44 protein-coding genes and 1 riboswitch are annotated in these 46,931 nt (G+C 59.1%); of the genes, 20 read left to right on the forward strand and 24 right to left on the reverse strand.

What is annotated here, in order from left to right:
• Positions 1-86: 86 nt before the first annotated feature.
• Complete coding sequence (locus Q1A59_RS14335; RefSeq protein ID WP_299645162.1) at positions 87-266, reverse strand: hypothetical protein; 180 nt, start codon at positions 264-266, stop codon at positions 87-89.
• A 281-nt stretch (positions 267-547) separates the two neighbouring features.
• Positions 548-712 (reverse strand): hypothetical protein, encoded by a 165-nt coding sequence (locus Q1A59_RS14340; RefSeq protein ID WP_299645163.1) that lies wholly within the window; start codon positions 710-712, stop codon positions 548-550.
• 840 nt (positions 713-1,552) lie between these two features.
• On the opposite strand from Q1A59_RS14340, the gene Q1A59_RS14345 reads away from it, so the two are divergent.
• The 3 genes from Q1A59_RS14345 to Q1A59_RS14355 all read left to right on the forward strand — a co-directional run bounded on the left by Q1A59_RS14345 (position 1,553) and on the right by Q1A59_RS14355 (position 3,093).
• Positions 1,553-1,966, forward strand: a complete 414-nt coding sequence (locus tag Q1A59_RS14345; RefSeq protein WP_298403473.1) for a hypothetical protein — start codon at positions 1,553-1,555, stop codon at positions 1,964-1,966.
• 135 nt (positions 1,967-2,101) lie between these two features.
• On the forward strand, positions 2,102-2,392 hold the full coding sequence (locus tag Q1A59_RS14350; protein WP_298403470.1) for a hypothetical protein: 291 nt from the start codon (positions 2,102-2,104) through the stop codon (positions 2,390-2,392).
• Complete coding sequence (locus tag Q1A59_RS14355; protein ID WP_298403468.1) at positions 2,389-3,093, forward strand: M23 family metallopeptidase; 705 nt, start codon at positions 2,389-2,391, stop codon at positions 3,091-3,093. The genes Q1A59_RS14350 and Q1A59_RS14355 overlap by 4 nt, the downstream gene beginning before the upstream one ends.
• 355 nt (positions 3,094-3,448) lie before the next feature.
• On the opposite strand, the gene Q1A59_RS14360 is transcribed toward Q1A59_RS14355, so the two are convergent.
• Positions 3,449-3,781: a hypothetical protein gene (locus Q1A59_RS14360; RefSeq protein WP_298403466.1), complete on the reverse strand. Its 333-nt coding sequence runs from the start codon at positions 3,779-3,781 to the stop codon at positions 3,449-3,451.
• Positions 3,782-4,534: 753 nt separating this feature from the next.
• Positions 4,535-4,680, forward strand: a riboswitch (cobalamin riboswitch).
• Positions 4,681-4,906: 226 nt separating this feature from the next.
• On the opposite strand from Q1A59_RS14360, the gene Q1A59_RS14365 reads away from it, so the two are divergent.
• From Q1A59_RS14365 to Q1A59_RS14380, 4 genes are all read left to right on the forward strand, one after another.
• A complete protein-coding gene (locus Q1A59_RS14365) occupies positions 4,907-5,245 on the forward strand; it encodes a hypothetical protein (RefSeq protein WP_299645164.1) in 339 nt (112 codons plus the stop codon).
• A gap of 55 nt (positions 5,246-5,300) precedes the next feature.
• The gene (locus tag Q1A59_RS14370) at positions 5,301-6,191 is read left to right on the forward strand and encodes an ABC transporter substrate-binding protein (protein ID WP_298403461.1); all 891 of its coding nucleotides are present in this window, start codon (positions 5,301-5,303) and stop codon (positions 6,189-6,191) included.
• A complete protein-coding gene (locus Q1A59_RS14375; RefSeq protein ID WP_299645165.1) occupies positions 6,184-6,588 on the forward strand; it encodes an acyl-CoA thioesterase in 405 nt (134 codons plus the stop codon). Before Q1A59_RS14370 ends, Q1A59_RS14375 begins: the two co-directional genes overlap by 8 nt.
• Positions 6,589-7,073: 485 nt before the next feature.
• Positions 7,074-7,274: a hypothetical protein gene (locus Q1A59_RS14380; protein WP_298403456.1), complete on the forward strand. Its 201-nt coding sequence runs from the start codon at positions 7,074-7,076 to the stop codon at positions 7,272-7,274.
• Between the two features lie 172 nt (positions 7,275-7,446).
• Here the strand turns inward: Q1A59_RS14380 and Q1A59_RS14385 are convergent, their stop codons facing one another.
• The 3 genes from Q1A59_RS14385 to dps all read right to left on the reverse strand — a co-directional run bounded on the left by Q1A59_RS14385 (position 7,447) and on the right by dps (position 9,949).
• Entirely contained in the window at positions 7,447-7,989 is a 543-nt protein-coding gene (locus Q1A59_RS14385; protein WP_298403454.1) for a zinc ribbon domain-containing protein, read from the reverse strand.
• A gap of 156 nt (positions 7,990-8,145) precedes the next feature.
• The gene (locus tag Q1A59_RS14390) at positions 8,146-9,453 is read right to left on the reverse strand and encodes an extracellular solute-binding protein (protein ID WP_298403451.1); all 1,308 of its coding nucleotides are present in this window, start codon (positions 9,451-9,453) and stop codon (positions 8,146-8,148) included.
• A 4-nt stretch (positions 9,454-9,457) separates the two neighbouring features.
• Entirely contained in the window at positions 9,458-9,949 is a 492-nt protein-coding gene (dps, locus tag Q1A59_RS14395) for a DNA starvation/stationary phase protection protein Dps (RefSeq protein ID WP_298403448.1), read from the reverse strand.
• Positions 9,950-10,135: 186 nt separating this feature from the next.
• Between dps and Q1A59_RS14400 the strand changes: the two genes are divergently transcribed.
• From Q1A59_RS14400 to Q1A59_RS14410, 3 genes are all read left to right on the forward strand, one after another.
• Positions 10,136-11,494, forward strand: a complete 1,359-nt coding sequence (locus Q1A59_RS14400) for a CAP domain-containing protein (RefSeq protein WP_298403445.1) — start codon at positions 10,136-10,138, stop codon at positions 11,492-11,494.
• Between the two features lie 142 nt (positions 11,495-11,636).
• Positions 11,637-13,028, forward strand: coding sequence for a hypothetical protein (locus Q1A59_RS14405; protein ID WP_298490386.1), 1,392 nt, complete (start codon positions 11,637-11,639; stop codon positions 13,026-13,028).
• Between the two features lie 164 nt (positions 13,029-13,192).
• The gene (locus tag Q1A59_RS14410; protein ID WP_298403440.1) at positions 13,193-14,161 is read left to right on the forward strand and encodes a MoxR family ATPase; all 969 of its coding nucleotides are present in this window, start codon (positions 13,193-13,195) and stop codon (positions 14,159-14,161) included.
• Positions 14,162-14,462: 301 nt separating this feature from the next.
• On the opposite strand, the gene Q1A59_RS14415 is transcribed toward Q1A59_RS14410, so the two are convergent.
• Together Q1A59_RS14415 and Q1A59_RS14420 are read right to left on the reverse strand one after the other, a co-directional pair.
• Complete coding sequence (locus Q1A59_RS14415; protein ID WP_299645166.1) at positions 14,463-17,768, reverse strand: EAL domain-containing protein; 3,306 nt, start codon at positions 17,766-17,768, stop codon at positions 14,463-14,465.
• A gap of 156 nt (positions 17,769-17,924) precedes the next feature.
• Positions 17,925-18,344: a hypothetical protein gene (locus Q1A59_RS14420; RefSeq protein WP_298403434.1), complete on the reverse strand. Its 420-nt coding sequence runs from the start codon at positions 18,342-18,344 to the stop codon at positions 17,925-17,927.
• Between the two features lie 263 nt (positions 18,345-18,607).
• On the opposite strand from Q1A59_RS14420, the gene Q1A59_RS14425 reads away from it, so the two are divergent.
• Positions 18,608-19,120 (forward strand): hypothetical protein, encoded by a 513-nt coding sequence (locus tag Q1A59_RS14425; RefSeq protein WP_298403432.1) that lies wholly within the window; start codon positions 18,608-18,610, stop codon positions 19,118-19,120.
• Here the strand turns inward: Q1A59_RS14425 and Q1A59_RS14430 are convergent.
• The 12 genes from Q1A59_RS14430 to Q1A59_RS14485 form a co-directional block, all read right to left on the reverse strand.
• Positions 19,058-20,278 carry an alpha-D-ribose 1-methylphosphonate 5-triphosphate diphosphatase gene (locus Q1A59_RS14430; RefSeq protein WP_298403430.1) on the reverse strand — a complete coding sequence of 407 codons (1,221 nt, stop codon included), beginning with the start codon at positions 20,276-20,278 and terminating at the stop codon, positions 19,058-19,060. The genes Q1A59_RS14425 and Q1A59_RS14430 overlap by 63 nt on opposite strands.
• A gap of 223 nt (positions 20,279-20,501) precedes the next feature.
• Positions 20,502-21,188: a phosphonate C-P lyase system protein PhnL gene (locus tag Q1A59_RS14435; RefSeq protein WP_299645167.1), complete on the reverse strand. Its 687-nt coding sequence runs from the start codon at positions 21,186-21,188 to the stop codon at positions 20,502-20,504.
• Between the two features lie 15 nt (positions 21,189-21,203).
• Entirely contained in the window at positions 21,204-22,043 is an 840-nt protein-coding gene (locus Q1A59_RS14440) for an ATP-binding cassette domain-containing protein (RefSeq protein WP_298403426.1), read from the reverse strand.
• Positions 22,040-22,906 (reverse strand): alpha-D-ribose 1-methylphosphonate 5-phosphate C-P-lyase PhnJ, encoded by an 867-nt coding sequence (locus Q1A59_RS14445; RefSeq protein WP_298403424.1) that lies wholly within the window; start codon positions 22,904-22,906, stop codon positions 22,040-22,042. Before Q1A59_RS14445 ends, Q1A59_RS14440 begins: the two co-directional genes overlap by 4 nt.
• 69 nt (positions 22,907-22,975) lie before the next feature.
• The gene (locus tag Q1A59_RS14450) at positions 22,976-24,148 is read right to left on the reverse strand and encodes a carbon-phosphorus lyase complex subunit PhnI (protein WP_298403422.1); all 1,173 of its coding nucleotides are present in this window, start codon (positions 24,146-24,148) and stop codon (positions 22,976-22,978) included.
• 105 nt (positions 24,149-24,253) lie between these two features.
• Positions 24,254-24,880, reverse strand: a complete 627-nt coding sequence (gene phnH, locus Q1A59_RS14455; RefSeq protein WP_298403420.1) for a phosphonate C-P lyase system protein PhnH — start codon at positions 24,878-24,880, stop codon at positions 24,254-24,256.
• A gap of 433 nt (positions 24,881-25,313) precedes the next feature.
• On the reverse strand, positions 25,314-25,733 hold the full coding sequence (gene phnG / locus Q1A59_RS14460; protein ID WP_298403418.1) for a phosphonate C-P lyase system protein PhnG: 420 nt from the start codon (positions 25,731-25,733) through the stop codon (positions 25,314-25,316).
• Between the two features lie 40 nt (positions 25,734-25,773).
• The gene (locus Q1A59_RS14465; RefSeq protein WP_298403415.1) at positions 25,774-26,604 is read right to left on the reverse strand and encodes an ABC transporter permease; all 831 of its coding nucleotides are present in this window, start codon (positions 26,602-26,604) and stop codon (positions 25,774-25,776) included.
• Positions 26,604-27,392 carry a phosphonate ABC transporter, permease protein PhnE gene (gene phnE, locus Q1A59_RS14470; RefSeq protein ID WP_298403412.1) on the reverse strand — a complete coding sequence of 263 codons (789 nt, stop codon included), beginning with the start codon at positions 27,390-27,392 and terminating at the stop codon, positions 26,604-26,606. The genes Q1A59_RS14465 and phnE overlap by 1 nt, the downstream gene beginning before the upstream one ends.
• Positions 27,382-28,167 (reverse strand): phosphonate ABC transporter ATP-binding protein, encoded by a 786-nt coding sequence (phnC, locus tag Q1A59_RS14475; RefSeq protein ID WP_298403409.1) that lies wholly within the window; start codon positions 28,165-28,167, stop codon positions 27,382-27,384. Before phnC ends, phnE begins: the two co-directional genes overlap by 11 nt.
• A gap of 93 nt (positions 28,168-28,260) precedes the next feature.
• Positions 28,261-29,316 (reverse strand): phosphate/phosphite/phosphonate ABC transporter substrate-binding protein, encoded by a 1,056-nt coding sequence (locus Q1A59_RS14480; RefSeq protein ID WP_298403406.1) that lies wholly within the window; start codon positions 29,314-29,316, stop codon positions 28,261-28,263.
• 305 nt (positions 29,317-29,621) lie between these two features.
• The gene (locus Q1A59_RS14485) at positions 29,622-30,614 is read right to left on the reverse strand and encodes an MDR family oxidoreductase (RefSeq protein WP_298403404.1); all 993 of its coding nucleotides are present in this window, start codon (positions 30,612-30,614) and stop codon (positions 29,622-29,624) included.
• A gap of 105 nt (positions 30,615-30,719) precedes the next feature.
• On the opposite strand from Q1A59_RS14485, the gene Q1A59_RS14490 reads away from it, so the two are divergent.
• The 7 genes from Q1A59_RS14490 to Q1A59_RS14520 all read left to right on the forward strand — a co-directional run bounded on the left by Q1A59_RS14490 (position 30,720) and on the right by Q1A59_RS14520 (position 38,749).
• Entirely contained in the window at positions 30,720-31,463 is a 744-nt protein-coding gene (locus tag Q1A59_RS14490) for a VOC family protein (protein WP_298403401.1), read from the forward strand.
• Between the two features lie 94 nt (positions 31,464-31,557).
• Positions 31,558-32,793: a hypothetical protein gene (locus Q1A59_RS14495; RefSeq protein WP_298403399.1), complete on the forward strand. Its 1,236-nt coding sequence runs from the start codon at positions 31,558-31,560 to the stop codon at positions 32,791-32,793.
• Between the two features lie 324 nt (positions 32,794-33,117).
• Positions 33,118-34,203, forward strand: a complete 1,086-nt coding sequence (locus tag Q1A59_RS14500; RefSeq protein WP_299645168.1) for a zinc-ribbon domain-containing protein — start codon at positions 33,118-33,120, stop codon at positions 34,201-34,203.
• A gap of 49 nt (positions 34,204-34,252) precedes the next feature.
• Positions 34,253-34,711, forward strand: a complete 459-nt coding sequence (locus tag Q1A59_RS14505) for an SRPBCC family protein (protein WP_298403395.1) — start codon at positions 34,253-34,255, stop codon at positions 34,709-34,711.
• A gap of 262 nt (positions 34,712-34,973) precedes the next feature.
• Positions 34,974-35,672, forward strand: coding sequence for a rhomboid family intramembrane serine protease (locus tag Q1A59_RS14510; protein ID WP_298403393.1), 699 nt, complete (start codon positions 34,974-34,976; stop codon positions 35,670-35,672).
• A gap of 21 nt (positions 35,673-35,693) precedes the next feature.
• A complete protein-coding gene (locus Q1A59_RS14515) occupies positions 35,694-36,521 on the forward strand; it encodes an SDH family Clp fold serine proteinase (protein ID WP_298403392.1) in 828 nt (275 codons plus the stop codon).
• A 344-nt stretch (positions 36,522-36,865) separates the two neighbouring features.
• Complete coding sequence (locus Q1A59_RS14520) at positions 36,866-38,749, forward strand: hypothetical protein (protein WP_298403390.1); 1,884 nt, start codon at positions 36,866-36,868, stop codon at positions 38,747-38,749.
• Here Q1A59_RS14520 and Q1A59_RS14525 read toward each other — a convergent pair.
• The 3 genes from Q1A59_RS14525 to Q1A59_RS14535 form a co-directional block, all read right to left on the reverse strand.
• Entirely contained in the window at positions 38,684-39,418 is a 735-nt protein-coding gene (locus tag Q1A59_RS14525) for a PHP domain-containing protein (RefSeq protein ID WP_298403388.1), read from the reverse strand. The genes Q1A59_RS14520 and Q1A59_RS14525 overlap by 66 nt on opposite strands.
• Before the next feature lie 153 nt (positions 39,419-39,571).
• Positions 39,572-40,558, reverse strand: coding sequence for a hypothetical protein (locus Q1A59_RS14530; protein ID WP_298403385.1), 987 nt, complete (start codon positions 40,556-40,558; stop codon positions 39,572-39,574).
• 453 nt (positions 40,559-41,011) lie between these two features.
• Positions 41,012-41,812 carry a TspO/MBR family protein gene (locus Q1A59_RS14535; protein WP_298482818.1) on the reverse strand — a complete coding sequence of 267 codons (801 nt, stop codon included), beginning with the start codon at positions 41,810-41,812 and terminating at the stop codon, positions 41,012-41,014.
• Positions 41,813-41,892: 80 nt separating this feature from the next.
• Here Q1A59_RS14535 and Q1A59_RS14540 point away from each other — a divergent pair, with 80 nt between their 5' ends.
• Together Q1A59_RS14540 and Q1A59_RS14545 are read left to right on the forward strand one after the other, a co-directional pair.
• Positions 41,893-43,260, forward strand: a complete 1,368-nt coding sequence (locus Q1A59_RS14540) for a dipeptidase (RefSeq protein WP_298482816.1) — start codon at positions 41,893-41,895, stop codon at positions 43,258-43,260.
• A 48-nt stretch (positions 43,261-43,308) separates the two neighbouring features.
• Positions 43,309-43,881 (forward strand): DinB family protein, encoded by a 573-nt coding sequence (locus tag Q1A59_RS14545; RefSeq protein WP_298482814.1) that lies wholly within the window; start codon positions 43,309-43,311, stop codon positions 43,879-43,881.
• 128 nt (positions 43,882-44,009) lie between these two features.
• On the opposite strand, the gene Q1A59_RS14550 is transcribed toward Q1A59_RS14545, so the two are convergent.
• Complete coding sequence (locus Q1A59_RS14550) at positions 44,010-46,280, reverse strand: xanthine dehydrogenase family protein molybdopterin-binding subunit (RefSeq protein WP_299645169.1); 2,271 nt, start codon at positions 46,278-46,280, stop codon at positions 44,010-44,012.
• Positions 46,281-46,931 lie beyond the last annotated feature (651 nt).

Raw genomic sequence — 46,931 nt, forward strand, 5'->3', positions numbered from 1 at the left:
TAAGAGGAGAGGGGGGTGCCCCGCTCCCCGCCGGGGAGCGGGCGAGCTGCACAGCCGTGGGGCTAGACGGCTGTGCGCGGTTGCTGTCACGCGCTTTTAACGCGGATCGGACGGCGCACGGCAGTGGGGTGCCAGCAGGGAGTGGGTGACGGTTCGGGGGTGGGTTGAGGGTCGGGCTGGGCAGATGGCGCTTGGTCAGGCGGATTGGGTGGCGCGGGCGGGACGGCGGGCGGGGCGACGTTGAGCAGGCGGGTCAGCAGCGACATAGGGTCTATCCTCTCGGCTATGAGATGAAAAGGTATTCATATAAGAAACCGCACGAATCGGCAAAAGGATTCGCGGTGTTGGCAGAGATGTTTGGTGATCCGTCTCTCGCTAGGCGGAGGCTGCGGAGTAGGCTTTACAACGGTCTCCCTCATCCCCCCTTCTCCCGTTCGGCGAACAAAGGGCACTCCTGCGCTGGCAGATGGCGCGTGCACTTACACCGGATCGCACCTGCGGAGCAGGGTTTGGCGAGGTAGCCCAGCCTTCAAGAGGTGGGCGCGCCTCAGGCACTTTTGACCTTAAGCGGGCGACGGATGGCTCTCGGATACCAAAACGGCGCAGGCGGTGGGGTGGGTTCCTCGCGCACCGGCTTGGGGTCAGTCGGATTGGGTGGCGCGGGCGGGACGGCGGGTGGGGCGACGTTGAGCAGGCGGGTTAGCAGTGGCATAGGGTCTATCCTCTCGGCTATGAGATGAAAAGGTATTCATACAAGAAACTGCACGAATCGGCAAAAGGATGCGCGGTGTTGGCAGAGATGTTTGGTGATCCGTCTCTCGCTAGGCGGAGGCTGCGGAGCAGGCTTTACAACGGTCTCCCTCATCCCCCCCTTCTCCCGTTCGGCGAACAAAGGGCACTCCTGCGCTGGCAGATGGCGCGTGCGCTTGCATCGGATCGCACCTGCGGAGCAGGGTTTGGCGAGGTAGCCCAGCCTTCAAGAGGTGGGCGCGCCTCAGGCACTTTTGACCTTAAGCGGGCGACGGATGGCTCTCGGATACCAAAACGGCGCAGGCGGCGGGGTGGGTTCCTCGCGCGCCGGCTTGGGGTCAGGCGGATTGGGTGGCGCGGGCGGGACGGCGGGCGGGGCGACGTTGAGCAGGCGGGTCAGCAGCGGCATAGGGTCTATCCTCTCGGCTATGAGATGAAAAGGTATTCATAGAAGAAACCGCACGAATCGGCAAAAGGATGCGCGGTGTTGGCAGAGATGTTTGGTGATCGATACTTCTCTGAATCAAACTGGCGGAGCGGGCCGCGCAAAGGTGCATCTACCCCTCGAAGGATGAATACCCCTTTTTTTGCGAGCATGGTTTGGTAGCGCGGTTGTGGGCAAACAAGGTGGTAAGGCTGAGTGCAGTTGAAGCGGGTAAGAATGAGGCCTACTTCTATGTGTAATCCGCCTATCAACCCTCTTGACACCAACTCGCTAACCTGCTATATTCTTCTGTATAATTGAACATTTGTTCTTTTTTGTCCGCCACTATCTTCCAATGCAGAAAGGACACTTGCACCAATGGCTTCTCCCGACATCTTGCGCACCATTGAAGAACTGGCCGATGCACGCGATGCGCGCGCGGCGTTAGCTGCGGCGCACGATGCCAAGAAGGCGGACATCATGCGCCAAATTGCGGACGAATTGGCGGCGCTTGATGCCGAGTACGTACCGTTGCTGGCAGCCGCAGACGAGCAGATCAAGGCTTTGGAACAGGACATCCGCGCTGCAGTTCTCCAGCATGGCGCATCGGTGCGCGGCAGTCGTATACAAGCAGTCTATATCCGAGGGCGCACCACGTGGGATACGAAGGGGCTGATGCGCTATGCGATGCGTTATCCCGATGTCTTGACCTACCGCAAGGAGTCGGCGCCAATAGTGCAATTGCGGATGATTAAAGAGGTACCGATGCAAGCGGGGGTAGCGATATCGTAGGTCGCCGGTGCGAATGATGGACGGCTGTGGTGAGGGCAGTGCGTGCCCCCCGCCTGCGCGGCGCTGAGGCAGAGGCAGATCAGCGGTTTGATAAGGCGGCAGTCTGCCCCCGCCTGCGCGGCGCTGCGTCGAGCCGTGATCTACGAAGTGCGAATCTTGCTGGGTTATGCCAAGATTGATCCGGTCGATGGCCCGAACCGGCTTTGGCAGAACCGGCGGATGCGCCGGGTGTGGCTAGAGTTTAGCACTGGCGATTGGATCGAGGCGCTGATCGATGATCAAGCCACATTGCCAGCGATCCCGGTAAACAACATTGCGACTGATGGTATCCGGATCGTGATTTTGGAGAGTTTGCCTCCAGCGCTGGCCGATGGGCGCGATTTTACGCCGATCAGCGAGGTGGAAGTGTTAGGAGTGGTGCGGTGAACGTGCATGCTATACTGTGCTGGGTGTTGGCGGCATGTACGCTCGTGCTGGCTGGATGCGGCAAGACTGCTGTCTCGGTAAGCCAGCAGTCTCTGCCAGTGGCGACAGTGGCGATAGTGATGTCTAGCCCGACGCCGTTCCCGCCAACCCGCACCCCGCGACCTAGTCCGACATCCCTGCCGACCCTAACATCCACGTTAGAGCCGACGCCGGTACCACCGACTGCCACGCCGGTCACGCTCACATACGTCTTCCCGGTGCGCGGCGAACGGATTGAGTATAGCCCTTACCATCACGACTATCCGGCGACCGACATCTTTTGCCCGGTTGGGAGTGAATTTGTAGCCCCAACGAGCGGCATCGTCGATTTTGTCAACCGAGTCGATCGCTGGAATCCGGCCACGAACCAGCCTGAGCATCGCGGCGGCTTGGCGGTCGCGATCATCGGTGATGACGGCTGGCGCTACTACGGCTCACATTTGTCGGCGGTTGCTGAAGGGATCGAGCCGGGGGTGCGGGTCGAGGCGGGGCAGGTCTTGGGATACACCGGTAACAGCGGCAATGCGCGTGGCACCCCGCCGCACCTGCATTTTGGCATCTCACGCCCGACGACGCCGGACGACTGGGCCGTGCGGCGCGGCGAGATCCCGCCGTTTGCGTACCTGCAAGCGTGGGAGCGGGGCGAGCTGCTGCGCCCGTAACCGTAGGCTGTGGGCAGGTGTTTTGAATAGACTATGGATTGCCACGGGTTGGACGGATGTGTACGGATCGGTGAAAATCCGTAGCACCTATACGAATTCGTATCCTAATTTGGCTGAATGGGATACATATTTTCACAATTGGGAACAGATGCACACGGATCAGTATCGCTCAGCCACTTGCCATAGTGTGATGGTGTTGCTGGACGCCGTTCGTGAGTTACGACCCAAGCTTCACAATCATCGGAATGAAGATCTGCGGCTGCGGCGCCTTGCTCCCGTCCGGTTCCACCACTCGCATCGGGAACGGACGGTAATCGGCAGCGCCGTCGCCGAGTTGGCCGGAGTTGTTGCAGTCCTAGCAGCGGACGGTGCCGTCAGTCAGCAGTGTGCAAGTATGCACACTATCCACCGCGATGGCCTTACTGGTGGGAGGGGGCCGTCTTGCCGTCGCCAAGTTGGCCGTAGTGGTTCCAACCCCGGCAATGACCATAGCGCTATCCGCTAGCCCGCAGGTATGATCATTGCCTGCAACCACTTGGGTAAATTCGATCCCCTGCGGCGCCGGCGGTTCGTTGAATGTCGCTGCTGTCGCGCGTGGTACGCGGATGGGCAATGTAGATGGCACGGCGAACGCGGCGAGGACGAGCGTGATCAACAGCAGAGCTGAGCATACCACTGGATGACGCATAGCGAACCTCCTCTCTCAGAACGTATGATCGAGCAACGAACGATGTGAAGACCTGTACTGGCGGGCGCTGCTCGACAGCGCCATTCAGCGCCTGTTCGTAGCGGCAGGCGGCTAGTTTGCCCAACTGATGCGTCATACCGGCATCTATTGAGGAATTTGGCAAGGATGTTCCTCCTATTGAATCGCCTTCGCGCAGCGTTGTCACTGTGATCGGGATAGTAACCGGCGCAGCGTTATCAGTCTTCAGGACTATGAAGTTGAGTTATGGTTAGGCATCTTGAGCAGCTTGGGTGGTGTCGGTATACCCGTGGATTCGACGATATTAGCGTTGGTGTTTTCAGAACAATCTGCGGTGATTGATTTTCGCGGCTGGCGGCAAATCTTTGGTGAAGAGAAGCGAACGTTCTCGATGGCTGATTACAAACGCCACCTGAGCGGTTAAACGTCTGGCGGCTGAGTTGGGGTGGCTGGTGCAAGAGGTTGATTTGGCGATGTGGGAGTATGATCGCAGTATGGATAAGAGATAGTGATGTTCAGAGAGTGTGGTAGTTTTACTACCGCACTCCGTAATGATGTTCGTTATGCAATAGAGTTGTGTTTCTGCATGACGCACTCTGTCGGTGGGGATTGTTGCGAGCAGGTTATAATCCCCCTAGTTATCCTTTTTTACGCGGTGTGGTCAGGTGTTCACGCTGATGATGAGCAGACTGAGAACGAGTGCGCTATACTATGTATCTATAATCGTGTACGTTGCCAACCAAATACCGTCGCGGTGACCCGTTAGCCCGGATGCTAGGGCGTAAAGGTGGAAGCTGGTGCAAGTCCAGCGCTGTGCCGCAACTGTAACCGGTCAGGATTGGCCGGAAGCTAGGACGCCTGCCGCGATGTGTCTGTTCAGCCCTTCTCGAGCTAAGGAGGACGGACATGCCCCGCGCGCCTTGAACGCGCTCTCGCGTTGACCCAGATCATGTTGCCCCGATCTCTGGAAGGAGATCGGGGTTTTTGCTTGTAGCGCGAAGCTGCACTGACTCTTATCTCCCTTAATCGCTCGTGCTGGGAGGTTGTTGGTTTGTTTGTCGTGAGCGCTGTGCCTGCTGTTGGCGTAGGCAGGAAAGGAGCGGGCCAATGTTGCAGTGTGATGTGCGCGATATTTGTGATGAATTGCATACGATCGAGCAGCGGCTTGCCGGCTACTGCCGTGATTTTGTCGAGCTGGTGAACCAGTCGCCATGTCTAGCACTGAGCTATATCGAGCGCATCGCTCATGATCGGGCGCGTATCTTGCACCTCGCCTTGCTATCGCGCGGTCTCAGCACCGATTACGAGCGTTGGGCCAAGACGTCAATGGATGAGCGGATGCGCCAGATCGGTTTCGACCGGTTTTCGCGCCGCAAGTTGCGCTATGTGCGCTGGGCCGGATTTAGTTGTGAATTGTCGGCTTTGCAACCATTCAACTCGACGTAGCTGACCTCAATAACTTGATAATGTGCCTTCACCAATGGCGAGAGGAATGAAGAGTATGCGCATTGTGTCATTGATGCCGCCGGCAACCGAGATAATCTGCCGTCTCGGTTTGGCCGATCTCTTGGTTGGCGTTTCCCATCTGTGCGATTTTCCTGCCGAGGTTGTCACCGGATTACCACGTGTGACCCGCTCGGCGATCCCTGCTAGCCTCTCGGTGGCAGAACTCGATTGGGTGTTGGCGACGCGCCTACGCCGGGGTGAGAATCTCTTTTCACTTGATGAAGCTGCGCTTATCACGCTCGCGCCTGATCTGATCATCACTCAAGACCTGTGCGATCTTGGTTTGCCTTCGTTTGACGAGGTATGCTCGCTGCGGCAGCGTTTGCCGGCTGATAGCCAGATCGTCTCGTTGGCGATGCCTGATCTCGATGACCTCTCTCACGATGTGATGGTCATCGCGGAAGCGGTAGGTTATCCTGAACGGGGCCGGCGGTTGTGCGACCAGATGCAGATGCAGTTAGCGCGGGTGCAGATGGCCAGCGCTGGCCGTCCGCGTCCGAAAGTGGTGGCGCTGGAGTGGCTCGACCCGCCGTTTACCGCTGGTCAGTGGGCAGCGGAGATTGTGCGGTTGGCCGGCGGGAATGAGTTGTTGAGCCGGGTGGATGGGCATTCGGTTCCGGTGAGCTGGAAACAGATACAAGCTGCGCAACCCGATGTGATCGTGTTACTGTTGGCCGGGCATACGGCCCAAGCCACCGAGCGGTATTGGCAGACCGCCAAACTGCCGTGCGAGGCGCGCGCGATCCCGGCTATCCGTGATCGGCGGGTTTACGCGCTTGATGCCCGCCCGCTCAGTATTCGCCCCACGCCGCGTATGGTCGATCTGGTCGAACGTCTGGCAACGCTCTTACCCCCAACTCGATTGACGGAGCAGTGTTATGCCTAAGTCACATCACGTCGAAACACGCATGGTCTTTCCCATTTTCCCCGCCGACACCAATCACTATGGCACGCTCTTCGGCGGGCAAGCGGTAGCGTGGATAGATCAAGCCGCTTTTGTCTGCGCCACCCGCTGGTGCCGGCGCAAAGTGGTGACGGTTCACCTGAGCGAAGTTAACTTTCGCCACCCGGTGCGTGAGGGATCGATCGTCGAATTGATTGCGCGTCTTGTCCGCACCGGGCGCAGCTCGATGCACATTTCAGTGGAGATGTGGTGGGAGCCGATGGATCACGAGGAGCGAGTGCTAGCTTGCCAAGCCGAATGTGTCTTGGTCGCGATTGGCGATGATGGGAAGCCGGTTCCTGTGCCGTCGCTAGATCCGGCGGCACTTGCCGGGCAGTGACAGAGCGGCGCTTTGCTATCATGGACGCTGCACCGGCGAGCTTGCGATAGGGATGAGGAGGGCCACTACGCAATGCCCCAAATGCCATACCGAACGATTGAGGCAGCGTTAGGATCCTCAGCCCGTTGCTGAAGGTGGTCAAAAAGGGCGATATACTGGCTGAGAGGATCGGTCTGGGCACGTCACTCAAAGTTCTGACATCAAGTCGTACTCTTTCTCATCGTGTGGGTATCTGGAGCTGTAGGTTGCCGAGTTGGAAAAGTTGAAGGCGTAACGTTCCGCTTGCGATCTCTTGCTAGCGCGCCGGCTAAGAGTGGCCGGCGCCGTGTTTTGCGAGGCAGCAGTGGTACAGGTTGCTTTACCCTGCCCGCCACATCGTCTACAACTTCCGATACCCAAGCGGTAAGCACGACGGTCAATGCCCTGCAAGTAGGCTGCGTGATCACACCCTACACCGACAGTACCAGCCGGAGATCGGTCGGTACGTGCGCGAGCAGACCAACGACTCGGCGGCGCGTGCGCTTTCGCGTGAAACAGGCGATAGCTTACGCTGGTGGTATCTAACGCGGGCCGGCATCCACGCCGAAGAGGGCGAGCATTCGTTCATCCAGCCCACTGCCGGTTGGTCACACTGCTTGGTCTATGCCTATATCTTGGGCGACGGGCGCAGCCAACTGCATCACTGATTCGACCGTCCGTGGGTGTGCGGCAATCTCAATTCAATCCAGCAACTTATCGCTACCATTCAGGCGCGGGATGATGAGAGTCTGCCGCTGCGGGTCTGGATGTCGCTGGTGTTGCGAGGATCATACGGTGTAGGACACGGATGAAGTCAATCCGTGTCCTACGCCCAAAGCGTCACGGCGCCTTCCCTTTCCACCGCCAACTTTCCATCAGCAAGGTCAAACCCACCAGCAAGAGCAAGCCGGGGAAAAAGAGGCGTGGCATGAGGAACAGCACTCCCAACCCAAACAGCCAGATTGCGTTGCGCATCCCAGCAGCGATGGAGCCGCGCTGGAAGTGAAAGATGAGTTGGGTAATGCCTAGCACCATCAGAATGTTTGGCCAGATCATGGGCGGCAACCGGAAGATGATCGGGATCAATAAAGCCGCCCCGATCAGCAATAAGGTGATGCCTAGTTCATGCTTGCCGCGCGCCGGCTTGGGTTGAGGAGCCGCTACGGTGCGCGCTTGCCCACTTCCCTGCATCGGTTCGCCGCAGAAGACGCAGAAACGGGCGTGGCGCGGATTGACAAAGTGGCAGTGCGGGCAGGTAATGGTTGTGGCATCGCTGCTCGGCAGTTGCACCGTTTCACCCGTCGCCACACGCACCGCTGTGCCACATTCGATGCAGAAGCGGGCGTCATCGGGTAGAGTGGTATTGCAGTGTGGGCAGTGCATAGCGCCCCCTTTCTGAGCCAATACGCAATAAACGATCGTTTGCGCAAGAAGATAGCGCTTCGTCGTTAGAATTGGATCGAACAATCTGACCGTCTCTGGTGGGGAGTGGGGCAGTGCAACTGCCGCACCCTCTTTACTATGACGCTGCTGCACAGGTTAGGGTTGCGCAAACTGGCGCAAGCAGGCCAACGCCTCGCGTTGCATACGTGCTGGCGCATCTTTAAGGGGCGGATCGCCGGTAGTGGCGCTGTACAGGTACGATTCGACGCCAAAGATAGCACAGCGCGCTGCCGGGGTGGGCGGCAGGCCGGGAGCGGTGGCGGCCTGCGTCGCAGCGGCGGCGCGGGCGGGGTCGGTTTGGATGCTGGAATCGGCCAGTAATTCGCGGCGGGCCGGTAACCGGCCCAGTGCTGCACTCAGCCGCAGTTGCACATCTGGTCGGTAGAGTATATGAACGATCGCCACTACATCCGCTTGCGTGGCCTGTCCGTCGCGGTGACGCATGAACAGGCTGCCGCCGATCAGCGGTCGGGCTGGATTGCCGTTGAACGCCGGCAACGGCGCGATCCCGATCTGGAAGGTGTCGCTGATAGCGCGGTAGGTGGGCCATGCCCAATCACCATCGATCGCATACGCCGCAAACCCTTGCGCCAGCAGCCGTTGGCCACGGGCATAACTGTCGCCGTTGCGCGGCGCCGCTTGGTACAGATCGCGCAACAACGTGATCGCATCCGTCATTGCCGGCGTGTCGAGCGTTGGCTCAGCGCCGTCGGGGGTGGTAAATGCGCCGCCAGCAGCGTAGAACCACGGCGCTAGCCAGCGCGCCGCCCCCCAACCCTGCACTAGACCGGCCCGCTCTGGTGTACGCGCCGCTCGTGACGCTGCTACGAGATCGACTGCCGTCGCCGGGGGAGTACGGTCGAGCTGGTAGAGGAGTAGCAGCATATCTTGCGCCATGACTGGCGCTCCCCAGAGCATATTATCGCTGCTAGCAATCGTGCGCAGGCCGGGCAAGAGGTCAGCCGGCAGCTCGATGCTAAGCGGCGCAAGCGCGTTATCAGCCAACAAGCCAACCAACGCCTCTTGATCGGCCCAGATCAGGTCAGGCGGCGGCAGGCCGAGCAGGCGATCGGTGGCGAGACTGAGCAACAGCCCGTCGGGGTCGCGAGGAATGATGGTTAATTGAATATCACTTGCTTGCGCTGCCGGTTGTAATTCGGCGGCAATCGCCGCTTGGGCGTCAGCCGGCTCGGCGACCCAGATCGTCAATTGGCGCGCCGCCGGGGTAGCCGTGGGGATTGGCGTTGCGGTAGGCATTGCGGTCGCCGTGGGCGCTGGGGGCACAGTTGGCGCTGCGGTCGCCGTGGGCGCTGGGGTTGGCGCAGGCACCGGTGCAGCGCAGGCGGCGCAGATCAACGCCGCGACGCCGATCAGCGCCGCGGCGCGGGCAATGCGAAGACTCACGGCACTATCCCTGCAAATGGGCTTCGAGGAACCAGAGATCCTTGTCGATGATGCGGGCGATCTCGGTCATCAGATCAGCGGTTGCCTGATCACCCATCTCGGCGGCGAAATCAATCGCTTGGCGCGTCGTCTTGCCGTAGGCGGCAAAGCGATCGGCCAAAGCTGCAACATGGGCCATGCCGTCGGTGATGTCGGTGGGGTATTCGGGCAAGCGCGACGCTGCAGCGGCGAGGCGCGCCGTACCCATTGCCATACCGCCAAGGGCCGTGACCCGTTCGGCCAATGCATCAACGAACCCGTTCAGCCGCCCGGCCAACTCATCAAACAGCTCGTGCAGCTCCATGAAATGCGGCCCTTTGACATTCCAGTGGGCCTGCTTGGCTTGGCTCATCAGATCAAACGTATCAGCCAGTTGCTGGTTGAGCATCGTGATCAGCGACCGCCGCCGCTCGAGCGGCAAATCGATCCGGGTGGCAAATTCCGTGGTTTGAGTCATTGGTTCCCTCCTTATCAGTCCATCCTAGCCAAACCGCCCAGTGCGGCTGGCTACAGCGATGACAGCAGGTGAGGGCGTCATCACGGTACTTTCATCATACCAAAGTCAGGCTAGTTATGCCAATACACGGTTGGTACAATAGCCAACATAACCTGCCGGCAATGCGCATGATAGGAGCATACCGATATGTGGCGATGGTTGGGCTTCACAGTGATTGGCGTCATCATGCTCTGCTCATTGTTGCCTGCGCAACCTGTGCAGGCCCAATACCGCATCTGCTTCGCCGAAGTGCCAGATTGCATTACAGGCCGATTTGCTGAGTACTGGCAGCAAAATGGCGGGTTACCGGTATTTGGTTTCCCGATTTCGCCTGCCCTGACGCAAGAGGTCGAAGGGCGTGCGCGGCTCGTGCAACTCTTCGAGCGCAATCGCTTTGAACTGCATCCCGAATTAGCGCGGCCTTATGATGTGCTACTCGGCCGGTTGGGTGATGATTTGTTGCAACGGCGGGGGATGCCGTGGCAAAGCGAACCGAAAGCGCCGGTGACGCAACAAGCCGGTTGTCGTTATTTCGCCGAGACCCAGCATCTCGTTTGTGATGCGTTTTTGCACTATTGGCAGGCGCACGGTCTTGAGTTTGACGGTAGGCGCGGGTTCAGCGAGGCGGAAAGCTTGGCGCTCTTTGGGTTGCCGTTGACTGAACCACGTATGGAGACCAATGCGTCGGGTGATACGGTGCTTACACAGTGGTTCGAGCGGGCGCGGTTTGAGTTGCATTCGCAGCTTGGGCCAGATGTGGTGTTGTTGGGCTTGCTTGGCCGCGAGGCCTTTGCGCCTCCGCCGGCGTTGCCTGCCTATTGGCTGGATCGGCTGAATGCCTACCGGGCGTTTGCCGGCTTGGCGCCGGTGCAGGAAGAGGCAGTGCTCAGCGATAACTGTTGGCAACACGCCCGCTATGTGGCTGAAAATAATCATCTGACCCATGATCAGAACCCTGCGCTGCCGTATGCCTCGCCGGCCGGGCAAATCTGCGCGCAGAAGGGGAATGTGTGGATAGGGTGGGGCTTCTCGTGGCAACCGGCCGCTGCGATTGATAGCTGGATGGAATCGGTCGGTCATCGCCTCTGGATGCTCTATCCAACCCTCCAGCGCACCGGATTTGGTTTCTACTCAGTAGCCGATGGTGGGCGGAGCGCGGCAGCGCTCGATGTGTTGTCGTCTTTCGACGAAGGAATCAATTATACCGGCTGGCCGGTGTATTATCCGGGGGTGAACCAACAGGGTGTGCCAGCGGCCATCTACCCAATTACACTGCACTGGCGTTATTTCGGCAGTACGCCAACGGTCACTGCAACCGATCTGCGAGTTGTGGGCGGTACGGCATTGCCGCATACGGTTTCGACCGATTTGCCGGCTGGCCATAAGGGGATCACGATTATGCCTGCACAACCGTTACCGGCATCGGCTACGATTGAGGTGACGGTAGCCGGTAGCTACGATGGGCAACCGTTTAGCTATACGTGGCAGTTTCAGACAGGGCGGTGAGCGTCACTGGTCAGCGCGGTGTGATAACGTATGGAGGATGCGGCAGTCTCACTGCCGCACTCCAGACTGGGCACATTGCTTGGGGTAGGATCCGGCAGCGTGATCGCCTGCCGTACTCTCGTCAGAACATACGGTGTTTGTGATGCGTCTCTTTCCGATCATTATCTACCTACTGTTCGTCGTTGCGCTCGCTTCCGTCCAAGCCCAAGCCAACCCGGTGACAGTGTGGGTGCCGTGGGTGCAAGCTCCGCCGCCTACGGTGGCTGGTTATCTGGGCAGTAGGCAGGACGATACGCTGGTTGCGGCCGGCTTTACGCCTACCGGTGAACTGGTGCTGGCTGGGAATGTGCCGGCGCTGACCGGCGCGCCCGAGACGATCGTGCCGGGGGGCGGGTCTGGCGCGTTGATTAGGATTGCCGCCGATGGCCGGACGATCAGCGGGGTAGTGCGGGTCGCTGCAACGCTCAACCATGCGGCGCTTGCCAGTGATGGTAGCGCCGTTGCATGCGGGCTAGACGGGGTGATCGTGTTGGAACCTGATCTGGCGACGGTGCGGTGGCGGGCGACGCCGGGCGCGGTCGCGCGTTGCGCGATTGCCGCTGATGGCCGGGTAGCAGTGTTGCGAGCCGCCGATCGAACGGTACTGGTCTATCCACCAACCGGCGGCGCACCGTTGGCGATGACCGTGGCCGGCACTGCTGTCGCCGATATTGCGCTTGATGCGGCGAATGGGCTGGTCGTTGCCACCGGCTACACCCAAGCGGCTTCCGATCTGAAGGTGGCCTTTCTGCGCGCCTACCGTCTCACTGATGGCAGTGTGGCATGGCAGCGCTATGGTTTCAGCGCTGCGGCTGTCAAAGGGGTGAATCTGGCTGCTGATAGCGAAGGGCGGCGGGTAGCGCTAGGGGCTGACGGTCTGCTCTACTTCGCCGGCTATACCGATGGCGGTAATTCTATCTTTGGCCGCGATCCCGCCGATCTACACCGTGTCCTCAGCAATAGCGAGGTGATCACATTCGACCAATACAACAATCCGTTCAATCTCAGCGGTGCAAAATCGTTGGCGTGGTACGGCCGGTTCGATCCGGCGACCGGTGCGCTGCTGCGCGGGCAGTGGCTGCTCACTCGCCTGAGCGATGGCAAAGGCAATTCGATCACGATCCGGGCCTTGGCGGCGGCGGATGATGGGACGCTGCTGGTTGTGGGCGATACCGCTTGCTGTCTGCAAGGGCGCAGCACGATGCAACTCTGGGGCCAGACCCTTGGCAATTACGAGGGAGGTGAGCCGTTTGTGCTCGTTGTTAGTCCTGATTTTAGTCGAAGACAACTCTGGACGGCGCTCGCCGCACCGGGGGCGACGGCGGGCAGTTCGCCAGCGGTGGCGGCAGCGATAACCGGCGACCGGCTGGCGCTAGCGGTCAATCTGACGCCGAATACTGCTCATACGCGCGCATTGGTGACGGTAGGAAATCCGGCGTTTCCGGTCAGCAATGGCGGGCGCGAGGGTTACTATCTGCTGATGGCGCGGCCTTGATAGAGGGGGGAACGTCGCTGGTTGGCAGTTCGCCGCACCTTCGTAATTTATGGAGTGCGGCAGTCTCACTGCCGCACTCCATCCAACCGGTGCACCGGTGATGATCGTATCGTGGTACCATACCAGCGAGAGCCTTTGACCGGCAAGCTTAATGGAGTTGTATCGTGTCCACCGTTTCCGAAACCGCCATTGCCGAGATTCATCGGGTCGCTACGGCCATTCGCGCTCGCATCGGCCAGATCATCGTTGGCAAGGAAGCGATTATTGACCTCTTGCTGGCAGCATTGCTCTGTGAAGGGCATGTCTTGCTTGAAGATGTGCCCGGTACCGGCAAAACCACTCTCGCCCGCGCACTGGCAAGTGCGCTCGGCTGTACCTTTCAGCGCATCCAGTTCACCCCCGACCTGTTACCCTCTGACGTGACTGGTCTTTCATTTTATAACCAGAAGTTGGGCGAGTTTCAGTTTCGGCCCGGCCCGATCTTTGCTCAGATCGTGTTGACCGATGAAATCAACCGGGCGACGCCGCGCACCCAAAGCGCGCTGCTCGAAGCCATGCAAGAACGGACGGTCTCGATTGATGGCGAGACGCGCCTGCTGCCGCGCCCATTTCTGGTCATCGCCACCCAAAACCCGATTGAACTCGAAGGCACCTTCCCATTACCGGAAGCGCAACTAGATCGATTCTTGATCAAAGTGGCGATGGGTTATCCGAGTATGGAAGAAGAAGAAGAGATTGTGCGGCGTTCGTTATCACCGATAACGGATGTCGTGCAGTCGCCGGTTGTAACTGCCGATACAGTGCGCGCTTTGCAAGCGGCAGTGCGTGGAGTAGCGCTCAGCTCGGCAGTGCGCCAGTATTTGGTAGCGATTGCCCGAGCCACCCGCGATCATCCCGATATTGAGCTAGGCGCTAGCCCGCGCGGTTCGCTAGCATTGGCCCATCTGGCCCAAGCGCGCGCGGCAATGGCTGGGCGCAGCTTTGTGTTGCCTGATGATGTCAAGGCGATGGTCGCACCGGCCCTTAACCACCGCCTGATCCTCACCGCTGAAGCGCGGCTGCGCGGGCAAACTGCGACAGTGATCCTCGAACGCATTCTTGCCCAAATCCCGGTGCCGGTAGAGGGAAGTTGATCCTCCCTCCGCCTGATCGGGATAATATTTACCGCAGAGGCGGACAGGCGTCCGGCGCTCTTTGCCTCTTCGCGGAGCCGGATAGGTGTCCGGGTTTATTGTGGTGTTGGGTTGTCCCCTTCCCAACCTCCCCATCCCCGGCCCCTCCCCGTTAGAGTTGGAGGGTACTTCTCCCTTTGAGGGAGAGGGTGAGAGTGGAGCATCGGTATTGCTCATCCAAATGACCTTGCGATCCTTGGCGGGCTTAGCGCCGTTGCGTTGAAAACTTTGCGTTTTTGCTCACTTTGCGCCCCGATCATGCTCAATCAGTTGGCGGATGCCGCCCTTGCAGACGCATAATTGTGGGCCACACCTCATCGGCAGGGATGGGGTGTGCAATCAGGTAGCCTTGCAGCACATCGCATCCCATACTGAGCAAGGCGGCCCGCTGCTCATCAGTTTCGACCCCTTCAGCGACGACAGCCAATCCAAGGCTATGCGCCAAATTGATAATCGCACGCAATAAGGCGCGGCTATTCGTGACCATCCCATGCTGTTCGTCAATCGCGCGCACAAACGCTTGGTCAATCTTGAGCGCATCAAGGCGGAGTTGGCGCAGATAAGCGAGTGACGAATACCCGGTGCCGAAATCGTCAAGCGCAATGCGCACCCCCATGTGGCGCAACTGGTCGATCTGGCGCGCAGCGTAGATCGGATCGTCGAGCATGACACCTTCGGTGATCTCTAGTTCAAGATACTGGGCCGGTAAACCGGTGGTATGCAGGACGGCTGCAACTTCAGCCACAAACTCAGGCCGCAACAGTTGGCGAGCCGAGACATTGACGCTGATGCGCAGGAGCGGATAGCCAGCCTGTTGCCATACCATTGCTTGCCGGCAAGCTTCACGCAGCACCCATGAACCGATCTCAATAATCAGATCACTCTGTTCGGCAATTGGCACAAACTCACTGGGGGCAATAGGGCCGCGTTGCGGATGGTGCCAGCGCACAAGCGCCTCGACGCTGATGATGCCTTCGCTGACCAGATCGTACTGCGGTTGGTAGTAAACTGCCAGTTCGCCCCGTTCAATTGCGTGGCGCAGTTGGGCTTCCAAGGCAAGCCGGGTGTGGGCGCGCCGGCTGTGTTCCGGCCGGTAATGCAGAAAACCGCTGCGCTTGAGTTCTTTGGCGCGGTGCATGGCGCTGTCAGCGTTCTTGAGCAGGGACACCACATCGACCCCATCGCGCGGAAAGAGGCTAATCCCGATGCTTGCGGTCAAGCGCAATTCATGCCCATCGTGAAGGAACGGCGTTTGCAACGCATCAAGCAAGCGTTGGGCTGCAATATCGGCTAATCGCGCATCAGGCAGATCAGGCATCAGCAAGAGAAACTCATCGCCGCCCATCCGGCCAAGGGTGTCTTGCGGGCGGGCGCAGGCAGCGAAGGCATTGCTCACGTGTTTGAGGAACCGATCACCGATTGGATGGCCCAGCGAATCGTTCACCTGCTTAAACCCATCGAGGTCGATGAAGAGCAGCGCTACAATATGGCGTCGTTCGCGCGCATCGCGCAGGGCTAGCTCGATCCGTTCTTGCAGCAGATTGCGGTTGGGCAAGCCGGTCAGAGCGTCATAGCGCACCTGATAGTGGAGCTGCGCATTAAGGTTGGCGTGATCAGCGATCAAGTTAAAGAGTTCGGTCGCGACCCGTAACAGGGTTTGATCACTCTCGCTTGACCAATCGGATTGTTGATGGAAGATGGCGAGCATACCGTTTGCTTTTGGTAATGGCCAGATCCAACCTCCACTAACGCTCAGATGACCGAGTTGGTCGCCGTGGGTGCGGAGATCGAACGTGATCGGTTTTTTGGGGTTATGCCGAGCCATGATCTGGCGTAGGCGCGACCCAATCAGCTCGGCTGCATCAGCCAATGGTTTGCTGGCGGCAGCAGCGTAACCGTCCAATTCAGCCCATACCAGCCAGTTGGGTCGTTGCCGTTCAATGAGGTTCACCAGCCGGTCAAGCACGGCGGTAACTGGGGCATGCTGGAGCAGCAGGGCTAATATGTCGGAACGGTCATGTTCGAGGAAGGTAGCTAGCTTGTGCGCGCTGATGTCGCGGTGTAATGCGATAAAGTGGGTTGCTTTGCCATATTCATCAGTGACTGGCGACAAGCTGAGATCAACCCAGATCGGTTCGCCAGCGCGCGTGTAGTAGAGGAGTTCAAGGCGCACTGGTTGCTGCTGCTCCATAGCAACCCACAGGTGATGAAGCGTCGCCAGATCGGTGGCCGGGCCGTGCAAGATGCGTAAGCTGCGTCCGATCAACTCGTTAGTGGCGTAGCCGGTCAGCCGGCTGCAAGCGGCGTTGGCGTAGCGAATAAAGGGGCCGGGTGCATGCAGCGGTTCAGCATCGAGGATGATGACGGCGTCGTTGGTATTCACTACCACCGACTCGAGCAGGCGCAATCGTTCTTCGGCTTGTTTGCGGGCAGTAATGTCGCGCACCACAATTAGTGTACCGCCGTTGGCTAGCTCGTCGTGATACAGTGGATCAATGCTCACATCAACGATAATGGCCCGCCCGTCTGGCAGGCGATGGATTAATTCGCCGCGCCAGCCTGTACTGACACTCTGCACTGCCGGTTGCATCGGCTGGTACGGCAACGGTTCGGCAGTAAACAGACGGCTCAGCGGCTGGTCGATCATCGCTTCCGGTTGCACGCCGTAGAGGTACGCTGCCATCTCGTTGAGGTAGACAATCACGCCGCTGCGGTCGGTCACGATCACCGCCTCGTGAATTTGCGACAGTACCCGCGCTCGCAAGTTTAATTGCCGTTCCGCTTCGACCCGGTCGGTGACATCGTGACCGATCGTTAAGACCTGCGTTTCGCCGGTGCCTTCGATCAACACGCCTTGCACTTCCACCACGCGCACCACCTGATCGCGGGCATAAATGTGGTAACGAACCGGTTGGAGGAGTTGACCGTTGCGAAGCATATTGCGACGCTCACGGATCAAATGGTGTTCTTCACCAGAAAGGAACGCTGTGAATGGTTGGTTGATCAGTTCTGCCGGATCAGCGACCCCGAAGATGCGCGCGCCGGTGGGGTTGCAGTAGCGAATAATCCCTTCCGGGAAGCTACTGATCATAATGAGCATCGGGGCCAATTCGAGCAATTGGTGATAGCGCAATTGGTTGTTGCGCAGCGCATAGTCGGCGGCCAGCAACGCCGTAACATCATAGCCGCTGATGACGATCCCTTCTACTGCGGCTTGGGGCCGGTAGTTGCAACACCGAAACTCAAAAATCCGCCAGCCGCCTTCAACATGCTGTAAACGTACCCGAATTGGTTGGCGCTGGCATTGGTAATCGATCAAAGTGGCGAGATGTTGTTGCAGCGGGTCATGGTCATCTTGATGGACGAATTCGTAGATGGAGCGATTTACTACAAGAGATGGCGGATGGCCGAGTAGGTTGGTCAGGGTAGGGCTAGCAAAGCGGATAGTCTGATCGGGTGCGAGAATGATGACTATCTCGGCGGTGCATTCTAGTAGGGTAGAAAGGGTCGCAGCGGCAATATCACTGTTCAACAGAGGAGGAGGTACGGATGGGGTGTCGTCAATCATAAGTGTTGCGTGCTCGGATGCCGTATTGTGGATTCCGCTGCCGCTAGTATACCGCGTTTACTACATTTCATTGCATCCATGAAAGAAACTCCTGCCGGCATTCCTTTGCGGTAAAAGGCTACCGGCAGGTGGCAGTGCAGCCAGAAGGAGAGACCATTAGGTGAGTAGTTGCCAAATATCAAAGCCCAACGAGAAAAAAATGATAAAGAGGATGACCAACGAGAGCGGCAGCATATCGAACCGGCGCGGGTGCCGGGTTTGCCAGAAGTAACGCAGGCTGCGTACCAGCATCGTGATCGCAAGCAGATCGAGCAGGATCACGAGTGGGAGTGAAATGTCAGTGGTCAACCCGATGAGTGGCAATCCAATCGGCAAGAGCACGTATTGCAGAGTGCAACGGGTGGCCGAGATGAAGAGCGAGATGCTGAAGGCTCGCTCTCCCGGCGTCGCTGGCGGTGCGTCGTCAAGTGCTTCTTCCTCAGCCGTTTCTGCGAGCGGGGCCGGCAGTGCCGGCTGCGGCGGCAACCAGAGTAGCCGGTCGAATACGCGATCGAGCGTTTCGGTGATAGCAGACATAGGCAGCACTCACCTCATGATGCAAGAATAAACAGAGACGTTACATCGCAACGTCTCTACTTATTTTATTATAACAGCATCCGGTTAGACTTCGATCAATGCTAGTATAAGTATAGATAACTTGACGTTGGTTAGTGTAACATTAGCATACGGCGGCCAAGTTGCTGCATGCCATCCAAAGCCTCGCATATGCGTAATCTGCAACCTGCCCCTATAATAAGAAGTGGGCCGATGTGTTGTTTACTCTCTATGAATGAAATACTATGCGCCATCTGAAATTGGTTCTGGCCCTTGCTCTGCTCCCCCTTGCCGGTTGGTGGTGGTTTGAGAGTAACGTCTTCATTACTGAATGGTTGCTCAGTCACAACGAGGGCTTCCAACGATTTGTGATCTGGATGATTTCAACCTTGCAGAGCAGCGGTTACGTGACCATTATTGTGTTGGGCACCGTCTATGTGTTGTTTAGCCTGATCGAGCTGCTGTTGTGGCCGACTGGTGCATTAGCGCGGAGTTTGGGCATTTCGGGGCTGATCTTTTGGCTAACAGTGGGTGCGCTCGAAGCGATTGGGATTTTCAACGGCTACAGTGTCCGCTATTTCGGCATGTTTGCCGTTGATGGCCAACCGCCCCCTGAATGGGGCCGCTGGCTGAGCGGCGTGCCGCTGGCGCTGCTCTTTGCCATCGGCCCTGAAGGGTTGATCCGCTGGTCGTTGCTAACGATGTTCGCGTGGGGACGGCACTTCTTCGCCCGTTCGGTGGCGGTCGGGGAAGGGTAGCGGTTCGTTCTGCTCTAGCAGAGTGTACACCGGCTTCCCGCTGACAAAGACCTGTTGCACTACCGGATCGGGCATCCGGCGGACGACGATCAGGTCGGCGATTAGCCCCGGTTGGATGCTGCCGATCAAATGGTCGATGCCGACGGCGCGGGCCGGGTGGTGGCTGACCAGCGCTACTGCATCAGGCAGGCTGAGGGTGCCGCGGTCGGCGAGGCGGAAGATCACTGGTAACAACGAGGCTGGGTAGTAGTCGGCGCATAGCCAATCCACCACACCGGCTTCGATCGCGGCTAGCGCGCTCAGGTTGCCACCGCTCGACTTGCCGCGCAGCACATTTGGTGCGCCCATGCCCACCGCCATCCCGGCGGTATGGGCCGCTTGGGCGGCGGCTAAAGTGGTGGGGAATTCAGCAATCTTCACCCCTAGCTCTACCCACTGCGCCACCCGTTCGGGAGTGTCGTCGTCATGGCTGGCGACTGGCAAGCCATACTTCGTCGCCCACGCAATCACCTGCCGAATCCGGTGAGGCACATCGCTCTGCGCTGCCCGCTTGCGGGTCAGTAGTTCGTCAATTTCAGCATCGCTACGCCCAGTGGTTTTAGCGACATAATCGCGAAACGCGGCTTCAGTGGTGTACTGCCCCTGTCCCGGACTGTGATCCATAATCGAGACTAGCCGCAACAAGGGATGGCCAAACATCGTCTTCAGCGCCTCAAGGCCGCGTTCGCTGCTAACTTCGACGCGGGCATGCACGAGATGGCGCGCACCGCAATGCCGTTCGGCGGTGAGTCGGTGGAGGAAGTCTCTGACGAAGCGATCGCTGCGCACGCCGAATTCAGCGTCATCGAGTGATAGGGCGTGGAATTGGCAGGTGACGCCACACCCCAGCAAGAGCCGGTCGGCGGCGTGGAGCGCGATCCCAGCTTCGATCTCAACGCCGGGGCGCGGTTGCACCAGTTTCTCAATCGCGTCACAGTGCAAGTCGATCAGGCCGGGCAACAAGTACGCTCCGTCGAGATCAAACTGTGGCATCGTTGCCGCATACGGGGGTGCGCCGCGGCCAATCGCCCCGATCCGGTCCCGTTCGATCGTCACCCAACCCTCTTCGACGACCCGATCGGGTAAGACAACAGTAGCGTTGGTGAAGAGAAATTGCATAAGTTGCCTCGATTGATGCATGCGTAAAGCTAAGGATGTCTCGTTTGGTCTGGGGCGGGCTGATATGCAGGTCAGCGGTCTGGATCTATGGGATGGGCGGGAGTGGCCTGCGTTCAACCAAAGCGCACATTTGAGAGTCATGCCTGTTCAAGGTTCGATTTGAGCAATGAATATCCCCTCTTGCGCGCACTAAGTTGCCTATTCTTACGACAATACCACGCCCTTACTGGAACGTCCATTGCCGGTTGGCATGCGCCCCTAGCCCGGCCAAGTCGTGCGAGACGCTGATGATCGCGGTGCCTTCACTCTGCGCTACCCGGATCATCTCAATTACTACTTGCTTTGTTGCTTCATCAAGACTGGCCGTTGGCTCATCAAGCAACAAGAGGCGCGGACGGGCAATGAAGGCCCGGCCTAGGTTGATCCGTTGTTGTTCGCCGCCGCTGAAGGTGAGCGGGCTGGCTTGCCAGAGCGCCGGTGAGATACCGAGTCGTTGCAGCCATTCGCGTCCGATCGCTTGCGCCGTCGCCCGATCCATCCCCTGCCGGTAGAGCGGCTCGCAGAGCGTGTCGAGCGCCGAAACGCGTGGCAGCACGCGCAAGAATTGTGAGCAGAAGCCGATCTCGTGCTCGCGCAGGTTGAGGATGACGCTCTCGGCGGCGCGGCTGAGGTCGATCCGACCAAATTGGTGCGAGTCAAACCAGATCTGGCCGGAAGTCGGTAAGTAGGTGCGGTAGATGCACTTGAGGATGCTAGTCTTGCCGATCCCGCTGCGACCGTGGATCAGCAGGTGTTCGCCGGTGGCGACGCTCAGATTTACGTCGCGCACCGGCGTAATTTCGCGCCCGTCGATCAGGTGCAGGGTAAAGGATTTGGATAGGTTACGGATTTCAAGCAGTGGGTGGCTCATAGCGTGCAGCCTTTGTTACAACGCCGACGAGACCAGCAGTTGGGTGTATGGGTGCTGCGGGTCTTCGAGGATGTGGTCGGTCAACCCCGCTTCGACAATGTGGCCATTCTTCATCACAATCGTGCGGCGGGCGAGTTGGCGCACGACACCGAGATCGTGCGACACCAACAGCATCGTGATCCGGTCTTCCCACTGAATCCGGCGCAGCAGGTCGAGCACGCGGGCCTGCACCGAAACATCCAGCCCGCTGGTGATTTCGTCGAGTAGCAAGAGGCTGGGGCGGCTGGCTAGCGCCTTAGCAATCTGCACACGTTGTAGCATGCCGCCGCTGAAGGTAGGTGGTTCGTCGTCAATCCGTTCTGGTGGCAGTTCGGTTTTGACCATCAATTCGGCGGTGCGGGCGCGGATGCGGCCAAAGTGCCGCCATTCTGCTAGTAATAGCTTTTCGGCTACGTTGCCGCCGACCGAGAAGCGCATGTTTAAGCCCAGTTCGGGACGCTGGTAGACAATACCGAGTTTGGTGTTGCGGAATAACCGTGCTTCATAGCGGTTGAGAGTGGTGAGGTCGCGCGGCGGTCCACCATTGTCGCGGTACCAGATGTGACCGCTGTCGGGGTGCAGGGCTAGATAGATCATCTGTAACAGGGTGCTCTTGCCGCTGCCGCTCTCACCGACGATGCCCAACACTTCGCCTGCGCTCAATTGCAAGTTCGCCTCAACACAGGCCCAGACCGTCCCACAACGCGGGCACTGTGAGCGGCCAAGATCGGGGCCGGTCAGGCGGCGGCAGTCGGGGCACGTTGGCCCAAAGTGCTTCGAGAGCTGCTCAACCCGCAGAATCCAATCGCCAGTCATGCCGTCGCCTCCATCTGTGCCACGCGCTTCGCACAGTACGCTGCGTCAGAACAGGTAGTTTCCCACCGTCCGCCGTTGCTATCGCTGACAAAATGCTCAGTGAGAAAGGTGTGTTCAGCGCCACAGCGAGCACAGCGCTGGCCGGGCCGGTATTCGGTACGGAAGGGGTAATCCTCAAATTGGAGCGGTTCGACGATCGTGTAGGGCGGCACCGCATAGATGCGCTTCTCGCGTCCGGCCCCAAACAGGTAGAGGGTGTCGGCCATATGCAGCTTCGGCACATCCCAGCGCGGGATGGGTGTGGTGTCCATCAGGTAGCGCCGGTTGACGATTACCGGATACTGGCTGGCGATGCGCAGATCGCCGGCCCGCACCACACTCTCGTACATATAAACCCACATCTTGCCGTAATCGGCTTCGCTGTGCATCATCGTGGCCCGTTCGAGGTTTGGTTCCACCCAGCGTAGCGGATCGGCCATCGGCACCTGCAAGACAAGAATTTGATCGGCCCGCATCGGCTCTTCGGGGATGCGGTGGCGGGTTTGGATGATGGTGGCCGCAGCGGTGTCGGTGGTGGTAGTGACGCCGGTGGTGCGATTGATCAGCCGGCGCAAATTGACTGCATTGACGCTCTCGTCGTCGCCTTGATCAATCACCTTGAGCGTGTCCGCTGGGGTGACAATTGACAGGGTAATTTGCAACCCGCCGGTGCCCCAGCCGCGGGCAATCGGCAGATCACGGCTGGCAAACGGCACGAGGTGGCCGGGGAGGGCGACTGCTTTCAACAGCTTGCGCCGGATCTCGCGTTTGGCGTCTTCATCGAGCAGGGCGAAGTTGTAGAGCTGATCGGAAGCTTCGCTCATAGTATGCGTTGTCCTTGGTTGGCGTGGGATACGGACGTTTGCTGCCCGTGTGTGTCTGTGTCCCCCGTATTAGAACGAATCGCTTGTGATCGCCTGATCAACCAACTGGCCGAGCCGGCTCTGGCGCTGGGTGTGATGCTCACGCGCCCGATCTAGCACGCTCAGGTCGGCGGCAAAGGTGACGTAATGCGGCAACTTGTAATGGGTGACGAAGCCGCTGGCTTCGATTCCATCGGTATGCAGCAAGACAAACTCCTCGTTGGCCGCCGGCCCCGACTCGCCAGCGAGACTGCCGGCACGGGCTTGGGTCAACACGCTATCGAGAATGGCCATGCTCATCACCTTCAGCTCGCTCTGGCCGAAGGCGAAGCCATAGCCAACGTTGAAGCGCGGCGGTTCGGCGTGATTCGTCACGCTATGCGCCTTCGAGGCGATTTCGGCCTCGGTCGCTTCAATCTCGCCAATAGTGATCGGTTCGCCGGTGAGCGGGTGCGCGACTTGCACCGGCAGGTAGCCATAGCGCAGTTCCACCAGTGTCGGGTGGGCATCGCCGTAGCCACGGGTACTGCTGTAGGCCAGACTCATGAGGCTGCCGGTATCGGCTTGGGTCATGGCTTGCAGACGGGCGCTGCGCGGGCAGGGGAAGGTGAGTGGTTCGCGGGTGATGTCAAACGGCTCTTCACGCACAGGTTCGGCAGGAACATTGACAATCATCTGCTCTTGCCGCATATACTCGGTCACCTTGGGGAAGCGGCCCCACGCGCCGGGTTGGGGGCTGCCGGCCTCAACCAGCGCTGTGTAGCGTTCGGCGGCGGCAATCACTGCCCGCACATCTTCGTGGGCTAGCGCCGGCTGCAACAAACGGATCAGGTAATCGGTGGCCGGCCCCAGCATCTGGCCGCCGGGAATGTCTTTGAACGAAGCCGAAATCCGGCGCAAACAGAACATCTCGCGTCCCGATACCGGCAACGAAGCCATCGCCCGCGGCAAGGTGGTGCGGTAAGCGCGCAACAAAAACGCCGCTTCGATGCTATCGCCTTCGGCCTGCTTAACCGCCAGCGCTGCCAGCAACGGCGCGTAGAGCGCGCCCTCATGCATAGCCCGGCTGACGGCGTGGCGCAGTTGGTCGCGGATCTGCGGCAATTGCAGCGGTGTGCTGCCGCCAAGCAAGCGCAAACACGCGACTAACTCTTCGGCGCGGGCAACGGCTTCACTGCCCCCGCGCACCGCAACGTATCCCATACCAGCTCCTTTATCGCCTTAGCAGTTGTATGGCGGGTCGGACACCCTCACCCCTACTCCTTATCCTCGTCCGTCGCATTCTCTGCGGTAAAACTCCCTCATTCCTTAGATGACCTCAATCTGCGTCGTGCGCGGCAACCCCAAGCATCGCCCCTGCTGATCAATCAGAAAGAGATCGATCCCCAACGGAAACTGGCTTGGCCGGGCCGCAATAGCGGCTAGCTCGGTCGGGGCGACGCCGCGCAACCCGACTGTAGCGGTGGTAGCAATCCCCGGCCCGCGTAGGCGCAGCGCCGCGCCATTGGGCACAATCTCTGGTAGGCTGAGAAAGACGGTGCAACTGCGTTCGGGTTCGAGTAGTGATCCAATGTTGAGGTCACCAAACAGCGTTGTCCCAGACGGATCATGCAAGAGGGCGAAATCGGTGGCAGAAGGATCTGCCGGGCGCGCGTTCGTGCGCAGGGCAAGCCAACGTGTTAGTGGATAATCAACCGGCAACCATTCCGCACCGACGGCATGGGCAAAGCTCACGGTCTGGTCGAGCAGGCTGAGCCATGCGGCAACAGCGACGGTGTTGGGCGGGGTGCCGTCCGGCAGCGGCGGCAGATCGGCGAAGGGCGGCGGCGGCAAGCGGCCAACCTTGCCGGGGCGGGCTAAGCAATCGAGCAGCACGCGGAAGGCGAGGCTGTTGAAGCGTTCGAGCGGTGTAGGCGGCGTGGCAACGATGGTCATAGGCGGGTCTCAGTAGGTTATACATCATCTGAATTACGGGTTGAACCGGGGCCGGCCCTCACCCCCGACTTCTCATCCAACGGGGAGTGTTACTGCATGCCGCGCCAGCAATGCCATACTTACCTGCCTCACGACTCCCCCTCTCCCGCCGTCAGGTGGGAGGGGGCCGGGGGATGAGGGCCATGCGAAAGCCACAACGCGAATAAAGACGCAGAGTTGTTAACGCAAAGGCGCAACAGTACGCGAAGATCACAAAGAGTTAGATTTGAACATCATCCTCTACGCGCTCGACAGTAAACCCGATCTGGCCCCCACTCCCGGCCTCTCTCACAGAGGGAGGGACTAGGATGGAGCAAGCGACTTGTGCCTTTTATGTCTTTGCGTGGCTATTTGGCTCCCGTTCATCAGCGCGGCGCAATAGTAATTGCGTCGATCAAAACGTCTCAAACTCAACCCGCGTCGCCGCGGCAGCGGCGAAACGGCGTTCGTAAGCGGTTCTCAGTGCCTGCTCCAGCTCGGCGATGCGCAGGCGTAAATCGGCATGCGGATCACCCGGCATGCGCAGCGCCGCGTCGAGCACGGCTAGCGCCGTGGCGTGATCGGGGTCACGCCCGATCACCATGCCAAACCCAAACTGGCCAGCCAGCTCTAGTCGTGTCTCGGTGACGAGGATCTCACCCGCGTTGAAGACCGACTCGCCAACGCCCTCGATCATGCGCAACTGCACCAGCACGCAGCGCGGGCCGCTAATGAACGTCACTGCATTGCGGTCATACCGCTCTAGCACCTGCTCGGCTAATGCGCAAACGAGGTGGGGTGGGCTGCAACTCAAAATATGCGAGGGGGTGAGCATGGAAATCTCCTTCCGCGGCTGCTGCGCGGGTTTGCAAACGTTACGCCTGCCGCTTCACGCCAACTGTCTCTTTCAACCGGGTTGCGCCCCATTCTAACAGAATGGCGAAAATAAGCACTGCATACGTAAAGATACCCAACTCGCGCAGATCGAGGTAGAAGGCGCTAGCCATAAACATATCGAACCCGATCCCGCCAGCGCCGGCAGTCGCACCCATCGCAATCGCCACCGAAAAGTTAATCTCAAACCGCACGAACGTCCACGAAAGCAGGGCCGATGCCGACGAAGGCACGACCGCTTGAAAAATCGTCTGCCACCAATTGGCTCCACTCGCGCGCAACGCCTCTAGCACCCCCTCATCTAGCTCCTCGAAGGTCTCGGCGTAGGCCTTCACCAAATAGCTGATCGAGTGAAACGTCATCCCGACTACGGCAGCTATACTGCCCAGACCGGCTGTGACTGCAAAAAACAGTACCCAGAGCACGGTCGGCACCGCGCGGATGAAGGCCATCACTGCCTTAACCGCATCGGTGACCCGGCGCGGAGCCAGATTTTGGGCGGCGAACAGTGCTACAAAGAAGGCTATGATTGCGCCTAGAACAGTGGTGATCAGCCCCAACGCGACGGTGATCATCAATTCGCGGAACAGCTCCAACCAGCTCAAATTTTTCAACCGTGCCTCGAACAGCACGATCCGAAAATTATTGAGCATGTCGCCAAAGGCAGTAAAGATGTTGATATTGCGCGTATCGAGGGTCGCCAAGCCGTAGATGGTCAGCAACACCAACACGATGAGCGTTACGTGCAGCACAATGTTAGCGCGGGTACGCGGTCGCACGCGAATGCGACCAGAGGTCAAGGTCGTCTCCATCAGAGGATCGTCCTTCGGATATAGTTCGATACCGCTTCAATCAGCAACACAGCCACCACGGTTGCTAGCACGACGAGACTAGCCGAGCCGTAACTAAAACTCTTGAAGTAGAGATCGAAGAGAAAACCAATACCGGTGCCAGTAAGGATACCGACTAGGGTGGCACTGCGGATGTTCGTTTCGATCATGTACAGCACCCAACTGATCAACTGCGGCAAACAAGCTGGAATGACGCTCTGGCTAATGATTGCCGCATAGCTAGCCCCGGTAGCGCGTAACGCTTCGACCGGTTCAATGCCCACTTCATCAATCGTCTCGATCATCACGCGGGTGATAAAGCCGAAGGTGACAAAAGAGAGGGCAAAAAAGCCGGTAAAGCCGCTTTGGCCGAACGAAAAGAGCAAGATCAGCGCCCATACCGACACATCAATATTGCGGAAAATGCTGGCAATGGCGCGGGCCGGCAAGCTAAACCACGGATGCGGGCGGGTGGTATTGGCGCCGAGCAGAGCTAGCCCTAAGCCAAAGATTGAGGCAATGGTTGAGGAAGCCACCGCAACCAACACTGTCTCTTGCAACTTCTCTAAAATGCGCGGCAAGCGCGACCAAGCGCGTTCGTCGGGCACGAAATTGGTAATTGCCCATACAAAAGCACGTGGAATCACGCCTAAGCCTTGCACGAGATCAAATTGGGTCAGTACCATACTGCCGTAGGTAATAGCGGCAATCACAGCCAAGAAGAAGATTGATTGCAGACGACGGCGGCGCAGAAAGGCGTTAGGCTGCATACCGTTCCTTCAGATCAAGGATCAACTCGCCAGCTTCTGAACCGTAGATGTGGTAGATCTGATCGCTACTGAGATTGTGTGGTGCGCCATCGTACACAATGCGGCCTCGATTCATGCCGATGATCCGTTTGGCATAGTGCAACGCGACATCGACTTGATGTAAGTTGACCAGCACCGTAATCCCAGTAGAGCGGTTAATCTCTTGCAAGGTATCCATGATCACCTTCGCCGAACTAGGGTCAAGCGAAGCGATCGGCTCATCGCAGAGCAGCATTTTCGGTTGCTGCACTAACGCGCGAGCAATGCCAACCCGCTGCTTCTGACCGCCGCTAAGCTGGTCGCAACGTTTATACATCTGCTCGCTCAAACCGAGTGTTTCGAGAATGCGCACTGCCTCACGCTTCTCTTCCTCGCTGTACAGTCCGAGGATGCCTTGCAGCGTATTCTTGTAGCCGAGTCGTCCGTGCAACACATTCTCGAGCACGCTGAGGCGATTAACAAGGTTATAGTGTTGAAAGATCATCCCAATCTGGATGCGATGGCGGCGGAGGGCCGAACCGCGCAGTGTTGGTACACTAACGCCGGCGAACCGAATATCACCAGCGGTAATATCGATCAGCCGGTTGATACACCGTAGTAATGTCGATTTCCCTGCCCCCGAAGGGCCAATAATCGCGACAAATTCGCCGGGTTGGACTGAGAAAGTGACCGAATCGAGCGCTAATGTCTCTGGCCCATAACGCTTAGTGACGGCATCGACTTCAAGCAAGCTCATAGAACCCCTTTTCGTGCGTATTGAGTATAACGTTGGAGCTGAAACATGTCGTTCAGCTCCAACATCATTGTTGCGTATAGTGACGAATGCTGTTTAGCGCATCTCTCGAATTGGGTTGAAGAAGGAGTCATCAACGACCAAGAAGCGCTCGTCCTTCGTCTTGCGCAAGAGCGGGCGGAAGCCGGCATCAATCTCGGCCTTCGTAGCAAAGATGCGGGGGTTATTGGTCACCTCATCTGAGGTCAGCTTGTCTTGCAGACGCTTAATCTCATCGGCGGTTAGCAGGCTGCTATTGGCCACAAAGGGCGCACTGATTACCGGCACTGAAGCGATAATAACAAACTCAGCGCCGGGAAACTTATCAAACGGCTCACTAGCATTATTGAGCACGCGATACACGGCGCCGGGTTGATTCTCTACGCCCGATACCAGCTCGACGTAGTTCTGAACACAAACGTCACAGAACGAAGCTACTTCGACGGCGCCAGACAGCAAGGCAACTGCCGCACCCTGATGCGAACCGCCGAACTGCACGTCGCTGAAGAACTTATTCTGCCCACCTTCGATGAGATCGTCGGGGGTCAAATTTTTCCACTTTTCCTTCTGACTGAAGTATTTGACAATCGTCGCCGCTGGTACGCGGAAGCCGGAGGCTGAGCTGCTCGAGACGAAGGCAAAGCGCTTGCCCTGAATATTGTCGATTTTGTAGACGCCATTCTCTTGATAGTTACCCTCTTGACCACGAGCAACTGCTAGCCAGCTATAGTAGACCGCAGTTTCGAGCCGGCCATCAGTACCGCTAGGAATGACCAATGGGATAACTTTTGGATTCTTGTCGTGCGCCTGAACGTAGGCTTCAGCGCCGAAAAAGCCGAGGTGAGCCGTGTTATTTGCGATGGCTTCAACTGCAATCAAGTAATCGGTTGTAGTGCGATGTTCGACGGGGCGACCAAGTGTTTCGCTGATGACTGCACCGATTGCCTCACGTGCATCTTTTAATTCAGCGCCCGATTCATTTGGTAACCATACAATGGTGACTGGTGTGTTTGTATTCGAGGTAGTGTTTCCACCCGTGTTTCCACTAGCACCACAAGCCACTAAAACCAATGCCGCAATCGTCGTGATGAACAAAAGCTTGAGCGACCGCATACAAAACATCCTCCTATGTAGGGAGAACTAGCGATGCTGTTGCATCGTTGTAGGCAGTCTAAACGGCTAGGGTTATGAAAGTATTATAAACAGATTATTTCTTGGCTAAGGTTGTATCAAAGCGGTACAGCAGTTGGGCAAGCGGATGCGTGAACGGGAAGCTAGTAGACCCATTAATCGCAATTGAGCAGTAACACGTCTCACCCCTGCTCCAGCCAGTGGAGCAGGGGTGAAGGATAGCAGAGTGGCAAACCTATCCTTCGTTTGCCCTCGTCTGAGGCAGGTGCAAGCGCACCGCGCGCGCTTCATCGATTGACATCTACCACCACTCGCCCGCGGGTCTGGGCATTAGTGATCTGTTCAGCATAAGCCGGCAGCTCGGCAAATGGAATGACGGTGGTCATTCGATCGAGCAGTTCCGGCGACAGATCGCGGGCCATACGCTCCCATGCGGCGAGACGTTCCTCGCGTGGCACCATCACCGACTCGATACCGATCATCGTGACGCCGCGCAGAATGAAGGGATAGACAGAGGTAGTAAATTCGGCACCACCGGCATTGCCGCAAATTGCAACCGCACTGCGCATCGCCATCGAACGTAACACACCAGACAACACTGCGCCGCCAACCGTATCAACTGCGCCGCCCCAGCGTTCGCTTTCGAGCGGACGACCGGGCGCACTGAGGGTATTGCGGTCAAGGATGCCGCTCGCGCCAAGTTCGCGCAAGTACGATTCTTCGTGGGGTCTGCCGGTGGCGGCGATCACCGTGTGCCCAGCTTTGGCCAGCAACGCCACTGCTACGCTCCCTACACCGCCGGCTGCACCAGTGACGAGTACTTCACGACCGGCGACAAAGCCGTGCCGTTCGAGGGCCAGTACGCACAGCATAGCGGTAAATCCAGCAGTGCCCAGCGTCATGGCATGCAGCAAGCTCATACCGGTGGGCAGCGGCACCAGCCATTCACCCTTCACCCGCGTATATTGGCTATAACCACCCCAATGCCGCTCACCGACCCCCCAGCCGGTCAATACCACTTGGTCGCCGGGTTGGTAGCGCGGATCGGCTGATTCCACAACGGTGCCGGCAAAATCAATCCCCGGCGCTAATGGGCTGCTGCGCAAGATTTTACCTTTGCCGGTGATAGCCAAGCCATCTTTGTAGTTGAGGGTTGAATAGGCTACTCTGACTAATACCTCACCGGGCGGGAGTGCGCTCAACGGCAATTCACGAAACTCGACCCGCCGGCCATCGGCCCCTTCTTCTACCACCAGCGCAGTAAAACGTTCGTCGCTCATCGTGTGCCCCCTTGCTTTGGTAGTACGTGCTTGCTGTAGTGTCGATTATAATGAAGCAAGATACCTTTGCAACAATGGGCCGCTGCCGATCGCTACGGAGTTGCTATGATCCATTCCCTCGATCACGTGGTTATTTTGGTAGAGCAGTTGCCGTCGGCTGTGGCGGCATATACTGCGGCCGGTTTTGTGGTTGCTCCCGGCGGCGAACATGCCGATGGCGCGACCCACAATGCGCTGATCAGCTTCCCCGATGGCACCTATCTCGAACTGCTCGCCTTTCGCCGCCCTGCCCCCGAACATCGCTGGTGGCGGCATGTGGCAGCCGGGCCGGGGTTGATCGATTTTGCTCTCTTGACAAATAACACCACGATTGCGGTGGCTGCTGCTGCTGATCGCGGCCTGATGATGAACGGCCCGGTTCCCGGCGGGCGCATCCGGCCCGATGGTATCAGCCTCGCGTGGGAGACGGCGTGGCCGCCTAGTCCTGATTTACCGTTTCTCTGTGGTGATGTCACCGATCGGGCGTATCGTGTGCCTGATGCCGATTTTTGGGGCCACAGCAACGGTGCGCGTGGGATTGCCGAGGTGGTTGTCGCGGTGACCGATTTGGTTGCTAGCGCCGGTCGTTACGCTGCGTTGCTCGGTATGAACCCCCAAGCTGCTCCTGCGGAAGTGCGAATTCCGCTTGGTGAGAGTGAGATCGTGTTGCGTGGGCCCGATTCGGGTGATCCGCACGTGATCGATCGTCTCACCCGGCGCGGCGAAGGGATTTGTGCCATCACCTTGCGAGGATTACACTTTCCCGACCTTGCTGCGTCGTTGGGGGCGACGATTATGGCTGCACGGTAGATCGTAGCGACGCACGGCCATGCGTTATAGCGCTTCATGGTCGTGTGGCTGCACAGCCGTGCGGTTTTACATTGTAGTGTACGGATAGCATGGCATGTCCAATCATCTTGACCGCTTCACTCACCAAGCCTATGCCGAGCGGGGCGGATTTTTCGACCGTGACCGCTCGATTACGGTAACGCAAGCGCCGGGGTGGGTGGATCTGTTTAGCGGCGTTGTTGCCGAAGCGGGCATCTTGTCGTTGCTGTGGCCGGGCAGTAGTAGTGTTATGGTTGCGCTCCAGCCCGATCCCGAACCGATCATCCGGTTTCGCAGCGGCCAGCGTACCGACTCAATCCCTTGCACTGCGCTGTTTCTGCCGAGCGGGCCACGCGAATACGCTGATGCTGTCATTGAGATCGACCTGCACCAACCGCCGCGCAGCCCATGGTGGGGGCCGGCGCTGATGGCGTGGGTGTCGTTGATGCGCGAAGAATTCGCCCGTTTTGGCGGCGGCGCGCGGGTAATGCTGCAACCGGTGGATGCGTTTATGCCGGCTGCCAGTGTGATCGCCGCTGTCGCCAAGGCGTTGGTGCAGGCGTACAGCATTCACCTTGCCCCACGCGAATTGGCCATTACCTGCGCCGAGGGGCTGGCCCGCCTCGATCGGCGTAGTACCGGTGCTGAGCTGATCGGTACGCTCACGACTATCTGTGCGCCGGTCAATGAGCTGGTCATCGTCAATCCACTGATGGCGCATATCAGTGGAAGTGCCCATCTCCCCGCCGGTTGTGCGTTTTGGGCTATGCAAGTGGGTGATGAGCCGCGCCAGCATCTGGCGCGGGTGCGCGCGGCCCTCACGCACATCGAGCGTCTGCTCGGCGCGCGCGATGGTGAACCAGCGTTGGCCAGCCTTTCAATAAGCGACTTCATTCGCCATCAACGGTCCCGCTTGCCGACGACTCCTCCCCCCAGTACGTATCCCCATCATTCGCCGCCAGCAGCGTTGGCCGCCTTCGCTCTCGCCGAGCAACAACGGGCCCGCCTCGCGCTAGCGTTGCTGCGCGCTGCTGCCAGCCGTGCCCAACGCGACGACGATCTGCGGCTGGTGGGCGAACTCCTCACCCAAAGCCACTGGGAACAGGCGGCGCTCGGCTTGACCGATCCGCACGCCGATACCATTATCGAACAGCTCACCACGCCGGCCATCTTCGGCGCCCGCCAGCCGGTTGCGACCACCCACGCCACGGTACTCGTCTTTGGCCCCAGCGACGCCGAAGCTGAGGTGCGGCGCGTTGCCGCAGCGTATCAGGAACGAGTCGGTGTAGTGGTGCGGGTGGCGCGGGTGTGAGGGGGAGTGTGGCACTGCTTGAGCGCAAGCAAGCAGCGACCCTCTCTCGCTCCCGTGGTAGGAACGAGGGCATTTTTACCACAGAGAGTGCAAAGGAGGCGGAGGATAATCACTACCCTAGCTTTGCACCCTTTGCGTTAATCCCCCAGTCCTCTTTCTCAGCGGAGGAGGAGCGAGGGGTACGGGTGATCCCAGCCCTTCAGCTTCCTGTGAGGTTGAGTGTCCCTTTATGCTATTCTGAGCGTGTAACGACAATTGCCAAACGCATACGCTGTAGGATAGACCCAAAAAGTGGCCGCAAACCCTACTTACGGAGTAACCTCCATGTCTCAATCACGCTATTGCCCGCAATGCGGATTACCGGTGCCGGCAGGCGAACGGTTTTGCGCCAATTGCGGCGCGCGAATGTCGGAACAGTCGTCGCCGGTAGTACCGGCTCCACCACCCCCTTTCACACCCGTACCATCCCCGCCGCTCGCTGCGTCATCGCGCGCAATGGGCAAGATCGTGCTCTTCGTTGTCATTGGTCTAATCGGATTGCTGGTTGTGAGTGGGGGGATTTGGTTGGTCTTGATGAATCGACCAACCACCACTGCCACAACCGCCACCGTCACTGCTACCCCTCGCCAAGCGGCTACTGCTACCCCGTTGCCAACCGCTACACCGGTAGCTGGCGTCGCTGGCCAGCCCACTCCGCTCGGCGCAGCGGTACTGGCTCGTACTTCCCAAGCCCAGACCGTGCAGGCGCAAGCGCTGTTGGCCCCTACCCAGACTGCACAAGCGCAGGTGTTACTGGCCCCTACCCAGACCGCGCAGGCAATCGAGGCTGAAGTGAGTGCGTTGTTTGCTAATTCGCGGCGGGTGTTTTACGATGAATTTGTTGACAATCGAAACGCATGGTTTACCGGCGTTTTCCAAGAGATCGAACTCGACCTGATCGAAGATGGTGTCTTTAAGGTGCTTTGGACGGGACGCGGCACCTCGTATGAGTTGTATGAACTTAGCGCGTTCACCAACTTCATTGCCGAAGTCGATTGTCATATCGCGCGTGGCGGTGGTGACGGGAGTTGCAGTCTGGTCTTTAGTCAACGCCGTGACGTTGGCATGTACAAGTTTGAGTTCTTTATCGATTATTATCGGCTCTTTACCGTGCCGGCTGAAGGCGAACTGGTAACGCTGGCCGAGGGCGATCCTCGTCTGTTTACAACGATTGGCGGTGTCAACCGCTTGCGCGTGATCAAGCAAGGCGATCGCATCCGCTTGTTCATCAACGGCGTCTTAGTTGGTGATCTCCGTGACGCCACCTTCGCCTCTGGCCGGATTGGCGTCTCGACAACGTGCTACCGTGAAGAGGGCGGAGTCGAGGTGCATTTCGATAATTTCGGCATCTGGTCATTACCAGACGTTTAGACGTAAAGACGCACAACCGTGCGTCTCCACAAGACAAGGAACGAACGCTATGTCCTCTCCCTTTCCCTACCTCCTCGAGGAATTTGTGATGGTCAATACGCCAATGGATCGGGTCGAGCAGGTGATGACCGACCAAACCCTTATGGAGCGTTGGATGTCGCCGGCGGTGCAGTTTACGCCACTCGATGGTTGGCGATTTGATGTTGGTGCGCCGTGGCGGTTACGCCTCACCGGGGTTGGCCCGTTGCTCGAAGCCGGCTATGTGGTGGCCGAACGGCGGCCCGGTCTAGTGTTGTGGGCCTTCGATGGCTTCTGGGAGGGGTTCGATGCATGGCATTGGCTGCCATGGCAGGGCCGCACTGATCAGACCCTCATCCAAAACCGGATCGAATATCGCCTCAAGGTGCCCGGTCTCGATCTGATCTGGCCGCTGACCATCGCGCCGCTGATGCAACTTGACGCTAAAGCGCAGATGCAGCGGTTGAAGGTTGTGTGTGAGCGGGGGTAGTGTGAATGGAACACGGATACGCACAGATACGACGGATTGACACGGATTCGCTAAGCTTGTCTAACCGTGTCAATCCGTTCCCACCTGTGCCAATCCGGGTCTAAGGTGTTGTACATACCACCCGCAAGATGTGTTACTCTGATGAAGCATTCACTCCTAGCTGAGGCCGGAGTGAAATCCTGCAGACAGAGGGTTTGCCCACCAATTGGATGATGCAATACCGCCCTCGAAGCGCTATCGCTGCGCAATCAACGGAGCCACTATGTTGCCATTGAAAGACACGATTCCCTCACGCTCGTTTCCGGCAGTCAATTGGGCCTTGCTGGTCGCGAATGTTGTGGTCTTTTTCTTCATGGCGCGCGATGCTCGCCTTGCTGAGGCTTGGATTGCTGCGTTGGCGTTGGTGCCGGCCCGCTTTTTGGCTAACCCGCTCGACCCGACTGAGCTGATCACCGTCTTTACCTCGATGTTTATGCATGGTGGCTGGTTTCACCTGTTCAGCAATATGCTGGCGCTCTACATTTTTGGCGATAACGTTGAAGACAGCATGGGTAGCCAGCGTTATCTGATCTTCTATCTGCTCTGTGGGGTGGCAGCGGCGTTGACCCACGTCTTTTTCAACCCAGCTTCACCAATTCCAACAGTTGGTGCTAGCGGCGCACTGAGTGGCGTGTTGGCTGCTTACTTGCTCTTCTACCCCTCGGCCCGCGTGATCACGCTGGTGCCCATCTTTTTCTTACCATGGTTGATCGAGATTCCGGCGGTAGTGTATCTCGGTTTGTGGTTTATTTCCCAACTGGCGAATGGCGTCTTTTCCATCCTGATCGACGTGCAGGCGATGGGTGGCGTGGCGTGGTGGGCACACATCGGTGGCTTTGTCGCCGGTTTGGCGCTGGCTCCGCTCTTCCGGCAACGGCGTTACGTGCGGCGTTACTATCGTGACCAGTATTATCCATGGTGATGGCTTGTGCAGAGGTGAGCTATGGACTTTTTTTCGCTGTTGTGGCTCTTTTTCATTATCACATCCTTACAGCCGGTGATTAAGCAGCGCATGCTCGATGCCGCCCGCCAGCGTTTGCTTGAACAGTTGGAGCGGAAGCGCAAGAGTCGGGTGATTGCACTGATCCATCGCCAAGAGACGATGAGCCTGCTCGGTTTTCCGCTGGTGCGCTACATTAGCATCGAAGACTCAGAGGCGGTGCTGCGGGCGATCAAGATGACTGATCGCGATATTCCGATTGATCTGATCCTGCATACCCCCGGCGGCTTGGTGCTGGCTTCCGAGCAGATCGCTCGCGCGCTCCAGAAGCATCCGGCTAAGGTGACGGTGTTTGTACCGCATTACGCAATGTCGGGTGGTACCCTGATTGCACTCGCCGCCGATGAGATTGTGATGGACGAGAACGCGGTGTTGGGGCCGGTTGACCCCCAATTGGGCCAGCATCCGGCGGCATCGATCTTGCGCGTGCTTGAACGCAAGCCGCTCAGCGAAGTTGATGATGAGACGCTGATGATGGCTGACATCGCCGAGAAGGCGATCCGGCAGGTGAAGCGCACGGTTTGCGAGCTGCTGCGTGATAAGATGACGGTTGAGCAGGCGGAAGAAGTGGCCCATACGCTGGCCAGCGGCGTGTGGACGCACGATTATCCGATTACGGTTGATGAGGCGCGTGAATTGGGTTTGCCGATCAGCACCGAGATGCCCGATGAGATTTACCAGATTATGGCGCTGTATCCGCAAACTGCCCAGCGCCGCCCTTCGGTTGAGTATATCCCCGCGCCGCGTTCGCGTCAGTTTGATGTGTCGTAGCGTGGGAAGATGCGTTGGTATGACGTGCGGCAGGTAAACTGCCGCGCGCCTATCGATTGATGCGCCAGTATTCGGATGGCCGCGAACGATACGTTGGTATGACGTGCGGCAGGTAAACTGCCGCGCGCTATGTTGGTGCGACAGCGGGTAAGGTTCGCTCGCGCCGATCACTAGATAATTCCTCTCCCCGCCGTTGCCTGTTTTCCCCTTGAGCTTTCTCTTCAACCAGATATAATCATTACTTAACAAAATCTTGATGCCAGCTAGTACGGGCAGAGCCACGCTCTGCCCTTGCTGCCCTTGCAAGCTAGGTGCTGCGCTGTCTGTATAAACAGGTTTCAACCATGACGCTCTCACTTCGTCTCGTCGATATCAATGGCCCGTTTATCGATCAATCGGCCCCGGTGCGGAATTGGTCGTCGTTTCCCTTTTGCCAGATCGATCTGCCAGTACTGCCGTATGTTGATCAAGTGCGCTTGCAGCGTGGCGTCCAGCGGGCGCGTACCTATCTAGCGGCGGTGCAGGCACAGGGGTATACCGGCATCGTCATCGATAATCTGGCCCACTTGGTCACATTTGATCAGGCACCCCAGCAATACTATGCGCCCAATAGTCCTTTTCGCTTGCGCGCACTTGCCTACCGGCAAGCCTTGTTGCCACTGCTGCACGATGCCGCTGCGCGCGGGATGCAGGTCTACGTAACCTGCGATATGCAATGGATGACCAATGATTTGCGCCGTGTTGTTGGGCCAATCGCGACTGATAATCCGCAGGTAGCGGCGCTCAACCGGGCAGCGTTGATCGATCTGTTTACCGCGTTGCCGATGGTGAACGGTGTGATTGTGCGGATCGGCGAGACGGGCGGTGCGCACGATGTGGCTGGCTATACCGGCCATCTGATCTACCACGAGGTGGCCGCGATTCGTCATCTGATCGCAACCTTGTTGCCGGTGTGTACTCAGTTTGACCGTCACTTGATCATGCGCACATGGACGCTCGGTATCGGTGAGGCGGGTGATCTGATCTGTTCGCCGGAACGCTACGCCGCCGTTTTTTCCGATCAGCGCGATCCGCATCTGTTGGTCTCGATCAAGCATACGCCGGCCGATTTCTTCCGGCTGTTACCGCCCAATCCGACCTTGGGCCTGCCCGGCCCGCGCCAGATCGTCGAGCTGCAAAACCGGCGTGAGTATGAGCTATTTGGCTTGGTTCCGGCGGGGTTGGTTGGCTTGCACAGCGCCGCTATCCGGCGCGCGGCTCGCGATCCGCAGTGTGTGGGGGTGTGGGCTTGGAACAGCACCGGCGGTTGGGGCGGCGGCGGTGCATCGGTGGGGCCAAATGGCTGGAACCTGTGGACAGAGGCTAGCAGTGCGTTGACGGCGGCCCTCGCGATACATCCCGAACGTGACGCCGAGCAGTTTGTGAGCGAGTGGTTTCAGCAACGGTTAGCCGGCTACGATTCCGCTTTCGTGCGCGCCGTGACGGCTGCCTATGTGGAGTCAGAGCGGTTGATCGAGCAGGGATGGTATCTGGGCCACGCGCCGGGGATGCAACGGATTGGCGGGATGGTCGTGCCTTCGTTGTTGTGGGTCTGGTGGATGCGCCCCACCGCTGCCTTGCCGGTCTGGGTCTATTTGGCCGAATTGGTGGGTGACGTTGAGCCGGTGATTGCGCAGGCAGAGTGGGCGGTGCAGCGTGCGCAGCAACTGCGCGCTGCTGTGGCAGCGGCGGCGCCAGAGGGTGATCCGCTAGTGCAACAACTCGTCATGAGTCTCGACTATTTGGTTGATGCATTGACCATTGCGTGGCGGGTGCGCGCGCTCTTGCTGCCGCTGGCGGCGCAGGCGCGCGGTCATCAGCGTTGCGATCTCGGTGAGGCAGCAACGATGCTGCGCGCGGCGATGCAACAACATCGTATGCGCTGGGCTGGCCGCACCGATTTCCCGCCGCTTGAGCTTGATGAGTTAGCCTCATTCTTGGCGCGCTGGGAACGCTCACCGGGTGTAGTCTGGCAGCGGGCCCGGCTGGCGGCCCGGCTGGTGGCGTTAGCCCGCCGTCAACCGCCGCGCTCGACCCGCGCGCGGGCTGTGCTCAGCTTCCTGTTTCCCACCCGGTTGCGCCGGCGACTATTGCAAACCGCCCTGCCATGGCTCAGCCGACGGTTAGACCTGTTGCCGACCATCTTTTTTGAAACCGGCCCAGCTCTCGGCGAATGGGCGCGATCGTAGCGCCCGTTCCCGCACCACGCCGGCCACCCCTCGCCATCCCCAATAATGCCCGATCACCTGCGTCTCGCCACGCTGCAATGCCCGCCGCAGATCGGCGGCGCTCGTCCCAGCAAACAGGGTGCGCCCGTAGCCGATCATCGCCAGATCGTGAGCGTCGCTGCCGCCAATGGCGGTTAATCCCAGCGCTTGCGCTTTCTGTGCTGCGCGCCGGTTGTTGGCCGGGTTCCACAGACTAGCATTGAATACCTCGACACCATCGAGGAGGTGCCAGTTAAGATCGGTGCGTTCGGGGCCGAGCAGGTGTTGCCGCCCCACCGATGCGACCAGCGCGCCGAAGGGGTGGGCGGCAAACGCCAGCCCGCCCTGTTCATGCACGAACCTGACCGTTGTAGCCAGATCGAGCCCGGCAGGGATCGGTTGCTCGATGAACAGTGCCAACACGTGCCCGATCGCGGTCGAGATTTCACATCCTACGATCACGTCTATTCCATACCGCAGCGCTAACCGGCGCGCCGCGAATGCGCCTTCGAGCGTGTTATGGTCGGTAATTGCGATCACACGTAAGTCAGTTTCCTCCGCTACATACGACAACACCGCCTCTGGTGAGGCGGCGCCGTCGCTAGCCGTAGTATGGATATGCAGATCAGCAGCGTTGTAGAGCGATGTCACGGGTTATACTCCTTCCCCATTGTGTAGTTCCCGTGGTGAGTGTAGTCTACCTTGATGAAGCCGTTGTGATGACGAGGTCAAGCACAGATGAAGAGCAGTTAAACGGTAGAGCCGGTGCCCTGCACCGGCTCTACGCTCTGCACTACAACGGCTCTACCGTCCCGGTAGCAACGTATACTCTGCTACCGCGCGTCGTTCGCTACGATTACCGTAGGCGCTGATCGCGTACCGGCCAGTCGGGTCTTGCTCGCTCAGATACAGTTCAGCAGCGAAACTACCATCACCAGTCGCTGTCACATCACCGAGCCATTCGGTCGAGTAATCGGGCAAGGTGGCCCAGATAGTGACCACTTCACCGGGCAGAAAACCGCTGCCTTTCAAGCTCACCGCGCTACGTTGCTGGCTGCTGCCCGGCCCGACCGTGAGTGTGGCGTTGCCGCGCGGGCGGAGTGTATCGCCAACCAAAACCTCGAAATCGGCAATGCCGTTGCCGCCGCTCTGCAAGCCGCGTGCGGTCAACGCGTAGCGCCCTACCGGGATGCCATTGCTAGCGATTGTGAGTCCGATCCGTCCTTGTTGATCGGCGGTCTGAGTGCCGAGATCGGCAACACCATTGTTCGGGTAGCGCAGCCAGAGGGCAACTTGCTCTCCTGCTCGATAGCCGCTGCCGCTGAAGGTAAAGGTTGCCCCCTGCGCTTGCGCTGGCTTATCAACTGTTAACTGTACGCCAGCCGTTACGCCGGGGGCCGGCGCAATCTCGACCTCAAGGCTCGCATACGCTTCTCGCCCGCTCTGCCAACCGTGCGCTGTGTAGGTGTAACGACCGGTGGGAGTGAAGGTGGCACCGAGAAAATCGGGTACGTAAGGATGGTTGAAGCGTCCTTGTTTGTCAATAGTCACAGTAGTAACGCCGTAGACGGTGTAATCTGGATAGGTAATCCAGATACTGACCGTTTCGTCGGGTAAAAAGCCGCTGCCGCTAAGGGTGACAATGCTGTTTTGGTGAGCAACGGTGGGTGAGACGGTGAGGGTCGCTGTTTGTGCGCCGGCTGGCCAGCTCCAGATTCCAATGATCAGCGCCAGCGCGCCGGCAAAGACAAGGGTGAAGGGAGTGAGCAACGAGCGGTTGATCATCGGCATAAGCGCCTCCGTTTTGACGAAAAATCAACGTTTCCACGCTTACGAACGATGATTGCGCTAGTTGCTTGCCAACCGATAGATTACGGGAAGCTGACGAGATTGGGTTGGAGCTATGATCCCTATCCCTAATCTCTCACCCAGCGGGGGCGAGGGCGAGGGCCAATAGCCCGCGTCGCGGGCGGTGCGCTGCTGCTAGGGTAGGGCTGGGGCGGTGTCTATCTCCCCTCCCTGTGCCCGCTGCGCCCTTCGCGTCTTTGCGTTACCCGTCTCGGTGTCTTTGCACCCTTTTGGGGAGGGGAGAAAGCCTTCTCCCCCCGGAGGGGAGCTAGGTCAGGTAGGGGCGGGGGCGAGGGCCAATAGCCCGCGTCGCGGGCGGTGCGCTGCTGCTAGGGTAGGGCCGGAGCAGTGTCTATCTCCCCTCCCTGTGCCCGCTGCGCCTTTCGCGTCTTTGCGTTACCCGTCTCGGTGTCTTTGCACCCCTTGCGTCTGTACGTTCTGCGAAACATACGCTGCCGTCGCTGCAACCAATGCTATTGCCGCCACTCCCCACGCGACCACTGCCAGCGGCGCGATCGCAGATTGTTTCAGCGCAATCCCGCTGGCGGCCCATGCGATAACCAATGGCAACACACCATCACCCCAGCGACGGGCAAACCACCAGCTCAAACCAGCAGCCAGCGCTAGCAAGACGATGGTGCTGGCAATGCCGCCGGTTCCAGTATCGCGCCAGCCCAGTTCGTACAAAAAGACGCTGCCATTGACCAGCGTGGCCACGCAGATCCACCCTAGATAGATACTGAACGTTGGTCGCACCAGCCAGCGTTCGCCAGCGGTAGGCGTTCCGTGGCTGCGTAACGCGAGGTAGACCCCAATGAGGCCGATCAGTACGCTCACCATTGCCGGTAACGAGAACAGTGGTAAGTTGTAGTGCCACACCAAAAGCCAGATAATGTTACCGGCGCAACTTAGCCAAAACCACGGTGCAGCCGCACGCAGACGGGGATTGCTCGCCTGCCCCGGCAGCGCCTGATAGATGGCGTAGCCGATCAAGCCGGTGTAAATCAGCCCCCAGATGGCAAACACATACCCCGGCGGCGTGATCAAGAGCGGGTACTGATCCGAGATAGCGGCTGTGGTCTGTCCGTTGAGCGGCAAAGTATTGGCCAGCGCATTGATCGCTACTGTCGCCGCTAAGGCTACGATAACGCCGATCTGTTGCAATTGAAATATTGGACGCGCAAGCAATGTCGCCATAGTATTCTCCGGTATAATGTCGGTATCGGGGCGAAAGCTGTGCGTCCGCCTATCTCTATTGTAGAGGAGAGTTGACCATTATGCTAGACTGGAAAGGCTATCTCACCGAGCAGCAAGACCGTTTTCTCAACGAGTTGATCGATTTTCTGCGAATTCCCAGTGTTTCTGCCATCTCGGCCCATGCCGACGATGTCTTACGCGCTGCCGAGTGGGTTGCCAACCGGCTGAGCGCAGCCGGGATGGAGCACGTTGCCATCCTGCCCACGGGCGGTCACCCGGTAGTTTACGCCGATTGGCTGCATGCCCCCGGCAAGCCGACCGTCTTGATCTATGGCCACTTCGACGTACAGCCGGTTGACCCGCTCCACTTGTGGACGCACCCGCCCTTCGAGCCGCATATCGAGCATGACCGCATCTATGCTCGTGGTGCGAGCGATGACAAAGGCAATATGCTGATCCCGATCTTGGCGGTTGAGGCGCTCTTGCAAAGCAGTGGTGCGCTGCCGGTGAACGTCAAGTTCTTCTTTGAGGGCCAAGAGGAGATCGGCAGCCCCCAGATTCCCGCTTTCCTCCAACACGAACGCGAGCGCTTTGCCTGCGATATGGTGCTCAGCGCTGACGGTGGTCAGTGGAGTGAAGAGCAGCCACTGATTTTAGTCGGGTTGCGCGGCGGTTGCGGCGTTCAGATTGATGTCCGCGCGGCTAAGATGGATTTGCATTCGGGGATGTACGGCGGCGTGGTACAGAATCCGATCCACGCGCTGGTGCAGATACTCGCCTCGATGCGTTCAGCAGATGGCATGATCACGATCCCCGGCTTCTACGATCAGGTGCGGCCACTCACCCCTGCTGACCGCGAACGGATCGCTGCCATTCCCTTCGACGAAGAGAAATTGAAAGAGACGCTTGGCGTACCGGCATTGTTTGGTGAGGCCGGCTTCACTCCCCGCGAGCGGGAATGGGTGCGCCCGACGCTGGAGGTGAACGGTATCTGGGGTGGTTTTCAGCAAGAGGGGATTAAGACAGTGCTGCCCGCCGAAGCCCACGCCAAGATTACCTGTCGCCTTGTGCCCGACCAAGACCCGCAGGTCATTCTTGATCTGCTCCAAGCCCACATTAAGCGCCACACTCCTCCCGGTGTCACGGTGACGGTAACACCGCTCGCTTTCCAAGCCTATCCCTACCTCATTCCCGAAGACGATCCGGGTAATGTAGCTGTGCGCGAGGTGCTGGTCGAGATGTACGGGCGTGAACCGTACTATGTGCGCAGTGGCGGCTCAATTCCAGTCTGTACGCTCTTCCAGCGTCAGCTCGGCGCTTATACGAGCAGCTTTGCTTTTGGTCTTGACGACGAGCGGGTGCATTCACCTGATGAATTCTTCCGTCTCAGCAGCTTCCGCAAGGGCCAGATCGCCTACTGTAAATTGCTCGAACGGTTGGGAGGCTGAACGCTCTATCGTTCGTCGTTATATCTGCTTACACTCAGAGGTGTTGCTATGCTCGACTATGCCGCGCTCTACCGTCGCGAACGCACCATGCAAGAAATTGTCGGCGATATGACTGTCACCGATTTGCATGCCGAAACCGACGAGATGTACGATACCATCGAACGGCTAATCGCCGATTGCGTTGATGCCGACGTTACCTTCCAGCCGGTTGATCCCAACGCCAACGATCCCTTCGCCAGCGATCCGAGCGCCGTCAACCAAGCATGGACACTCGGCCATGTGATCGTTCATCTCACCGCGTCATGTGAAGAGTCGGCCTTTCTAGCTGCCGAAATGGCGCGCGGTGTCCACTTTCATGGCCGCTCGCGCTACGAAGTGCCGTGGGAGACGGTGACAACGATGGCGCAGGTACGTCAGCGCCTAGCCGAGAGTCGGCGTATGCTGCACGCATCGTTACAGATGTGGCCAGATCAGCCCCACCTCGATTATCTGGTCGAACCATGGCCCGGTGCGCCGCCGGTTGATGCCCGTGGTCGCTATGCGCTCGGCCTTGCCCACGCCTACGATCACCTCGGCCAGATCGAAGAGATTGTCCGTCAAGCTCGCGCTGCGCGGGGGTGAGGACAGGTTGGGATAAAATGCGCCGAGGCTGAGCCGGTAAGACAGGGCACGAGACGTGAGGGGCGGGTTACAAACCCGCCCTAATCCTAATTTCCTCTCGGTTGCTCGATGCCATCTGCGACTCGTGATCAACCCTGCTGCAACGCCCGCCATACCACCTCATCACGCATTGGCAGCTCATAGATACGGACGCCGGTCGCATCGCGGATGGCATTAGCAATCGCCGCCGCCCCAGCGGTGATCGGCGGTTCGCCAACGCCGCGCGCGCCGAAGGGGCCATTGGGAGCCGGGTTCTCTACCAGCACCGCTTCGAACGGGGGGAGGTCGGCAGCGCGGGGCAGGGTGTAGTCCATCAAGCTAGCGGTCAGCAACTCGCCGCGCTCATCGTAGCGCAGCGCCTCGTAGAGACCCCAACCCACCCCTTGCGCCGCGCCGCCGTGGATTTGGCCCTCGACCATCAGCGGGTTGAGCGGGAAGCCGACATCTTGGATTGCAACGTAACGCAGCGGTTTCACTCTGCCTGTCTCGCGATCGACCTCAACCTGCACGATATGAGCGACAAAGCCGGGCGCATTCTCGGCGGGGGCGGCTTTTCCATCACCCACAATCGGCCCCGGCCCACCAGCCTGCTCCTCGGCTCGCTTTGCCACCTCACCGATCGGCAACTCGCGTCCGGGAACGCCACGAATCTGCACTATTCCTTCGCGAATATCGAGGTCATCAACCCGCGCTTCGAGCATATCAGCGGCTATTTCCAACAACTGTCGGCGCGCCTCACGTGCGGCGGCGGCCACTGCGCTGGCCACGCTGTAGGTAATCTGGCTACCGCCGCTCGGCCCGGCAAACGGCCCGCTGCGCGTATCACCAGTCACAATCTCAACCTGCTCTGGCGGCACCCCCAGAATCTCTGCGGCAACCAGCACAAAGCTGCTGTTGACGCCGGAAATATCAACCGATCCGACATGCACGCGGACAACCCCGTCGGTATCGACGCGGCAAATCGCCGCAGCCGGCGACATGCCGCACGGCCAGCCGCCGATTGCCAGTCCAATCCCGCTACCCGGTTGGCGTTCGCGCCAGAGCGGGTGGTGAGCGGCGACTTCGAGCACCTTGGTCAAGCCTATCGACGGCCACGGATCGTTATTGCCCATTGGATCGCCAGTAGTGGCCGCATTGCGCAACCGTAGCTCCAGCGGGTCGAGGCCCAGCTTGTGGGCTAATTCATCCATCGCCGACTCGATGGCGAAGGTTACCTGTGGCGCACCGGGAGCGCGGTAGGCGCCGGCTTGCGGCTTGTGGGTCAGCACTTCGATCACATCGATCTGCACGTTAGGACAGCGGTAGTAGCCGCCGAGCAGCGTGCTCATAATCCCGCCGAGCGTAAATGGGTAGACGCCATTATCATTCACGATCTCGGCTACGAGCGCGGTCAGCGTGCCATCGCGGGTCGCGCCGAGCTTGAGCGTGATCGTGCTGGCCGGCGAGGGGGTGGTAGTAAGAAAGTCTTCTGTGCGGTCAAGGGTGATCCGCACGGGCCGACCCACGGCGAGCGCCGCCGCTGCTGCCAGCGGTTCGAGAATACCGTACTTTGCTCCAAACCCGCCGCCGACTGTCATTGGGACAACCGTTACTTGGCTTGCGCGGAGGCCTAGCAGTCGCGCTACTTCATCGCGCACGCCAAACTGGCCTTGCGTGCTGGTGTAGAGCGTAAGTTGCTTGCGCACCGGATCAATGTCGGCCACGACTGCGTGCGGTTCGAGGTAGCCTTGATGCACGATTGACGTGCGGTAGGTTCCCTCCACCACTACGTCGGCGGTGGCCAAGGCCGCCAGTGCGTCACCCCGGCTAAACTGTTTGTGCTCGTGAAGGTTTGACGCCTTGTGCTCAGCCTGATCGTCACCGCGAGCCACCGCAGCGTGAGCGGCAGTCAGGTCGGCCTCACCCTTCGGCGCGCCCTGCGGCCAGATCACCGGCGCCGCCGGATCGAGCGCCGCTGTCGGTGTGACCGGGCCGGGCAGTGGTTCGTAGTCGATCTGTAACGCGGCCACACCGTCTTCGGCAGCAGCTAGACTCGTCGCCAACACTAGCGCCACCGGCTCGCCACGGTAACGCACCACGCCATCGGCCAGCGTTGTCGTCTGGCGTGACGAAGGCTGGCGGCCACGAGTGGGCAAGTCCGCCGCGGTCAGCACCGCCACCACACCCGGCACAGCGCGGGCTGCGCTGGCATCAATGCTGACAATGCGGGCATGGGCGTACATGCTTAACGCCAGTTTGCCGTGCAACAGACCGGGCAGATGCACGTCGCCAGCGTAGCGGGCACGCCCGGTCACCTTCTCTATCCCATCAACTGATTTACGCCCTTTGCCAAGGTAACGATGAGACGTAACGTTGGTCATAGATGTGCTCCCTTGCTCAATAACATACTTCTCTATCGTACCATGGCTTGATCAGGCAACGGCGCGTTGATGGGCATAGTTGAGCGGCAAATACCATCGAGGCGCATAGCCGTGTGTTTTGTGTCTCACCCTTCTCCTTTCTCGCTAGAGGCGGGATGCTTTCTTGCGTTGCCGGTGTCTCTTGTTGGTAGGTCTCCTACCCTCCCCCACAAGGGGGGAGGTCTACTCCCCCACGAGGGGGGAGGGCGACGGCGACGGGGGGAGGGCTACGGATACGGCGACGGGGGGAGGGCTACGGACGACGGATACGGGGGATACCCCCCACCCCCAGCCCCTCCCCCACAAGGGGGGAGGGGGGAGGACGTATTATGTAGGGCGGAATTTATGCCGCCCCTTGCAATCTGTTGAGCGCGATGGCTGCCCCCCACCCCCAGCCCTCCCCCACGAGGGGGGAGGGCTACGGATACGGCGACGGGGGGAGGGCGACGGCGACGGGGGGATATCCCCCACCCCCAGCCCCTCCCCCACGAGGGGGGAGGGGGGAGGACGCATTGTGTAGGGCGGAATTTATGCCGCCCCTAGCAATCTGTTGAGCGCGATGGCTGCCCCCCCACCCCCTACCCTCCCCCACGAGGGGGGATACCCCCCACC

Origin of the sequence: uncultured Chloroflexus sp. (assembly GCF_937951745.1) — a bacterium.
Taxonomy (GTDB): Bacteria; Chloroflexota; Chloroflexia; order Chloroflexales; family Chloroflexaceae; genus Chloroflexus.

What these genes read in the sequence shown, in the direction of transcription:
- Q1A59_RS14335 (WP_299645162.1), bottom strand. Translation starts at nt 266, where the DNA reads ATGTCGCTGCTGACCCGCCTGCTCAACGTCGCCCCGCCCGCCGTCCCG.
- Q1A59_RS14340 (WP_299645163.1), bottom strand. Translation starts at nt 712, where the DNA reads ATGCCACTGCTAACCCGCCTGCTCAACGTCGCCCCACCCGCCGTCCCG.
- Q1A59_RS14345 (WP_298403473.1), top strand. Translation starts at nt 1,553, where the DNA reads ATGGCTTCTCCCGACATCTTGCGCACCATTGAAGAACTGGCCGATGCA.
- Q1A59_RS14360 (WP_298403466.1), bottom strand. Translation starts at nt 3,781, where the DNA reads ATGCGTCATCCAGTGGTATGCTCAGCTCTGCTGTTGATCACGCTCGTC.
- Q1A59_RS14365 (WP_299645164.1), top strand. Translation starts at nt 4,907, where the DNA reads ATGTTGCAGTGTGATGTGCGCGATATTTGTGATGAATTGCATACGATC.
- Q1A59_RS14370 (WP_298403461.1), top strand. Translation starts at nt 5,301, where the DNA reads ATGCGCATTGTGTCATTGATGCCGCCGGCAACCGAGATAATCTGCCGT.
- Q1A59_RS14375 (WP_299645165.1), top strand. Translation starts at nt 6,184, where the DNA reads ATGCCTAAGTCACATCACGTCGAAACACGCATGGTCTTTCCCATTTTC.
- Q1A59_RS14385 (WP_298403454.1), bottom strand. Translation starts at nt 7,989, where the DNA reads ATGCACTGCCCACACTGCAATACCACTCTACCCGATGACGCCCGCTTC.
- dps (WP_298403448.1), bottom strand. Translation starts at nt 9,949, where the DNA reads ATGACTCAAACCACGGAATTTGCCACCCGGATCGATTTGCCGCTCGAG.
- Q1A59_RS14400 (WP_298403445.1), top strand. Translation starts at nt 10,136, where the DNA reads ATGTGGCGATGGTTGGGCTTCACAGTGATTGGCGTCATCATGCTCTGC.
- Q1A59_RS14405 (WP_298490386.1), top strand. Translation starts at nt 11,637, where the DNA reads ATGCGTCTCTTTCCGATCATTATCTACCTACTGTTCGTCGTTGCGCTC.
- Q1A59_RS14415 (WP_299645166.1), bottom strand. Translation starts at nt 17,768, where the DNA reads ATGATTGACGACACCCCATCCGTACCTCCTCCTCTGTTGAACAGTGAT.
- Q1A59_RS14420 (WP_298403434.1), bottom strand. Translation starts at nt 18,344, where the DNA reads ATGTCTGCTATCACCGAAACGCTCGATCGCGTATTCGACCGGCTACTC.
- Q1A59_RS14425 (WP_298403432.1), top strand. Translation starts at nt 18,608, where the DNA reads ATGCGCCATCTGAAATTGGTTCTGGCCCTTGCTCTGCTCCCCCTTGCC.
- Q1A59_RS14430 (WP_298403430.1), bottom strand. Translation starts at nt 20,278, where the DNA reads ATGCAATTTCTCTTCACCAACGCTACTGTTGTCTTACCCGATCGGGTC.
- Q1A59_RS14435 (WP_299645167.1), bottom strand. Translation starts at nt 21,188, where the DNA reads ATGAGCCACCCACTGCTTGAAATCCGTAACCTATCCAAATCCTTTACC.
- Q1A59_RS14440 (WP_298403426.1), bottom strand. Translation starts at nt 22,043, where the DNA reads ATGACTGGCGATTGGATTCTGCGGGTTGAGCAGCTCTCGAAGCACTTT.
- Q1A59_RS14445 (WP_298403424.1), bottom strand. Translation starts at nt 22,906, where the DNA reads ATGAGCGAAGCTTCCGATCAGCTCTACAACTTCGCCCTGCTCGATGAA.
- Q1A59_RS14450 (WP_298403422.1), bottom strand. Translation starts at nt 24,148, where the DNA reads ATGGGATACGTTGCGGTGCGCGGGGGCAGTGAAGCCGTTGCCCGCGCC.
- phnH (WP_298403420.1), bottom strand. Translation starts at nt 24,880, where the DNA reads ATGACCATCGTTGCCACGCCGCCTACACCGCTCGAACGCTTCAACAGC.
- phnG (WP_298403418.1), bottom strand. Translation starts at nt 25,733, where the DNA reads ATGCTCACCCCCTCGCATATTTTGAGTTGCAGCCCACCCCACCTCGTT.
- Q1A59_RS14465 (WP_298403415.1), bottom strand. Translation starts at nt 26,604, where the DNA reads ATGGAGACGACCTTGACCTCTGGTCGCATTCGCGTGCGACCGCGTACC.
- phnE (WP_298403412.1), bottom strand. Translation starts at nt 27,392, where the DNA reads ATGCAGCCTAACGCCTTTCTGCGCCGCCGTCGTCTGCAATCAATCTTC.
- phnC (WP_298403409.1), bottom strand. Translation starts at nt 28,167, where the DNA reads ATGAGCTTGCTTGAAGTCGATGCCGTCACTAAGCGTTATGGGCCAGAG.
- Q1A59_RS14480 (WP_298403406.1), bottom strand. Translation starts at nt 29,316, where the DNA reads ATGCGGTCGCTCAAGCTTTTGTTCATCACGACGATTGCGGCATTGGTT.
- Q1A59_RS14485 (WP_298403404.1), bottom strand. Translation starts at nt 30,614, where the DNA reads ATGAGCGACGAACGTTTTACTGCGCTGGTGGTAGAAGAAGGGGCCGAT.
- Q1A59_RS14490 (WP_298403401.1), top strand. Translation starts at nt 30,720, where the DNA reads ATGATCCATTCCCTCGATCACGTGGTTATTTTGGTAGAGCAGTTGCCG.
- Q1A59_RS14495 (WP_298403399.1), top strand. Translation starts at nt 31,558, where the DNA reads ATGTCCAATCATCTTGACCGCTTCACTCACCAAGCCTATGCCGAGCGG.
- Q1A59_RS14500 (WP_299645168.1), top strand. Translation starts at nt 33,118, where the DNA reads ATGTCTCAATCACGCTATTGCCCGCAATGCGGATTACCGGTGCCGGCA.
- Q1A59_RS14505 (WP_298403395.1), top strand. Translation starts at nt 34,253, where the DNA reads ATGTCCTCTCCCTTTCCCTACCTCCTCGAGGAATTTGTGATGGTCAAT.
- Q1A59_RS14510 (WP_298403393.1), top strand. Translation starts at nt 34,974, where the DNA reads ATGTTGCCATTGAAAGACACGATTCCCTCACGCTCGTTTCCGGCAGTC.
- Q1A59_RS14515 (WP_298403392.1), top strand. Translation starts at nt 35,694, where the DNA reads ATGGACTTTTTTTCGCTGTTGTGGCTCTTTTTCATTATCACATCCTTA.
- Q1A59_RS14520 (WP_298403390.1), top strand. Translation starts at nt 36,866, where the DNA reads ATGACGCTCTCACTTCGTCTCGTCGATATCAATGGCCCGTTTATCGAT.
- Q1A59_RS14530 (WP_298403385.1), bottom strand. Translation starts at nt 40,558, where the DNA reads ATGCCGATGATCAACCGCTCGTTGCTCACTCCCTTCACCCTTGTCTTT.
- Q1A59_RS14535 (WP_298482818.1), bottom strand. Translation starts at nt 41,812, where the DNA reads ATGGCGACATTGCTTGCGCGTCCAATATTTCAATTGCAACAGATCGGC.
- Q1A59_RS14540 (WP_298482816.1), top strand. Translation starts at nt 41,893, where the DNA reads ATGCTAGACTGGAAAGGCTATCTCACCGAGCAGCAAGACCGTTTTCTC.
- Q1A59_RS14545 (WP_298482814.1), top strand. Translation starts at nt 43,309, where the DNA reads ATGCTCGACTATGCCGCGCTCTACCGTCGCGAACGCACCATGCAAGAA.
- Q1A59_RS14550 (WP_299645169.1), bottom strand. Translation starts at nt 46,280, where the DNA reads ATGACCAACGTTACGTCTCATCGTTACCTTGGCAAAGGGCGTAAATCA.